Source organism: Candidatus Bathyarchaeota archaeon, from assembly GCA_026014735.1.
Taxonomy (GTDB): domain Archaea; phylum Thermoproteota; class Bathyarchaeia; order Bathyarchaeales; family Bathycorpusculaceae; genus Bathycorpusculum.
This window is the reverse complement of record JAOZHT010000004.1, coordinates 282,208-337,186: the sequence shown is the minus strand read 5'-3', so window position 1 is coordinate 337,186 and position 54,979 is coordinate 282,208. Positions and strand designations below refer to the sequence as shown.

67 protein-coding genes, 2 tRNA genes and 1 pseudogene (2 of these 70 running past the window's edge) are annotated in these 54,979 nt (G+C 51.0%); 40 read left to right on the top strand and 30 right to left on the bottom strand.

Going from position 1 to position 54,979, the window contains the following annotated elements:
* From NWE93_14350 to NWE93_14320, 7 genes are all read left to right on the top strand, one after another.
* Positions 1–930, top strand: partial view of a radical SAM protein gene (locus tag NWE93_14350; GenBank protein MCW4001410.1) — the 3' portion only. Its footprint begins 243 nt before the window's first position; 930 of the gene's 1,173 nt are visible here — the last part of the coding sequence; its start codon lies off the left edge, out of view; its stop codon occupies positions 928–930.
* A 55-nt stretch (positions 931–985) separates the two neighbouring features.
* The gene (locus tag NWE93_14345) at positions 986–2,179 is read left to right on the top strand and encodes an MFS transporter (protein ID MCW4001409.1); all 1,194 of its coding nucleotides are present in this window, start codon (positions 986–988) and stop codon (positions 2,177–2,179) included.
* 276 nt (positions 2,180–2,455) lie between these two features.
* Positions 2,456–3,280, top strand: coding sequence for a fructose 1,6-bisphosphatase (locus tag NWE93_14340; protein MCW4001408.1), 825 nt, complete (start codon positions 2,456–2,458; stop codon positions 3,278–3,280).
* A complete protein-coding gene (locus tag NWE93_14335) occupies positions 3,273–4,118 on the top strand; it encodes a metallophosphoesterase (protein MCW4001407.1) in 846 nt (281 codons plus the stop codon). The genes NWE93_14340 and NWE93_14335 overlap by 8 nt, the downstream gene beginning before the upstream one ends.
* Positions 4,119–4,161: 43 nt before the next feature.
* Positions 4,162–4,425, top strand: a complete 264-nt coding sequence (locus tag NWE93_14330; GenBank protein ID MCW4001406.1) for a DUF4258 domain-containing protein — start codon at positions 4,162–4,164, stop codon at positions 4,423–4,425.
* Positions 4,415–4,627, top strand: a complete 213-nt coding sequence (locus tag NWE93_14325; GenBank protein MCW4001405.1) for a DUF2283 domain-containing protein — start codon at positions 4,415–4,417, stop codon at positions 4,625–4,627. The genes NWE93_14330 and NWE93_14325 overlap by 11 nt, the downstream gene beginning before the upstream one ends.
* Before the next feature lie 82 nt (positions 4,628–4,709).
* Positions 4,710–4,865 carry a ribbon-helix-helix domain-containing protein gene (locus tag NWE93_14320; protein ID MCW4001404.1) on the top strand — a complete coding sequence of 52 codons (156 nt, stop codon included), beginning with the start codon at positions 4,710–4,712 and terminating at the stop codon, positions 4,863–4,865.
* Positions 4,866–4,869: 4 nt separating this feature from the next.
* Here NWE93_14320 and NWE93_14315 read toward each other — a convergent pair whose 3' ends face one another.
* Complete coding sequence (locus NWE93_14315; GenBank protein ID MCW4001403.1) at positions 4,870–5,637, bottom strand: orotidine 5'-phosphate decarboxylase; 768 nt, start codon at positions 5,635–5,637, stop codon at positions 4,870–4,872.
* Between the two features lie 807 nt (positions 5,638–6,444).
* Here NWE93_14315 and NWE93_14310 point away from each other — a divergent pair.
* Positions 6,445–7,410, top strand: coding sequence for a hypothetical protein (locus NWE93_14310; protein ID MCW4001402.1), 966 nt, complete (start codon positions 6,445–6,447; stop codon positions 7,408–7,410).
* 228 nt (positions 7,411–7,638) lie between these two features.
* Here the strand turns inward: NWE93_14310 and NWE93_14305 are convergent, their stop codons facing one another.
* A complete protein-coding gene (locus NWE93_14305; protein ID MCW4001401.1) occupies positions 7,639–7,800 on the bottom strand; it encodes an AbrB/MazE/SpoVT family DNA-binding domain-containing protein in 162 nt (53 codons plus the stop codon).
* A 95-nt stretch (positions 7,801–7,895) separates the two neighbouring features.
* Here NWE93_14305 and NWE93_14300 point away from each other — a divergent pair, with 95 nt between their 5' ends.
* Positions 7,896–8,180, top strand: coding sequence for a hypothetical protein (locus tag NWE93_14300; protein MCW4001400.1), 285 nt, complete (start codon positions 7,896–7,898; stop codon positions 8,178–8,180).
* 238 nt (positions 8,181–8,418) lie between these two features.
* Positions 8,419–10,335 (top strand): aconitate hydratase, encoded by a 1,917-nt coding sequence (locus NWE93_14295; protein ID MCW4001399.1) that lies wholly within the window; start codon positions 8,419–8,421, stop codon positions 10,333–10,335.
* Positions 10,336–10,426: 91 nt separating this feature from the next.
* On the opposite strand, the gene NWE93_14290 is transcribed toward NWE93_14295, so the two are convergent.
* Together NWE93_14290 and NWE93_14285 are read right to left on the bottom strand one after the other, a co-directional pair.
* Complete coding sequence (locus tag NWE93_14290) at positions 10,427–10,651, bottom strand: hypothetical protein (GenBank protein MCW4001398.1); 225 nt, start codon at positions 10,649–10,651, stop codon at positions 10,427–10,429.
* A gap of 145 nt (positions 10,652–10,796) precedes the next feature.
* A complete protein-coding gene (locus NWE93_14285; protein ID MCW4001397.1) occupies positions 10,797–11,486 on the bottom strand; it encodes a hypothetical protein in 690 nt (229 codons plus the stop codon).
* Between the two features lie 197 nt (positions 11,487–11,683).
* Here NWE93_14285 and NWE93_14280 point away from each other — a divergent pair, with 197 nt between their 5' ends.
* A complete protein-coding gene (locus NWE93_14280; protein ID MCW4001396.1) occupies positions 11,684–12,382 on the top strand; it encodes a TIGR00266 family protein in 699 nt (232 codons plus the stop codon).
* A 51-nt stretch (positions 12,383–12,433) separates the two neighbouring features.
* Entirely contained in the window at positions 12,434–12,832 is a 399-nt protein-coding gene (locus NWE93_14275) for a DUF5518 domain-containing protein (protein MCW4001395.1), read from the top strand.
* A gap of 52 nt (positions 12,833–12,884) precedes the next feature.
* Here the strand turns inward: NWE93_14275 and NWE93_14270 are convergent, their stop codons facing one another.
* Positions 12,885–14,429: an AMP phosphorylase gene (locus NWE93_14270; protein MCW4001394.1), complete on the bottom strand. Its 1,545-nt coding sequence runs from the start codon at positions 14,427–14,429 to the stop codon at positions 12,885–12,887.
* Positions 14,430–14,515: 86 nt separating this feature from the next.
* Here NWE93_14270 and rbcL point away from each other — a divergent pair, with 86 nt between their 5' ends.
* The 4 genes from rbcL to NWE93_14250 all read left to right on the top strand — a co-directional run bounded on the left by rbcL (position 14,516) and on the right by NWE93_14250 (position 17,790).
* Positions 14,516–15,739, top strand: a complete 1,224-nt coding sequence (gene rbcL / locus NWE93_14265; GenBank protein ID MCW4001393.1) for a type III ribulose-bisphosphate carboxylase — start codon at positions 14,516–14,518, stop codon at positions 15,737–15,739.
* Between the two features lie 344 nt (positions 15,740–16,083).
* Positions 16,084–16,887 (top strand): hypothetical protein, encoded by an 804-nt coding sequence (locus tag NWE93_14260; protein ID MCW4001392.1) that lies wholly within the window; start codon positions 16,084–16,086, stop codon positions 16,885–16,887.
* Between the two features lie 76 nt (positions 16,888–16,963).
* Positions 16,964–17,248, top strand: coding sequence for a glutaredoxin family protein (locus NWE93_14255; protein ID MCW4001391.1), 285 nt, complete (start codon positions 16,964–16,966; stop codon positions 17,246–17,248).
* Positions 17,245–17,790, top strand: coding sequence for a ferredoxin:glutaredoxin reductase (locus tag NWE93_14250; GenBank protein ID MCW4001390.1), 546 nt, complete (start codon positions 17,245–17,247; stop codon positions 17,788–17,790). The genes NWE93_14255 and NWE93_14250 overlap by 4 nt, the downstream gene beginning before the upstream one ends.
* Here the strand turns inward: NWE93_14250 and NWE93_14245 are convergent.
* Entirely contained in the window at positions 17,780–17,941 is a 162-nt protein-coding gene (locus NWE93_14245; protein ID MCW4001389.1) for a hypothetical protein, read from the bottom strand. The two genes, NWE93_14250 and NWE93_14245, sit on opposite strands and share 11 nt — an antisense overlap.
* A gap of 201 nt (positions 17,942–18,142) precedes the next feature.
* On the opposite strand from NWE93_14245, the gene NWE93_14240 reads away from it, so the two are divergent.
* Both NWE93_14240 and NWE93_14235 read left to right on the top strand, forming a co-directional pair.
* Positions 18,143–19,939, top strand: coding sequence for a hypothetical protein (locus NWE93_14240; GenBank protein ID MCW4001388.1), 1,797 nt, complete (start codon positions 18,143–18,145; stop codon positions 19,937–19,939).
* Positions 19,940–20,005: 66 nt separating this feature from the next.
* Entirely contained in the window at positions 20,006–20,185 is a 180-nt protein-coding gene (locus NWE93_14235; protein ID MCW4001387.1) for a 4Fe-4S binding protein, read from the top strand.
* Between the two features lie 181 nt (positions 20,186–20,366).
* Here NWE93_14235 and NWE93_14230 read toward each other — a convergent pair whose 3' ends face one another.
* On the bottom strand, positions 20,367–20,723 hold the full coding sequence (locus NWE93_14230) for a hypothetical protein (GenBank protein ID MCW4001386.1): 357 nt from the start codon (positions 20,721–20,723) through the stop codon (positions 20,367–20,369).
* Between the two features lie 143 nt (positions 20,724–20,866).
* Positions 20,867–21,244, bottom strand: a complete 378-nt coding sequence (locus tag NWE93_14225) for a hypothetical protein (GenBank protein MCW4001385.1) — start codon at positions 21,242–21,244, stop codon at positions 20,867–20,869.
* A 164-nt stretch (positions 21,245–21,408) separates the two neighbouring features.
* Between NWE93_14225 and NWE93_14220 the strand changes: the two genes are divergently transcribed.
* Positions 21,409–22,353, top strand: coding sequence for a hypothetical protein (locus tag NWE93_14220; protein MCW4001384.1), 945 nt, complete (start codon positions 21,409–21,411; stop codon positions 22,351–22,353).
* 19 nt (positions 22,354–22,372) lie between these two features.
* Here NWE93_14220 and NWE93_14215 read toward each other — a convergent pair whose 3' ends face one another.
* From NWE93_14215 to NWE93_14165, 11 genes are all read right to left on the bottom strand, one after another.
* Complete coding sequence (locus tag NWE93_14215) at positions 22,373–22,861, bottom strand: hypothetical protein (protein MCW4001383.1); 489 nt, start codon at positions 22,859–22,861, stop codon at positions 22,373–22,375.
* Positions 22,862–22,886: 25 nt separating this feature from the next.
* On the bottom strand, positions 22,887–23,327 hold the full coding sequence (locus NWE93_14210) for a flavodoxin domain-containing protein (GenBank protein MCW4001382.1): 441 nt from the start codon (positions 23,325–23,327) through the stop codon (positions 22,887–22,889).
* A gap of 58 nt (positions 23,328–23,385) precedes the next feature.
* Positions 23,386–23,628 (bottom strand): hypothetical protein, encoded by a 243-nt coding sequence (locus NWE93_14205; GenBank protein ID MCW4001381.1) that lies wholly within the window; start codon positions 23,626–23,628, stop codon positions 23,386–23,388.
* An 87-nt stretch (positions 23,629–23,715) separates the two neighbouring features.
* Positions 23,716–23,865: a DUF2795 domain-containing protein gene (locus tag NWE93_14200; protein MCW4001380.1), complete on the bottom strand. Its 150-nt coding sequence runs from the start codon at positions 23,863–23,865 to the stop codon at positions 23,716–23,718.
* A 212-nt stretch (positions 23,866–24,077) separates the two neighbouring features.
* The gene (locus NWE93_14195) at positions 24,078–24,245 is read right to left on the bottom strand and encodes an Em GEA1 (EM1) (protein ID MCW4001379.1); all 168 of its coding nucleotides are present in this window, start codon (positions 24,243–24,245) and stop codon (positions 24,078–24,080) included.
* Positions 24,246–24,295: 50 nt separating this feature from the next.
* Positions 24,296–24,478 carry an Em GEA1 (EM1) gene (locus NWE93_14190; protein MCW4001378.1) on the bottom strand — a complete coding sequence of 61 codons (183 nt, stop codon included), beginning with the start codon at positions 24,476–24,478 and terminating at the stop codon, positions 24,296–24,298.
* Positions 24,479–24,533: 55 nt separating this feature from the next.
* Positions 24,534–24,785 (bottom strand): hypothetical protein, encoded by a 252-nt coding sequence (locus NWE93_14185; GenBank protein ID MCW4001377.1) that lies wholly within the window; start codon positions 24,783–24,785, stop codon positions 24,534–24,536.
* A gap of 172 nt (positions 24,786–24,957) precedes the next feature.
* The gene (locus NWE93_14180) at positions 24,958–25,146 is read right to left on the bottom strand and encodes an Em GEA1 (EM1) (GenBank protein MCW4001376.1); all 189 of its coding nucleotides are present in this window, start codon (positions 25,144–25,146) and stop codon (positions 24,958–24,960) included.
* Between the two features lie 70 nt (positions 25,147–25,216).
* Entirely contained in the window at positions 25,217–25,540 is a 324-nt protein-coding gene (locus tag NWE93_14175) for a general stress protein B (GenBank protein MCW4001375.1), read from the bottom strand.
* Between the two features lie 823 nt (positions 25,541–26,363).
* Complete coding sequence (locus tag NWE93_14170) at positions 26,364–26,699, bottom strand: VOC family protein (protein ID MCW4001374.1); 336 nt, start codon at positions 26,697–26,699, stop codon at positions 26,364–26,366.
* 315 nt (positions 26,700–27,014) lie between these two features.
* Complete coding sequence (locus NWE93_14165; protein ID MCW4001373.1) at positions 27,015–29,561, bottom strand: hypothetical protein; 2,547 nt, start codon at positions 29,559–29,561, stop codon at positions 27,015–27,017.
* A 392-nt stretch (positions 29,562–29,953) separates the two neighbouring features.
* On the opposite strand from NWE93_14165, the gene NWE93_14160 reads away from it, so the two are divergent.
* The gene (locus NWE93_14160) at positions 29,954–31,438 is read left to right on the top strand and encodes a B12-binding domain-containing radical SAM protein (GenBank protein MCW4001372.1); all 1,485 of its coding nucleotides are present in this window, start codon (positions 29,954–29,956) and stop codon (positions 31,436–31,438) included.
* 130 nt (positions 31,439–31,568) lie between these two features.
* Entirely contained in the window at positions 31,569–33,026 is a 1,458-nt protein-coding gene (locus NWE93_14155) for a PQQ-binding-like beta-propeller repeat protein (GenBank protein ID MCW4001371.1), read from the top strand.
* 86 nt (positions 33,027–33,112) lie between these two features.
* On the opposite strand, the gene NWE93_14150 is transcribed toward NWE93_14155, so the two are convergent.
* The 5 genes from NWE93_14150 to NWE93_14130 all read right to left on the bottom strand — a co-directional run bounded on the left by NWE93_14150 (position 33,113) and on the right by NWE93_14130 (position 36,208).
* Positions 33,113–33,964 (bottom strand): hypothetical protein, encoded by an 852-nt coding sequence (locus tag NWE93_14150; protein MCW4001370.1) that lies wholly within the window; start codon positions 33,962–33,964, stop codon positions 33,113–33,115.
* Between the two features lie 186 nt (positions 33,965–34,150).
* Positions 34,151–34,348: an aldo/keto reductase gene (locus NWE93_14145; protein ID MCW4001369.1), complete on the bottom strand. Its 198-nt coding sequence runs from the start codon at positions 34,346–34,348 to the stop codon at positions 34,151–34,153.
* Positions 34,349–34,500: 152 nt separating this feature from the next.
* Positions 34,501–35,502 (bottom strand): alpha/beta hydrolase, encoded by a 1,002-nt coding sequence (locus NWE93_14140; protein ID MCW4001368.1) that lies wholly within the window; start codon positions 35,500–35,502, stop codon positions 34,501–34,503.
* Between the two features lie 83 nt (positions 35,503–35,585).
* Positions 35,586–35,660 (bottom strand) — tRNA-Arg (locus NWE93_14135).
* A 47-nt stretch (positions 35,661–35,707) separates the two neighbouring features.
* The gene (locus NWE93_14130) at positions 35,708–36,208 is read right to left on the bottom strand and encodes a ribbon-helix-helix domain-containing protein (protein MCW4001367.1); all 501 of its coding nucleotides are present in this window, start codon (positions 36,206–36,208) and stop codon (positions 35,708–35,710) included.
* A gap of 170 nt (positions 36,209–36,378) precedes the next feature.
* Between NWE93_14130 and NWE93_14125 the strand changes: the two genes are divergently transcribed.
* Positions 36,379–37,290, top strand: a complete 912-nt coding sequence (locus NWE93_14125; GenBank protein MCW4001366.1) for a DUF2090 domain-containing protein — start codon at positions 36,379–36,381, stop codon at positions 37,288–37,290.
* A gap of 5 nt (positions 37,291–37,295) precedes the next feature.
* A complete protein-coding gene (locus NWE93_14120) occupies positions 37,296–38,279 on the top strand; it encodes a fructose-bisphosphatase class II family protein (GenBank protein ID MCW4001365.1) in 984 nt (327 codons plus the stop codon).
* Between the two features lie 236 nt (positions 38,280–38,515).
* On the opposite strand, the gene NWE93_14115 is transcribed toward NWE93_14120, so the two are convergent.
* From NWE93_14115 to NWE93_14105, 3 genes are all read right to left on the bottom strand, one after another.
* Complete coding sequence (locus NWE93_14115) at positions 38,516–38,926, bottom strand: DUF2095 domain-containing protein (protein ID MCW4001364.1); 411 nt, start codon at positions 38,924–38,926, stop codon at positions 38,516–38,518.
* Between the two features lie 75 nt (positions 38,927–39,001).
* Entirely contained in the window at positions 39,002–39,640 is a 639-nt protein-coding gene (locus NWE93_14110) for a nucleotidyltransferase domain-containing protein (GenBank protein ID MCW4001363.1), read from the bottom strand.
* On the bottom strand, positions 39,618–40,868 hold the full coding sequence (locus tag NWE93_14105; GenBank protein MCW4001362.1) for a glycosyltransferase family 4 protein: 1,251 nt from the start codon (positions 40,866–40,868) through the stop codon (positions 39,618–39,620). Before NWE93_14105 ends, NWE93_14110 begins: the two co-directional genes overlap by 23 nt.
* Positions 40,869–41,035: 167 nt before the next feature.
* Here NWE93_14105 and NWE93_14100 point away from each other — a divergent pair, with 167 nt between their 5' ends.
* Complete coding sequence (locus NWE93_14100) at positions 41,036–41,593, top strand: hypothetical protein (GenBank protein MCW4001361.1); 558 nt, start codon at positions 41,036–41,038, stop codon at positions 41,591–41,593.
* 119 nt (positions 41,594–41,712) lie between these two features.
* Positions 41,713–42,576: a hypothetical protein gene (locus tag NWE93_14095; GenBank protein MCW4001360.1), complete on the top strand. Its 864-nt coding sequence runs from the start codon at positions 41,713–41,715 to the stop codon at positions 42,574–42,576.
* Here the strand turns inward: NWE93_14095 and NWE93_14090 are convergent.
* The 3 genes from NWE93_14090 to NWE93_14080 form a co-directional block, all read right to left on the bottom strand.
* Entirely contained in the window at positions 42,573–43,001 is a 429-nt protein-coding gene (locus tag NWE93_14090; GenBank protein MCW4001359.1) for a CoA-binding protein, read from the bottom strand. The two genes, NWE93_14095 and NWE93_14090, sit on opposite strands and share 4 nt — an antisense overlap.
* 3 nt (positions 43,002–43,004) lie before the next feature.
* Complete coding sequence (locus tag NWE93_14085) at positions 43,005–43,937, bottom strand: trypsin-like peptidase domain-containing protein (protein ID MCW4001358.1); 933 nt, start codon at positions 43,935–43,937, stop codon at positions 43,005–43,007.
* 91 nt (positions 43,938–44,028) lie between these two features.
* Positions 44,029–44,107 (bottom strand) — tRNA-Met (locus NWE93_14080).
* 130 nt (positions 44,108–44,237) lie between these two features.
* Here NWE93_14080 and NWE93_14075 point away from each other — a divergent pair.
* The 15 genes and pseudogenes from NWE93_14075 to NWE93_14005 form a co-directional block, all read left to right on the top strand.
* On the top strand, positions 44,238–44,909 hold the full coding sequence (locus tag NWE93_14075; GenBank protein ID MCW4001357.1) for a PAC2 family protein: 672 nt from the start codon (positions 44,238–44,240) through the stop codon (positions 44,907–44,909).
* A gap of 12 nt (positions 44,910–44,921) precedes the next feature.
* A complete protein-coding gene (locus tag NWE93_14070; GenBank protein MCW4001356.1) occupies positions 44,922–45,155 on the top strand; it encodes a hypothetical protein in 234 nt (77 codons plus the stop codon).
* A gap of 158 nt (positions 45,156–45,313) precedes the next feature.
* On the top strand, positions 45,314–45,892 hold the full coding sequence (locus tag NWE93_14065; GenBank protein MCW4001355.1) for a hypothetical protein: 579 nt from the start codon (positions 45,314–45,316) through the stop codon (positions 45,890–45,892).
* An 89-nt stretch (positions 45,893–45,981) separates the two neighbouring features.
* Positions 45,982–46,149 carry a hypothetical protein gene (locus NWE93_14060; GenBank protein MCW4001354.1) on the top strand — a complete coding sequence of 56 codons (168 nt, stop codon included), beginning with the start codon at positions 45,982–45,984 and terminating at the stop codon, positions 46,147–46,149.
* The gene (gene hisG, locus NWE93_14055; GenBank protein ID MCW4001353.1) at positions 46,137–47,138 is read left to right on the top strand and encodes an ATP phosphoribosyltransferase; all 1,002 of its coding nucleotides are present in this window, start codon (positions 46,137–46,139) and stop codon (positions 47,136–47,138) included. Before NWE93_14060 ends, hisG begins: the two co-directional genes overlap by 13 nt.
* Positions 47,117–48,418, top strand: a complete 1,302-nt coding sequence (hisD, locus tag NWE93_14050; protein MCW4001352.1) for a histidinol dehydrogenase — start codon at positions 47,117–47,119, stop codon at positions 48,416–48,418. The genes hisG and hisD overlap by 22 nt, the downstream gene beginning before the upstream one ends.
* On the top strand, positions 48,415–49,539 hold the full coding sequence (hisC, locus tag NWE93_14045) for a histidinol-phosphate transaminase (protein MCW4001351.1): 1,125 nt from the start codon (positions 48,415–48,417) through the stop codon (positions 49,537–49,539). The genes hisD and hisC overlap by 4 nt, the downstream gene beginning before the upstream one ends.
* On the top strand, positions 49,536–50,111 hold the full coding sequence (gene hisB / locus NWE93_14040; GenBank protein ID MCW4001350.1) for an imidazoleglycerol-phosphate dehydratase HisB: 576 nt from the start codon (positions 49,536–49,538) through the stop codon (positions 50,109–50,111). The genes hisC and hisB overlap by 4 nt, the downstream gene beginning before the upstream one ends.
* Position 50,112: 1 nt before the next feature.
* Positions 50,113–50,718: an imidazole glycerol phosphate synthase subunit HisH gene (hisH, locus tag NWE93_14035; GenBank protein MCW4001349.1), complete on the top strand. Its 606-nt coding sequence runs from the start codon at positions 50,113–50,115 to the stop codon at positions 50,716–50,718.
* 4 nt (positions 50,719–50,722) lie between these two features.
* Positions 50,723–51,448: a 1-(5-phosphoribosyl)-5-[(5-phosphoribosylamino)methylideneamino]imidazole-4-carboxamide isomerase gene (gene hisA / locus NWE93_14030; protein ID MCW4001348.1), complete on the top strand. Its 726-nt coding sequence runs from the start codon at positions 50,723–50,725 to the stop codon at positions 51,446–51,448.
* 3 nt (positions 51,449–51,451) lie between these two features.
* Positions 51,452–52,255 carry an imidazole glycerol phosphate synthase subunit HisF gene (gene hisF, locus NWE93_14025; GenBank protein ID MCW4001347.1) on the top strand — a complete coding sequence of 268 codons (804 nt, stop codon included), beginning with the start codon at positions 51,452–51,454 and terminating at the stop codon, positions 52,253–52,255.
* Positions 52,252–52,581 (top strand): annotated as a pseudogene (gene hisI, locus NWE93_14020) (phosphoribosyl-AMP cyclohydrolase). The gene hisF and the pseudogene hisI overlap by 4 nt, the downstream one beginning before the upstream one ends.
* Positions 52,582–52,729: 148 nt before the next feature.
* Complete coding sequence (gene amrS, locus NWE93_14015; protein ID MCW4001346.1) at positions 52,730–53,785, top strand: AmmeMemoRadiSam system radical SAM enzyme; 1,056 nt, start codon at positions 52,730–52,732, stop codon at positions 53,783–53,785.
* 151 nt (positions 53,786–53,936) lie between these two features.
* On the top strand, positions 53,937–54,380 hold the full coding sequence (locus NWE93_14010; protein MCW4001345.1) for a hypothetical protein: 444 nt from the start codon (positions 53,937–53,939) through the stop codon (positions 54,378–54,380).
* Between the two features lie 75 nt (positions 54,381–54,455).
* A protein-coding gene (locus NWE93_14005) for a coenzyme F420-0:L-glutamate ligase (GenBank protein MCW4001344.1) crosses the window boundary here: on the top strand, positions 54,456–54,979 show its 5' portion. Its footprint extends 325 nt past the window's final position; 524 of the gene's 849 nt are visible here — the first part of the coding sequence; it begins with the start codon at positions 54,456–54,458; its stop codon lies beyond the right edge, outside the window.

Here is a 54,979-nt window from a genome sequence, read left to right as displayed (position 1 = left end):
GGCGGCGAACCCCTGCTGCGCAAAGACTTCGTTTTAGCCCTTGCCCGGCGCTGCGATGACCTCGGCATAATAACCGCGCTGCTCAGCAACGGGCTCCTCATCACGCCGCATACGGCTTTGCAGCTGCAGGAGGCAGGCATCAAAGCCATCGGCATCCCCATTGACTCTGTGGTCCCCGAGAAGCATGATCATCTCCGTAATCTTCCCGGCACCTTTAACCAAGCTGTCAAAGCCATCAGAACCTGCTTAGACATTGACTTGGAGGTTATTGTTACCACTATGGCGCTTAAAGACACCGTTTCGGAGATGCCTAGGCGTATCGATTTTCTCTACGGGTTAGGCGTGGATGAGGTGGCGGTGTATGATTTGGTGCCCGTCGGCAGAGGCAAGGACGTTATGGATCAGGCTATGACGCAGCAGCAGCGAGTTAACCTTATCCGGTGGCTTCAGGGCCGCCAGGAGGATTCCGAGATGACCTTCACTATGTCAGGCGGCATTCCACTCTACCCCGAAATCGCTCTGGAGATGCATCGCAGCCACGGAACCAAACCCAAGGATTTGCTCATCAAGGAATTCTATATCCATCAGGGCATCGGCTGCCACGCGGGCAACATGTACTTTAGCCTGCGCCCCAACGGCGACATTTACCCCTGCACCTTTCTGCCCATAAAAGCCGGCAACATCCGAGAGCAGAGCCTGCGGGAGATTTGGAGTAGCTCCAAAATCCTCAACACCCTGCGGAGCAGGCAGATGCTTAAGGGGCAATGTGGCGCCTGCGAGTACCGTGAAGCCTGTGGAGGATGCCGGGGCAGAGCCTACGCATGTACAGGCGACTATCTAGAGTCGGATCCGGTGTGTCTGCGGGATTTAATGGTGGAGCAGCATCTTTCCCCCGCTGATATCGAGCGGTTCGGCTGGTGCGTGGGGTAGCAGAGGGGATACTTCGATTCATTTTATATACGTCATATGATTAAAGGTGGCTGGCATGGAGAAAAGCATTGCAGATACACCTTTAGTGTACAGTAGGCTTCTGCTTTCCACGTTAGCTCTTTCAGCGCTATCTACTTGTCTGGTGACAGTTGCCTTCCAAGTTTTCATGGTTGATATAGCTGCAAGCTTCCAAGTTCAAGTCGGCACAGCAGGCATGGCGGCTTCGGTGGGGGCAATCTCAGGCATAGTTTTCGGTTTAGTGCTGGCTGTGATAAGCATCCGCTTCAACCACAAAGTGTTGCTGCTCTGCGGATTAGTCTGCAACATTTTAGCTGCTCTCGGCTACTATTTTGCGCCGACTTTTCCGCTGCTTTTATCCGCTAACATCGCTGTGGGCGCTGGGTTAGCGATTGTTGTCACGATGGCTTACTCGATAATCGGCGACGTTTACCCGCTGGAGAAAAGAGGAAAAGCTGTCGGAGTAATTGTTGCTTCAACAATACTTGCTTTCGTCATCGGCAGCCCACTGGTGGGTTTGATGTCAGCGTTTCTGGATTGGCGAAGCGTCACCCTCATTCTGTCTTTACCCTCTGCCCTAACCAGCTTAGTCTTAGCTACCCTATTTGTACCAAACCACACAAAACCAAAAACCACGCTTATACCGGAGCCCTTTTCGGTGGCCTGCCAACAAGCATTCTCAAGCGTGTCGGGAATTGCCGCGTTATCAGTCACTATGTTTATGGTCTGCGAAAGCGGCATCGGCTACTTTACCATTTCTTTCTACCGGCAACAATTCGCGGAGCCGATTGCATGGGGAACAATTTACTTTTTGGTGGCAAACATCATGGCGGCGGTAGGTGGAGCAATCGCGGGTTTAATGGTAAACCGTGTTGGACGCAAGAGGCTTGGAACCTTAACTCTTGTGATCGCTTGCATGCTTACCTTGGTGTTCACTTTTATGCCCACTGCAGAGCTCTCTGGGCTTCTAAGTATCCTGCGCTTCTGGTTCTCCGCTATGGCTTCAACCGCCGGTGGCAGCCTCATTATTGAGCAGTTGCCAAAATATCGCAGCACCATGATGTCGCTTAACACTGCATTCATGAATGTGGGGATACTTTTAGCGTCGCTTGTCGGCGGCACAGTGTTGAACCTCTATGGGTATCAGGCTTTAGGTATCGTGCTGGGTGGACTTGGGGCTTTGGGCGCGTTGATTTGGATTGGGCTGGTACGGGAACCCTGTCAACGCTAAGAGCTGTTTATTCACTGATTATTAGCAGATCAAAAAATCTGGCACTGACTGTTTTTGTATAGTTGTTGTGGGGACCCCTCTTTACACAACAACAACCCAAGGTTTACCAGAAACAACCCGATTTTGCGTCAGGCGCTGGGGCGCATTGCAGACTGGTTGTGGAGCCTGCCACAAGCAGAAAGGGCAGCTTTCATTTCGGAAGACACTAAACGGGCACGTCGCCTGATGTGATTCTTTATCAACCCGTCCGCTTATAATACATCGAAGGTCTAAGCAATGAACGTTGATTGGCTGCAAATCCTCTTTGAATGCAAACAAAACATCCAAGCCTCCATCAAGCCGTGCCTGGCAACCATCCGGGAACCCCAGCCGAATCTAGGCAGAGGCGCAGGCGGCGACTTAATGAAGCCCGTGGACCTTGCAGCGGAGTCCGCCATCGTGCAGACCCTTCATAGCCACGGCGTTTCCTTCACGCTTATCAGCGAGGAATCAGGTTTAAAAAAAATCGGGTCCTCACCCGACGGCTGCTTTTTATGTGTGGACCCCATCGACGGAACCACCAACCTCACCCACGGCTTGCCCTTCTACGCCTCCTCTATCGCGGTAGCCGACAAGCCCACGCTTGGCTCCGTCTACGCGGGCATGGTGGCGGATTTAGCCCACGACGTCACCTACCTGGCCCATCGCGGAAACGGCGCATCAGCCAACGGCAAACCCCTCCACACTTCCACAACAACCCTGCTTGACGAAGCCGTAGTAGGCATAGACATTAACACCTACAAAACCCCCGCTGACATAGCCACCTTCAGCTCCGTTATCCACAACACCAAGCACACACGCCACTTCGGAGCCAACGCACTGGAGGTCTGCTACGTCGCCGAGGGCTTAACAGATGGCTTCATTGATTTACGCTGCAAAATCCGCACCACCGATGTCGCCGCTGGCTTTCTAATCGTGGAGGAATCTGGCGGAATCGTCACCGACGCCCAAAACCAGCCTATTGATGTGCCTCTGGATCCTCGTCAGACACTGAGTTTTGTTGCCTCAGCCAACGTTGAGATGCATAAACGCCTTTTGAGCCTGATAAAACCCGATGCTTAAGCTGCTTCTGCCTCATCCAGCTGCGCTTGTTAAAGAAGGAAAAACCAAGACCCTTCTAATCGCGGATCCCCACCTCGGCTGGGAGATGGAGCTTCAGGACCGAGGCATCCATGTGCCCAGCCAAACCCCCAAGATTCTAACCAAACTCGTCTCCATCCTGTCCCAATACAAGCCCGACAAATTGATTATTCTCGGAGACGTCAAGTACACGGTAACTAAAAGCGAACGCGCGGAATGGCAGGATATCCCCGACTTCTTCAGGCAACTGCAAACCCACATTGGTGACATAGCCATCGTCCGCGGCAACCACGACGCCAACCTTGAACCGCTGCTCCCCGAAAACATCCAGCTGCTCCCCTCCAGCGGCGCAGTCGTCGGCGACGTCGGTGTTTTTCATGGTCACAAGTGGCCCTCGCCTGCACTGCTGGGCTGCAAGACGCTAGTTATGGGGCACCTGCATCCCGTGGTGGTTTTCCGTGACCCAGCCGGCTGCAAGATGACGCGGCAGGTCTGGATGCATGCGAGCTGCGATGGGATGGCGCTGGCGAAGGTTCTGCTGGCTAAGCATGGCACAAAAATCGAGGGCTCCGTAGAGGAGACGCTGCAGAGGCACTTTAATGTCAAGTTGCGAGCGGAGGAACTCTACATTATGCCCAGCTTCAACGATTTCCTCGGCGGCAGACCCATAAACGATACTCATCCACGCAGGGAAATCGGCGGTGAAGCATTAATTGGCCCTGTCCTGCGCTCAGAGGCGGTGGATATTGATGATTCTGAGCTGTATCTGTTGGATGGAACATATCTTGGGACGCTAAGGCAGCTGCGGAATTTGGATTAACTTTATCTTAACTTCCTACAACAAGATGCAAGGCGTCTTCAACTTGAGTGATGCGTCAAAAATTCAATTTACTAAACATGCCCTTGATAAATTCAAGCTACTGCAAAGCTACGGCTTTGAAATAAGTAAAGAGCAAATAATTGACACTATATCAAACCCTGAACGGGTAGATGCTATAGAAGGACAATTTTTAGCAACGAAAAAAATAAGCCCCAGACATGCGGTTAGAGTGGTCTATGAACTCAGAAAAGGCTTTTTAGTCGTTATAACCTTTTATCCAGTGAGGCGTGAGCGTTATGACTTATAAAATAAAGTATGAGCAGGACGCAGATGTTCTTACGATTGTGCTTAAAGGTAAGGGTAAACTGTCTCACGCCAAAGAAATGGGAGATTTCATCGTTCATGTCGACCAGAATGATGAGCCGCTGTTCCTGGAGATCCTCAAAGCCAGCAAAATCGTGCCGTTGATGGTTGAGGGGCTAGCGAAGAAAGAAATCATTGTTGGGTAGCTGACCGGTTTCTGCTGGGGCTAACTCTTATATTTGCCACATAACATATGGCTAACATAGTTTCAGGGAGAGATATACAAAAATGAAGTTAGTAACCGTTTTGTTGCCAGAAGCCTACCTAGAAGGCCTCGACGAACTCGTCCGAGCCAACATGTACCCCAGCCGAAGCAGCGTCATCCGCTCCGCGGTCCGCGACCTGCTCAAAAAGGAACTCTGGGAAAACAAACGCGGCAGATAACCGCTTACAAACCCTTAATAGCGCATAGAATCCGCTGAGCAGCCTCCGCTGGGTCAGAAGCCATCATGATTTCTCTGCCGACTATAAGGTAGCTGGCGCCTGCCCTCATCGCCGAAGCCGCTGCTCCTCCCTGTGCCCCTACGCCCGGGGAGTAAACCGCCACTTTATCGCCCAAAATAGCCTTAACCTCAGCGATTTTTTCCGGAACCGTTGCACCCACAACCACGCCGTCTGCACCCCACTGAAGCGCCTTCTTAGCAAACGAGATGTACTGCGGCGTCTGCAAGCCAGTGTAGGGATCCACTATGGTTTGACCGTAACCCTCCACCGCGCCCTTATGGCTCATGTAAGTCAGCAATATCACGCCGCGGTTCAGCCGCTTGGAGACATCAAAAAGCGGCTTTAACCCCTCCTCCCAGCCTACAAACGGATTCGCGATGATGGCATCAAACCCCGCGGCAAAATAGTATTCCGCAATGGTTTGGTTAGTGGCGCCTATGTCGTTTACCTTAGCATCCATAATCGCCAGCATCCCCGCGCCCCGAATCTGCTCCACCAAAAATTGCACGCCATCAAAGGTGCCCAGCGGCAAGGTGAGGTGATGATTGATTTTGACGGCGGCGATGTAGGGATGGACGGCTTGGAGGATTTTTTGGGCTTTGATGAGGATGTTGTTTCGGTTCTCGGTGGCTTGGAAGGGGAAATCCAATGCTAAGATTAGGGGGCTGTTTTTGCTTTTGGCGGCTTCCTGCATTTTACCCTTAAACGACATGGTGTTCCTCTGTCATTGATATGGCGGCTTACCTATTTCATTTTTTTGTTTTTAGTGCTTTTTGTTCTTTGTGTGGGTGTGGCGGTTTATGGGGTGCCACAAGTCTGCTTGAGGACCAGATTGCTTTTGGCGTTTTGTTTTCTTTGTCTATTTGGGTGTGGGATATTGGTTTTTCTCCACACATCCTGCATGGCTCCATGTTGAAACCGCTGTGGTGTGGATGTGGAAGCAATGCGCAGTCTTCTTATGAATTCACAAGAACGGCACCTTAGCAGTGAACAGCGCATACAAGTCGGGCACTATCATAGCCCATACAATCAGGCAACCGCCCAACGGCCCCAAGTCAAGCCGCCCTATAAGCGATTTTGCGCTTCAAAAAACACAAGAGAAAAATCACGCCTCACCCAATTCCCATTAGACTTATGGTAGTTCGGAGCTAAAAACCCTTATAGCCAATCGCTATGAGTATGAGGCGATTTTGGAGACTTTAAACTGTTCCGTAAAAAGATAACGCCGCCCTGTAGTTATCTAACCACTTTTAATTAAGCAAATGTTAAATTTCAAAAAAAGCTATTGTCATGCTATGGTTACCCAAATTTACGTGTTAGCCATTGATGGAGTACGCCATCGTTTCATACATAACCCGACAAATGTGCTTAATCGAATTATCGAGTTTTGTAGAAACAAAGAAGGTTATGAAGTAGTCCATATCCAATCAATGGACGAACTTGATCAGCTTGTACGAACACATCCAGAAAAGGTAGTATTGGTAAACGGACATGGAGAAACTATTCCTATGCCAGAGTCATGGGAAACTATCATGATTATTTGGGTCAAATTGCACGTAATATTTCTGTCTATGGCTGGATTGTAGTTTCAATATGTGGGATGCCGTTTTGGTGCTACTCCTCAGGGGAGAATGAAACAGACATTGGATGGACTGGATTAAATTTGCTTTTAGAGAGCACAGGAATAAAAGCAAACGAAACTATGGGAATCAGTTGGTGCAACTTAACCCCTTTTGGTACTAAGCTATCTCGAAAGTATGGCGCGCCGTTAACCGACCTCATCTTTTGTACGCGCATACTATATTTTACAAATTTATCGTTAATCAATAAGTCGCTATACAGAAGAGGGGAATTTTCAGGCGTATCTTCTCTGGTTATTGGTAAAGGTTACCTTGTCCACAATGCGGTTCTTCCTATATACGTTACTCCACAGACTACTGAGATATCTCACACTACTGACGAATTTGTAACTTCACTTTCTATAATATTAACAATCGGCGTGATAGAGAGCGCAGTTAGTGCTGAGGAAATATTTGAAGGTTCAAAAAATGATGAGAATCTTCTGAGAAAAAATGTAATCATCCCCTTACTTCGGTTGAAGGGGTTCAAGAATGTTTCTGATATCCATGGTTCGGATGAACATGGCAGAGATGTTGTGTGCTTTTTGAATGATCGATTTGGCGTTGGAATTAATTTTGCATTTCAAATAAAGGCTAGAGAAATTCACGGCAATGCAACTCGTTCAGAAGGAACTCGTATAACGCCCATATTAAACCAAATACAAGAAGCCTTTACTACACCATTTAATGACCCACTGACAAACGAATCCAAGTGTGTGCATGTACTGTATGTCGTGACGTCAAAAGGCATAAGCCCTCAAGCAAAAACAACAATCATCACTGGAACATACGCAAATAGGCGATATATTCACTTTATCGATGGCGGTAAATTAAAAGAAGAATGGATTAAAAAATATGATTTTTGACTTAATCCCCTTATTGTTTTTTACAGTTTGATGCTACGATCCCGCTTACCTGCTCGGTGAATCGAGCCAGATAAAAAGCTCACATATAGACCCAGCAATTACTGATTTTAGGGTTAATTATGATGGAAACAGAGAAGTCTATTAGATCACTAAGCCCAGTAGGCGGGTTACGTCCAATACGCCAACCCCCCTAAAAGTCAACTCTTATGCCTGATACGTAATATTTGTCTAAGGTGCATTTTTTTTCTCTAAAAATACGTGGTTATCGTCTGCCCATATCTGCACTATATCGCCTTTTTTTAGCTCTAAATGTGCGGCTACTTCTTTTGGGATTGTTATTCTGAGGGAATTTCCCACTTGCATTACGCTTACTTCTAGCTTGATTGGCATTTCCATAACCTATTTTATTGAGTACTTTAAAGATACTTTTATAAGAATCGCGTCCTTATTGAGTACTGTGAGAGTACTTAAATTAGGTGAAAAAAATGGGTGAAAGTATAGCTGACTCCGAAGTGCTCCTAAACCGTTGTGAACTCGATATGCTGTTGCAGAAGGCACGGTTGGAAGGTGCCATAGGCTACATAACTTATCTTTGTCAGGCGTTGGATGAAAAGAAAATCACAACTTTAAACGAAATAGACCACACAATTAGAGGGGACTGGGGCAGTGCATGCAGTGCCGTAGGGCTGTTGATGATGGAGACTTTGCGGTTTGACGGCTTTGCTAACGGTTTTATGGCTAACATTAAACCACAAAATACAGAAACATGAATAGGAAATGGGGTTTACTGCAATAGGGTTTGTAGTAGTCTAATTGCTGCCCAAGCTGCCAGTGCGCTGTGTCGGTTCAACAGTTAACGCTAACGTTGGAGTCACCTTTGAATTCTTGCTCATAACGAGAAATTCAGTAAAACCTTGAATTTCCTAAGATAACCTTAATTTCTCTCGCAAAATGCATAATAACACTAAGTATACGCTTCATTAAACTGAACAGCTGTAGGGATAAACGATGCTGAAAACGTTAGCTCAAAAAATCATAGCAGAACACCTAGTTGAGGGTGAAATGGTTGCCGGCGAAGAAATCGCGCTTAAAATCGATCACACCTTAACCCAGGACAGCACAGGCACCATGGCGTACCTTGAATTCGAATCCATGGGTGTGGCTAAAGTTAAAACCGAGCTTAGCGTCAGCTTCGTCGACCACAACATGCTTCAAAACGACTTCCGCAACGCCGACGACCACCGCTACCTCCAAGGCGTCGCCGCCAAATACGGCATCCTCTTTAGTCGCCCCGGCAACGGCATCTGCCACCAACTCTACCTTGAACGCTTCGCACGCCCCGGCAGAACCCTGCTTGGAAGCGACAGCCACACCCCAACGGCTGGAGGCATGGGCATGATAGCCATCGGCGCAGGCGGCTTAGATGTCGCGGCAGCTATGGCAGGTGAACCCTTCTACCTTGAAATGCCCCGAATTGTCGGCATCAAACTCACGGGTAAACTGGCGCCGTTTGTCTCCGCCAAAGACGTTGTCCTCGAAGTGATAAAACGTTTAACCGTCAAGGGCGGCGTCAACAAAATCCTCGAATACTACGGGCCAGGCGTCGAAACGCTGAGTGTGCCTGAACGGGGAACCATAACCAACATGGGCACCGAAACAGGCGCCACCACCTCTATTTTCCCCTCCGACCAGACTACACGCGCGTTTCTGGAGGCGCAGGGACGCTTGGTACAGTGGGTTGAACTGGCAACAGACGAGGACGCCGTGTACGATGAAACATTTGAAATCGACCTCTCAAAGGTGGAGCCGCTTATAGCGTTGCCCCACAGCCCCGACAACGTCAAAACCGTCTCGGAACTCGAAGGCACCCCCGTCGATCAGGTCTGCATCGGCAGCTGCACCAACAGCTCGCTACGTGACCTCAAAATCGTTTCTGCACTGCTCAAGGGCAAAACCGTCTCCGAGAACACCAGCCTCACCGTTTCGGCAGGGTCCCGTCAGGTCATGGTGAATCTGGCCTCTTCAGGCGAGCTTGAATCCATCATCCAGTCCGGCGCGCGGATTCTGGAAAACGGCTGCGGCCCCTGCATCGGCATCGGGCAGGCTCCCACCTCCGGCGGCGTGTCGCTTCGCACCTTTAACCGCAACTTTAAGGGACGCAGCGGAACCCAGGATGCAAAGGTTTACCTTGTCAGCCCCGAAACCGCCGTTGCAGCAGCGTTAACGGGCAAAATCACTGATCCCCGCAAACTCGGCGGCTTCCCAGAAATCCAGATGCCCAGCCGTTTCTTGATCAGCGACTCCATGTTTATTCAGCCTAGCCAATGCGTGGGCTCCGCGGTGATTATGGGCCCCAACATTCGGCCTCTGCCGTCTTTTCCGCCCTTGCCTGCAAAGCTCAGCGGCGAAGTGCTCCTGAAAACCGGCGATAACATCTCAACCGACGACATCCTGCCAGGGGGCTCCGAGATCATGTCGCTACGCAGCAACATACCCCAAATCAGCACCTACACCTTCTGCTATGTCGACAAGACCTTTGCGGGCCGCGCCAAGGAGAAGGATGGAGGATTCATTGTGGGCGGCGAAAACTATGGGCAGGGCAGCAGCCGCGAACATGCAGCGTTGGCGCCTAAGTACCTGGGGATAAAAGCTATCCTTGCCAAGTCCTTTGCGCGTATTCACATGGCTAATCTGGTGAACTTCGGCATCTTGCCCTTGACCTTCGCGGATAAAAAAGACTACGATACACTGGATTTAGGTGATGTGTTGGAGCTGGAGGTTGACGGCTTAAAAGAGCATTTAACGGTGTTGAACAGGACCAAGGGCACCAAGATAGCGGTGACTCTGAGCCTTAGCGGTTTGGAACGCGAGATGGTTTTGGCAGGCGGCAAATTAGCGGCGATTAAAGCTAAAAACAAAAAATGAGGAAAAAGGGGCGCCTTGGTTCCGATTTTTCCAGGCTTAAAGTTTCAACTAGCAAGTGGTTAATTGCGCACTGCTTAGCCTACGCAGGGTTTTAGGTGACGGCTTCTTTTGCCATGACAACATCTAAAACGATTGCGCCGTTGATGGTTGCTTTCATGACTCCTGTGTCAAGTGTCAGCTGCTCGAAACTGAGTTTAAGGTCGGATTGTTTGCCTGCGAGCTTGTCAAGGACCGCGATGATTGTGTCGCCCATGGTTTGGGCGGTTTTCTGCATAGAGTCAGAGGCTTTGCTGATGGTTTCATCTTTATTTACCATAAAAACACCACTAGTACTCAAGGATTAGACGCTATAAATACCTTGTCTGACCCAAAAAAGCAAAAATGAATTCTGATGAGCCAAAAATATTCATTATAGTTAAGAAAAATCAGTGTTTATTTTGCTACCGGGGGGTAGCGGGCTTTTAAAACGCCCAGGCGGTTGTGTTGGTCAACGTGTAGAGTATGACTAAGCGGTACTGGGGATTGTTGTATTCCTGCCAGTTCTGCATGGTAACCATCATGCCAGTTTCCTGGTCAAAGTTCACGCCCACATAATCATATCGGTAGGTGCTCTGTGTTTCGTCAGTCATATCGCTGAATTCGCCTTCGACATAGAAATAGTTCTTTTGCCTTGTGCCGCTTGAATAAGTTGATGTGTCAGTTGCGTTCACTGTTTTGCCATCAAAACCTTGTGGTCTTAGCAAATCGCCTACGGCTAAATTCGAGGGGTAGACTGCCCAGTAACCATACTCGTTGGATTTCTCTCCACTTGCCACGTTTATCTCTTGGTTATCGTTGACTACGGTTCCGTTCTTGAACTTCCACTCTGTCGCTAGCCCGACGGTGTTGTTTTTGACGGATGTCACGGTGACTCTGAAGTACTCTGTGTTATTGTAGCGTGCAAAGTCTGTATCGGGGTTTGTTACGTTGACGCCTAAAACGGAGATGCCTTGGATGTGATAGGTGAAGGTGTCTCCGGCTTTGACGCCGACTTTTATGGGCTTTGGAAGGGTTGCGAAGTAAACTGCTGCGGCGGAAGCTGCAACGAGGATAACTATGAGTGCAATTGCCAGGTAGAGTTTTTTGTGGCTGGGCTTCTTGTTGTAGGTCATAGCTTAATGATGGAAGTCTTCAACTATTTAGTTGTTTTCCCAAAAGACCCGCCTAACCAAATCCTGCGCCGCAACCAATATCCGGGAAAATCGACGCCGCCTGAAACCAGAAAAGTGCTAGTACCCTCATGAAAGATGATCCTGCCGCGTTAACCATAAATCGTCAATTCCCATTACCGTCTTAGAGGTTGATAGAATTGAGGTTCGAAATCAAATACAAGCCCTCTTACGCTATGCTCGTGGCAAGCTTAGAGCAGGGCGAAGCCATCACCGCCGAATCCGGCGCATTAACCTACATGACCCCCAACATAGAAGTACATACCCGCAAACGCGAAAAAAGCATCTGGGGCAGCCTAGGACTCAGCCTCATCGGAGGCCAATCCTTCTGGGTTAACGACTTCACCGCACAGAACGGTTCCGGCGAAGCTGCCTTCGTGGCGGCGCCAGTCGGCGACATCAAGCAACTCGACGTTGCCCCCGGCAGCGGCTACGTCATCCAGAAATCCGCCTACATCGCCTCCACCTCAGGCATCGATCTTGACGTGAAATGGGAAGGCTTCACTAAGGGGCTTTTCGGTCAAGGCTTATTCATGATTAAAGCCACAGGCAGCGGACAAATGTTCATCAACACTTTTGGCGCCATCGACACTCACATGCTATCAGCCGGGCAAACCCTCATCGTAGATAACTTTCACCTCGTCGGTTTTAGCGAAACCTGCAGCTACAAGGTCACGCGGCTAGGCGGCCTCAAAGAAACCCTGCTAAGCGGCGAAGGCCTAGTTACCCAAATAACGGGGCCCGGTGAAGTGCATATCCAAACCAAGAACCTGCAGGAATTCACGGAGTGGCTCTGGACGCTTTTAGCCCCCAAAGTTCGAAGCGAGAGGGCGCGTTGAGTAACAAGCTTTTTATCTTCTTTTTTTCTTAAGCCAACATAAGTGAACCTTATGGCTGGTATTGGGCTTGGCGCATTGGTTGGTTTTCTGTTAACCGTGGTTCTGGGCATCATCTACCCGGGGCTGGGTTATCTCTTCGGCGCTCTTCTCGGCGGCCTAGTTGCCGGACTCATAGCCCGGGGAGCCATGGGTGGGTCCATCTCGGGGTTTATCTCCGGGGTCTTTAGCGCTATTGTCATGACAATTCTTACTTTCTTCGGCTTTGTCTTAGAGGGCGGTGCCCAATACGGAATCCTCGGCGCCATACTGGGCGGCATCGCGGGCTTGGCATTAAGTGTCTTAGCCGGAATCGTTGCCATAGTCCTCGCGGTCATCGGAGGCTTCATAGGCGGCTTAGTGAATCAGCAAACATGGCAGCCTACTCCCAATTACAGGCGAAATGTCGTCTAGTTTTTTCATCGCTGTAGCCGACGCAGACTCATATTGCCGCTGCTAACTGGTTTTATCTGTCAAGCATGAAGGCTTTCTCATGCGTGGTTTTCTCTGGAACGGTGTCTAAAACCATCTTTTCTTCAGGTTTCTTAGAGAGCACAATTGGACTGAGATTGTTGGCGAGTTCCAGCGCAGCCGACAGCTTGCTTTCACGTTCAGCATAAACCTCAAGCAACACGCCCTCTTTCCGCACTGTCTCGCCGAGTTTAGCATGCAGCATAACACCGGCGCCCTTCTCTTTGGGGGCACCTGCCATGCGGGCGATGCGCACGATGTCGTCGGTGCTTAGCCACAGCACTTTGCCTGCTTGCTGCGAATGCACAGCGGCCTTGTAGGGTCCAACCGGCAAATCCTCAGGTTTCACCGCTGAGTTGCCGCCCTGCGCCCCGATGATTTCACGTAGCTTACAGAGGGCTTTACCTGAATCCACCATGTCCTCGGCCATCACCCGCGGATTCTCAACGCCCACCATGTCAAAGAGCATACTGGCAAGGCTCACAGCTTTCTCACGCAGGTCCGGTGGGCCCTGCCCCATAAGTGTCCAAAGCGCCTCTCGCGCCTCCAAGGCGGGTCCGATTCCGCAGCCCAGCGGCTGATCACCAAACGTGAGGGCACATTGGATGTTTAAGCCCAGCCGTTTGCCCAGATCCACGAAGTCCGCGGCTAAGCTGTAGGCTTCCTGTCGCGTCTTGATTTTGGCGCCCATACCCGTGGGGATGTCGACGGCGACGTGGGTGGCGCCTATGGCTTTCTTTTTACTTAGAATCGATGGCAGAAGCATCGGGTCTATGCCCAGGGGATATTCAACTTGGATGAAGAGGTCATCTGCCGGCGCCAGCTCCAACGAGCCGCCCCAGACAAGGCAGCCCCCGGTTTTCTTGACGACTGCTTTGATTTCCTCGGTTGCCAATGTAACCGGGCAGAGGGTTTCCACGCGGTCTGCGGTTCCCGCGGGCGAGGTGATAGCGCGGCTACTGGTTTTGGGGATGGTGAAGCCTGCCGCCGCCACGATGGGCACCACGAGCATACTGGTTTTGTCGCCTGGGATGCCGCCTACGCTATGCTTATCAAGGATGGGTCCACGTCCAAAATCCAGCGTTCTTCCCGTCATAATCATCGCCCTGGACAGCGCCTCAGTTTCGGCGGTGCTTAAGCCATGAATGCTGAGTGCTGTGAGGAAAGCGGCGATTTCCACTTGGCTTAGATGCCGCTCCACAACGTCTTTGACGATGGCGACTATGTCTTTTTCTCGGAGACGCTCGCCATGGAGCTTAGCGCGGATGTTAAAGAGCGATTCCGGCAACGAGGCAAGCTGCACATCCACTACATCATCGTCTTTGACGCCTAGCGCGCCCTCGGCTTCCTCAAAGAAGCCTATGCGGTCGTTGGGGAAATGCTCGGCGATGTTGGATAGGGCAATCATTTCTCTGCCCTCGACGCTGATTTTTATTCTGTCCGAGCTATGCACGCCCAGCTGGCTGGCTGTTTGCTGACTAAGAACGGCTATACGGTTGCCGCCTGTGGTGATGTTTAAGAGTTCAACGATAAGCTGCATCTATAACCCCGATTACTACTTAGGGCTTGAAATAGTTAAAGATTTTAAGGAAACCCACCCCATGTTAAGTTGGAGAGTAACCTTCTTTGAAGTATCTTGACTTTGTCGATTTAACCTACAAACCCCAACCATCCGATTTAATCTGCACCTTCACCGTGGAGCCCGAGGGCATCAGTCTGCAGGAGGCGGCAGGCGGCGTTGCGGCGGAAAGCAGCGTGGGCACATGGACCGAGCTCACCACCGAGAAACCCTACGTTAAAGCGCTGGCAGCCCACGTATTCAGCATCGAAGGCAACGTCATCAAAATCGCCTATCCCATCGGGCTCTTCGAAACATCCAACATGCCAAACATCCTTAGCAGCGTCGCAGGCAACGTGTTTGGGCTTAAAGCGCTCCGGAACCTGCGGCTCCTCGACATCGAGTTCCCCCAGATGCTTCTAGACAGCTTTAAGGGCCCCCGCTATGGCATCGGCGGCATCCGGGAACTCCTCAAAGTGCCCAAGCGCCCCCTCGTCGGCACCATCATCAAGCCTAAACTCGGCTTAAAAACAGCTGACCACGCCCAAGTCGCCTACAACGCATGGCTGGGCGGCTGCGACGTAGTTAAAGACGACGAGAACCTCAGCAGCCAAAAATTCAACCCCTTCCCCGAGCGGCTAGTACAGACCCTGGAGGCACGCGACAAAGCCCAATCCGAAACTGGCGAACGCAAAGTCTACATGATTAACATAACCGCCGACAATGAGTTGATGATTAAGCGGGCGCAGATGGTGCAGGATCAGGGCGGCGAATACGTCATGGTGGATATCTTAACCTGCGGCTGGGCGGCGCTTCAGAGCCTGCGCGACCAAAACTTCAAACTGGTTCTCCATGCCCACCGGGCTGGACACGCGGCATTCACCAAAAACCCCCTGCATGGCATCTCCATGAAACCCATCGCGGCGGTGGCACGCATCATCGGCGTTGACCAGCTTCACGTGGGCACTGTTGTGGGTAAGATGTCGGAGACCCAGCAGGAAGTGCTTGAGAACATCGATGCCTGCAAGACCGAAATTGGCGGTCTTAAAGCGGTGTTGCCGGTGGCGTCAGGTGGCTTGCATCCGAGGCTTGTGCCTGCGCTGCTGGATACGTTTGGCTGCGATGTGGTTTTGCAGGCCGGCGGCGGCATCCATGGTCACCCCGGGGGCACTGTGTCAGGCGCGAAGGCGATGCGGCAAGCAGTGGATGCGGTGCTGGAGGGCAAAACCCTTGAGCAGTATGGGGAAAGCCACAGGGAACTTGCGTTGGCGCTGCAGCAGTGGACCGCCTAAAGCGGCCCTAACCGGCATCGGGTTTTCCCTCTTCTCTTTTATTTTATCTTCATGCAGCCCCTCGTTGCTGCGACAGCCAGAGCTGACTTCGGCTTTATATAGAGGGGGAGAGAGGCTGGTGAAGCAGCAGTGTCTTTGGCTATGTTGCTATAAATAGAGGGGGGATAGATGTGGCAGAGCGCACGATTGAACCTGTGCTTTGCAACTGCTTCAGCTGTAACAGGAGCTGAGGACGGTGAATACAACTGCGATTGTAATGAACCGAATTCTGCTCTTTAACTCAGTTTTTCCCCAAAGTCAAAATTAGCGGTAAAGTTTTAACTTGGAATTACTCAAAAGTAATTATGCATGCTAGCAGGCTCGCAGCTTTCGTTTTCTTTTTGCTGTTTGCAGCCTCAGCTCTTACGGTGCCCTCAGCTACCTATGGCTTAACAACCCCGATTCCTCCCCCTGACTTCACCATCAAGGTTGTCAGCATCGCATACAACGTCACTTCAATCAACGGCACCGCAGCCAACGGAACCGCCACAGTGACAGATTACGATAGGGCTGAACTAGAAATCACCTTTAGCAGCGCAGTCGCCACCGAATACATCAACAGCGGGTACACCCTCCTCTATGACATCCGCTACAAAGACCACTCTAAACCCGAAATGCTCACCGGATGGCACACCATCTTTGACAATGACGATTACCCCGAGCAGAGTGGAGGCAGAACAACCACCGCTCACTGCTCAATACTCTATCCCTCCAGTATGCCTAACCTGGATTTCCAAGCGCGAACAATAACAGCTCACCTCGTTACACGCTGGCACTTTGAAAGAGTAGATAACAAGTGGGTTCGAGTCAGCCAAGAAGTCTTGGAGGCAGCAGGTTCAAGCGAGTGGAGTAGCAGCCAAATGCTAACCGGATTAGGCGGATACGCGCCAGTGACGCCTTCGCCCCCATCGAGCGCCAATCAGCCGACCCCAACGGCTTCACCTTCGCCTTCACCTACCGCTTCTCCGACGCCCACAGGCATTGTTGGTGCAATCATGCCCACGTGGATACAGCTTTTGGTTATGGCTCTGCTGGGCGCCATAGGCAGCATAATCGTTGTTCGAGGAGTCTTCGTCTGGTGGAGAGGCAAGCCGGAAACTGCAGGTTAACCCAGCAGCCCATTTAGCGTCGCATCTAAACAGTTATATGCCCCCGAAATCAACTTTCTAGACGGTGAATTTTTCGATGCAGTATTCTAAAGTGTCCGGTAAGAGAAACGACCACAAAGTTGTCATATACGCATTAAGCACATGTGTCTGGTGCAAACTAACCAAGCAGTATCTCAGCGAAAACAGCGTCGCCTACGATTTCGTTGACGTTGACCTGCTGGATGCAGCCGACAAAAACTCTGTGCATGAGATTATCCAAAGCAAAGGCGGATCTCTAAGTTACCCCACAACCATCATCGATGACAAAACCGTAATCACAGGATTCCGTAAGGACCAAATAAAAGAGGCACTGGGCTTTTGAACAATGTCCCCATCGAGCAGGTCCGCCGCCGAGCCGAAGCCGACGCAAAAACCTACGGGTACTACCTGACCCCGCAGCCTGAACTTCTGCAGATGTTCCTTGAAGGCCTAAAAACAAACGAGGAACGCTACGGCTACCCCAGCTGCCCCTGCCGCTTAGCAACCGGCAACCTGGAAATCGACCGCGACATCATCTGCCCCTGCGATTACCGCGACCCAGACGTTGCCCAATATGGCGCCTGCTACTGTCGCCTCTACGTTAACAAAGCAGTGTATGAAAGCCAAAACCTCCCCGAAGTCCCCGAGCGACGCCCCCTCGAAAAGCAGAAACGCGCATACGGCACCCCAAAGCAGCCATCACAGCAGCCAATGGAAGAGGAAAAACCCAAACAGCCGCCCCAAGCCCCAAAAAAGAAACTGTGGTACTGTCGACAATGCGGCTACGTGGTGTTCCGCGAAGACCCTCCCTACGTCTGCCCCATATGCAAGGCTAAACGGGAAATGTTCGCGGAAATCGACGCGGAAGTCAAGTTTAACGGCTAGGCTGCCGCTGAATTTGGATTTCGATTTTCTGCCAATCCTCAGCGATGCCATGCAGCGAGGTCACAGCTCCAGTTATGCTGCCGCCCAATATTTTTTCGACGAAATCGTTGATGGGGATGTCTTTTCCGTCTACTTTGAGTTTTACGCTCATGCTATTTTTCCCTCAGAGGCTTATAGGGGCGGGGCAGAAAAGCTTTGTCTCCGCAGCCAAGCAAACCCTGTTGAGGTTTTTGGGCAAAGGACAATACTCTTCTCCTCTGCTTTTCGCTTTCAATCCCAGAGGAGCCTTGTTTACGGTAAAGGTAAATAAACATGTCAACCTAACAGTAAACAAGCCTGTTTGGTGACCCCAGTGAAGCGAACCCCTGTATCCCTCTTGATAGCAGTGTTCACTTTACTGATAATTTTACCCCTCGCCCTCCCAAACTCGATGGTAGCCGCCCAAACCAGCAATACAGTCACAAGCGTGGAGAGCAAAATCCAAGTCATGTATTCGGGTCAAGTCGTCATCTTAGACACCATACACCTTGCGGAGCCAGCGCAGGATGGCTTCATGATTGGGTTACCCTACCAGTACAGCGCCTACCTGCTTAAAGGCTTAGCATACGATGACACCCATGTTTACCAGATAAATCTGGGCATGAAACTGGGTAACCGCTCAAGCGGATTCTACGGCGCCGAAATCAACTTCAACGGCGAGCACCCTACCCAATTCACGGTTGCTTTTATTCTCTCTAACCGTCTCGTCACCGAATTAGACAACGGTGCCTTTGTCCTTGAGTACCCCGCGTACCCCAGCTTAACCTTGGATGCCCAGGTATGCAGTGTTAGCTTATCCTTTCCAGGTAACCCAACTGCCTTATCAATATCCAAAGACGACGGAAGCGTCCATGACGCTGCCTACACGGCGAATAATCTGCCCGCATACACATACTCTGTAGCAAAGGCAACCTTTACCCTGCCTGCAGCTACCCTCCAGTTATGCACCATAACGGGTTTAGATCGGCAAATAACCATCGACACAAACGGTGCCCTATCAGCCACCGACACCTACGAAATCATCAGCAACTCCACCTCGCCATTAACTTCCTTTGTTCTGTGCCTTCCACAGCACTCGACAAACATCGGCATAACTGACCAGTATGGCGCAGACCTCAAAAGCAGCTTCTCCCCTTCCACAGACAGCGACGTGTTGCTTGCTAACATAACTTTTGTTTCCTCCTTGACAAGTGACCAGACCACCCAGCTGAAAGCTCAGTACAGCTTGCCAAGCACCCAACTTGTGGGTTCAAACTACATGCTGGAATTCAAGCTTTTTCCGAGTTTCCACTACTTCGTGGACCATGCCACCATGACATTTAACACCCCTGAAGGCGCAACCATCGTTTCGCCGCAGCCTCAATCCCTAGATATCTCCTCTTCGCTTACCCGCAGCGCCTACCAAGACACCCTTACCGTGACAGAAAGCGGCATAAGCTACGTGGATTACCTGGCGCCTCAGCCTAACAGCTTAGATTTATCCTACAACTACAACCCAGTGTGGGTTTCGTTTAGACCAACCTTCTATGCCGCATCCGCAGCAGCGTTCGCCTGTCTAGGCGCAGTTGTTTACCGTGTGGCTAGACCCAAAAAGGAACCCTATCGGATACGTGCTGAAGAACTCTCCACTCAGATGCCTACTCCGCAGCAGGAAGCATCCGTTTACGAGATTAAAACTGGGCAGCAGATAACCGCAGATAACATACGCTCCTTCGTCGACGCATATGATGACCGAACCCAGCTCTACGGGGAACTGCGGACGCTTGAGGCACGTGCACAGAAGGGCAAGATTCCCCGGCGCCAATACAAGGTTCAGAAGAACGCTGTTGAAGTACGCGTGGAAGGTTTAACCCGCAGCCTCGAACGCGCCAAGGCGCTGTTTCGCGGTTCAGGCGGAACCTACCCTGACCTAATACGGCAGCTGGATCTAGCTGAATCTGACCTTTCTTTAGCAGACCAGAACATACGGACTCTTGAGCAGCGCTACAGCAAAGGCGAAATATCCTTGGAATCCTACAAGAAAAGCATCGGTGACTACCAAAAGATGCGGGAGAAAGCCCAGTCAGCCATCAACGGAATTTTGATGCGGTTACGTGAAAAAATCCGTTAGGTCACCTAAAACCTTTTATTTTACTTGCCAGCTTTGGATGAAAATAACGCAAGAGGTATGACAAAAATGGTAAAAATTGTTGTCGATGCCAAATGTACTGGATGCGAAACTTGTGTGAACACTTGCCCCGTCGGCGTTTACGAAATCAAAGCCGGCAAATCTGTTCCAACCAAAGAAAGTGAATGTTTGGTTTGCAGAGCATGTGAAGCACAATGTCCTGAAGGTGCCATTCAGGTTATCGAGTAAACGGTTCAGGCAACCAGTCCGTCTCTCAGTCATGAGAGAGCTTCCCTTTTATTATTCAAACATTTTTTAAACCTCAAATACTTAGTCACTTGCGCTTACCCCAACTTATCCCCTGGCAATCATTATCGTGGGCTTACATGAGTTTGGTTCTCAAAGAAAAAGAAAGAGAAGGAGCCGCATTTTATCGACGGCATCCATGTGCATAGCCGCTTTGGCTCATCATGCCCCAGCCTTGTTGATTCCGGTTCTGGCTTTGCACTTGAGACCCATCGCAGTAGCCGTTCTGGCAGCCATCACCTGCACCGCTACATCGGGTGCCAACACAGGTGCCGTTGACGTAGCCGCAGGGCTCGCCGGTTGTGCTGTTAACGCATCGGGAAGCACCAGTGTAGTCGCCGGTTACGCAGGGAGCTGCAGTCTGACTGTTAGATGCTGATGTTAAAAATGATTGGTTTGCGAATTGCGCTGCGGCCACTCCGACAAGAGCAGTAGCCACGATGGCAACCGCCACAGTTGCGAGGATAATTTTTGTGTTCATTCTTTTCACCTCAACTACACTATGGGCTTGGGGTGGTTTGGATGTTGGCTGAAACAGATATGAAACAGTGACCCGAAACGGTTTCTGGGCAAAAGAGCTAAAAATAAGAAATTTAGATTTTAAAGTTATAGGTGGCTGAGGGCTTAGCGGCAGAAGAAGCATTTCTCGGCCCATTTCTGCGGTAGCCCCTCTTGGCATTTGGGGCACATGAGGCCTTTTTGGCGTATGGTAGCGCAGGTTTGGCAGAAGAGTTCGAGTACCCGGCTGCGGTTTTCGGGGTCTTCTATGAGGCAGACAACCATCTCTTCGATGAGGGTTATGATTTCGGCGGTGCTTTCGAGGGCTACCATGTTGGCGCCTCGTTCTCTGCCGACGTAGCGGCTGACGGCGGATTGTGAGAGTCCGAGGAGGTTTGCGGTTTGTTTTTCGTTGTAGCCATGTTTTTCTACTATGGTGCGTGCCATTATGGCTTTGACGGCTGGCAGCACGGTTTTTACTCCGACTTCGCAGGGCAGTATCAAGTTAACACCTGAATTAGGGTATTTTGTGGGATAACTTATTTAAGTATGACGCTTGTCATAAGTTATGACGCGTGTCAAGACGGACACCAATCCCAAACGCAGCAACCACCCAACCTCTCACTCCTTCCCGTCCTGACACACGTCGCAAGGAGAACAAACAAAAAATGGGCAACGTCCTCCAACCCACCCGCAACGGTGAAAAACGCAACCTCGCATCAATGCTGCAGACCCTCAACGCCGAATGCCGCAACTGCGCACCCACCTCACCGCTCGAATGCATAAACCGCTGCCAAACCTACAAACTAAAAAATGAACTTCGCCGCCTCCGCGACGCCATGGATAAACCAAACTATCTAAAAGAATTATTCAACGTACTCAAAAATGAAACCCGCCTCCATATCCTTAAAGCAATAGCTGAAGGCAAATACTCCGTTAGCCAACTACAGCAGGAACTCAAAAGAAACGGGCACAATCACAGCCAAGACACCCTAAACGAGGAGTACCTGCGTCCCCTTCTATCAGTGGGGTTAGCTAACGAATCATGCGACCAGTACCACGCAACCAACTTTGGCGGGCGCTTAACTGAAATTCTCGGCGTTTTCCCGGAATTCGCCGAAGTGCTGCCTGCTCACTCCGAATGCTATGAAGAAACGCTTTTGACCGCTTTATCCTCGGGCCCAAAAACCTTCGAGGATATCGAAGCTATCATTTCCCCCAAAATTGCTTCCCGCATCCTTAAGCGTCTACGAGAAGTAGGCTTGATTGAAACGCCTGAAGAACGCGACTACATCTTCTTCTTTAAATCCAAACGTGACCCCGACAAGGAAACCTTCACAGAAACAGAAAGAAAAGTCTATGACGCCATCGCCGTCGAAGGCATGTCTGCAGGTAAACTCTCCAAAGAAACCGGTTTGTCGATGAGGCGAACCTACAAGTACCTTCGGGGTTTGAAGGGTAAAAAACTGGTTTTCGTCCGCAAAACCCCCAAGGCATACGGTTTAACATCAAAAGGGGAATTACTATCTTCGGTGCTTGGGGAGCTTTCACAGGCAGTTGAGGAAACCTGGAGTTATTCACAGCAGGTTTTCCACACAAATGAAAACGCTTAATCATCCACTCTTTTTTTGTTTACCCACCGCCGGGTGCGCCATGGAACGGAACGCCTTCCCAGAGCAGCTTCCACCAGTCATCTTCAGTGATCGTCTCGCCGTGAACGATGATTTCCTGAACCATCTTGAGCATCGCGTGGTGCCGAATTTCATCTTCTAATATGGCTTTTAGGAGGAAAACAACTTTTTCATTTTTGATTTCAGGGATTTTTTCTTTAAGCACCCTGATCAGGTTGGCTTCTACTTCGATGTGTTTTTTGATTAGCGCTCTCTGTTGGTCATAGTCCTCTTGCGCTAACGCGGTTGAGGCACTGGTAAGCAACGTTACTGCGGAAGTGTAGAGTTCGGCATGCTTAACCGAATCCAGCGAAACACCCTTCAAAACGCCCTTAACCGCTGGGTTTTTCATGCCGACAAGCGCTTTCTCAAGAGAATCCACGATTTCCTTCTCTACAGTAACCTGGTTCTTAAGGAACTCAACTAATTCATCCTTCTTTTTTTCTTCCATAAAACAACGCTCCATTTCTCTTATGCTAAGGCGTATTCATCAAGGTTTCGGAAATTTTCTTTCCCAAGCTCCGGCATGCATCCAGCGCTGCCGAGTCAGGAGCGTATTTTGCTAAAACCGGCGGTTGGGGTGTTTGCATCCCAAGCTTTGCCATGATGTCGGTCAACTGTTTGGGGGCTTCGCCGCTCCATCCATAGGAACCAAAAACCCCACCGATTTTCCCCTTCAAATTCAAACGCTTAACCTCAGCGCCTTCAAAGAGGTTTTTGAAATCCACCGGCAACTCATGACGGTAGGTTGGTGCCCCAACGATGACGGCATCATAACCTGCGAGTTCGGAGACTTCCACATGGAAGTTAAGGTCAACTTGGACGCCGCCGACGGATTGGGCTCCTTCAGCAACGGCTTTAGCCATTTTTTCAGTGTTGCCACTGCGGCTATAGTATAAAACAAGTACTTTCTTCATAGCTTAAAAGGCGCCCACAAAATATTTCAACATTTTGCTTAACTCAAAATGGAGGCACTTATGCGCCGTGTTTTTTGGCGCGTTTCTTTGTTTTGGATGATTTGTTTGTGCGGCTTTCTCCGCCTTTACGTCCGATTTCACGGTAAAATTCAGGTCCCCGTTGCTCAGCGACTTTTTCGCCGCCTTTCCTTCCGATTTGCCGATAGAATTCAGGTCCCCTTTCCCTGGAGACCTTTTCGCCGCCAAGTCTGCCTGCTTGCTGCCGTGTCATCTTTGGTTTCTCTTCGCTTTTCGTTTCCAACCTCTTCACCTCCAAAACAAGACCTCGGTTTGCAGCCATTGAACTGCAGGTTTGTAGATTACAAAAAATTTGGGTAATCAGTGGCTTCTACTCGATTTTGCCGATTTCTTTTGTGATGTCTATGGGCGAATTGTAGGTTTTATCGGGAAGCTTGTTGATGAGATCCATGACGTCTTCGGGTGCATCTTTACCTTGGGCGTTGCTGACCAGTTTCTTCTTCTCCGCAGGGTAATGCATACCCGCCAGGTACTTCTCTACGATAGCGGGGCTAACGTGTCCGGCGCCGCCGTTTCGGCTAGTATATTGTCTTCGGGTTCCTCTGCCTTGACCGATTCCTCTTCGCCTTTCAGTTGTTGTCTGTTCACTCGTTGGATTGTCACCTCCAAAAGGGCTACTAAAAAGGATATTGAAAAATGAAATTTGGAAACTGAAAAGAAACAGGCATGGGGTTACTTGCCCTCATACTCCTTTCCTTCCTCGATAAGTCTCTTTACTTTCTGGCCGCCTTTGTGGCCGATTTCACTGTAGAATTCTTCGCCGTGAGTTTCCGAGGTCTTCTCTCCACCCATGCGTCCTGCTTCTTCAACGGTCATCTTTCCCTTCTTTTTATCACTCAAAATATTTCACCTCCAAACATAGTTTTGACATTAATCATGCAAGAGACTGATTACTCGTTTTCGTACTCTTTGCCTTCCTCGATGAGCCGTCGAACCTTCTGTCCGCCTTTATGTCCGATCTCCTCATAAAATTCGCGACCATGAGTCTCCGCGGTTTTACGTCCACCTTTCTGGCCGCCCAACCGCCCCGCTTCTTCAACGCTCATCGTTCCCTTCTTTCGCTCCTCATCCAATTAATTCACCTCCTAGCAAAATAGAACCTGCAGAGGGAGTTAGAATACAAGGGGATTAACCCTCTTCACGTTCTTTGCCTTCCTCGATGAGTTCCCGGACGCGTTGGCCGCCTCGGTGTCCTGCCTCTTCTAGGCTGGTTTTGCCCATGGCTTCAGCTGATCCTTCATGCTGCTTTGCGCGTTCGGATCCGCCTTTGCTGCCGATTTCACTGTAGAATTCTGGCCCATGTGTTTCAGAGGTTTTTTCGCCTCCCAGCCGACCTGCTTCCTCAACGGTCATTTTTCCTTTCCTTTTGTCTTCACTCAAACATTTCACCTCCAAAAAAGGTTAAACGGTCGTTTTTCTAATGTCCTAGCCTTAAACATGGCACATAAACATATGTGGCTGTTCTTTTACAGCAACATCGGATGCATTCTAATTTAGGCCTACAGAAAGAGCTATCCAACGAAAAAAACGAGAAACAAAAAAGGGGAATTAACTATTCTTCTTCGTGCGCTTTGCCTTCCTCGATGAGTTTACGGACTCTTTGACCGCCTTTAGGGCCACCTATTCGTCCTCCTTTTCGGCCGATTTCGCTGTAGAATTCTTCTCCATGCGTTTCCGCTGTTTTCAATCCGCCCCTGCGTCCTGCCTCTTCAACGGTCATTTTGCCTTTCTTCTCTTCCAAACCATGTTCACCTCCTAAAATTGCTGTTAAGAAAATGAGGGGGAACAAGCTAAAACAAAAAAGTAGGCGCTTATTCCGCTGCCTCACGCTCTTTTCCAGCCTGAATCAGGCGCCGAACGCGTTGGCCGCCTCGGTGTCCTGCCTCTTCTAGGCTGGTTTTGCCCATGGCTTCAGCTGATCCTTCATGCTGTTTTGCGCGTTCGGATCCGCCTTTGCTGCCGATTTCGCTGTAGAATTCTGGTCCGCGTTCCGCTGAGACTTTTTCGCCGCCTTTGCGTCCGATTTCCTCGTAGAATTCTCGTCCGTGGGTGGATGCGGTTTTCTGTCCTCCTTTCCTGCCTGCCTCCGCCACGGTCATTTTGCCTTTTCTTGCCTCTTCTGATCGTGTACTCAAAAAATTCACCTCCTACTATACTACGGAAAAGTTAACAATTAAAGAGCCGAATAACCGCTCATAAACATATGTTGTTGTCGCAAGGCAGCAACATGCCAACACAGCCTAAGAAGAACTAGGGCAATATGGGATAATTAGACAGAAAATAGCTCATATGAGGGTTGATTGGTCTATGTCTGGGTTGGTTGCAGCTGGTGTGGGCGTATTCCACAACCCGTTGAGCCTTTAGCAAACAGCGTCTGCTTCTGGCGTGCGATTTTCTCTCTATCCCCCCTCTATTTATAGGCTCCACACCTGCTGAAAAAACGCAGAGAAAAGCCTATGATTGTGGATTTGAGGCGTGGAGGTTTGTGCGGTTGCAGGAGAAGTTGCAGGAACGCTAGGCATCTGCAGCAGAACACCACCCCCGAGGGCAAAAACATGCCTCTGCCCTACAAAGCTGCAGGCTACCCATTCAGAGCCACATCAAGCGCCAGGCCGAAAAAGAAATCTCCGCTGTCACGGTATCGCAAGCTGGTTTAGACGCTGCTAAAGCAAAGGTTAGGCTCAATTTTGGCAGCCCCGAAACACCTGAGCTTGTGCCCTCCGACCTCATAAAAGCCGCTGAGCTTGGACTGGTTCGAGCCGCAGAGTTCCGAAAGAACGCTGTCAAGTTTGGTTGGGAACTCTGGGATGACAAGAACCAGACGGGTCAAGGTTCCGATGTACGTGGTAATGAAGGTGAGGGTTAGTGTTGGATGGGGCAATTCCTTTGATTGTGACTTTCGTACTTCTATCGTTGCTTCTGTCGCTGGCGTGAATACAAACGCGGCAAAGACTACTGTTATTTCAGTTGGGTGAATATGCCGAATGCTGCTCCTTGCGGGTCCCTTAGGACGGCTGCTCGACCAAACCCTGGGACGTCGGTGGGGGGTAGCAGCACCTTACCTCCGAGTTGCTTCGCTTTTCTCGCCGTTGCGTCCACATCATCGACGCTAAAATAGGCAATCCAGTGTGATTCTGGACCACCTGAAGGCCACGCTGATCCGTCGGCTCTTGGACCCACTAGTCCAGCGACTGGTTGATTGTTGTCCATTAGCATGGGATAGGGACCTGGCATCACATTTAGTCCGGTAATTTTTTGATAGAAATTTTTGGCACCTTCGACATCGGTTGTCATAAGCTCGTGAAAAACAAACCCGTTTTTTAGATTCTTAGCCATCTCTGATCACCCATTTTTCTGCGGTTCTTACCCTTTAACTGTATTAGTGCTTTTTGCTTGAAAGGGCTTCTTTGAAGTTTTTGCTAGCCCTGTTCTATGCATTGTCACGTTTCGATATTATCGCGTTTTAGCTCTCAGCTGCAAGGGTTCATGGGATTGTAGCTTGGGTAATTAGACAAAAAATAGTCTCAGGAACGGGGGGTTGTTTCCATGGACTTGGAGTTGTTGGTTGCTGATTTTGCAAACCGCTGCCATAGAGGATTGTTTGATGGATTAGGTATTAAGCGGGCGAGGCAAATTTGTTTTTGCCACACTTGGAGTGTGTTTCCGCTTTCTTCTAACAAGTAAAAAGGATACAAGCAAAGCTACGAGTAGCGCCCCCACAACAGAAACCGTGGTTATCAGATTTGCCACGGTGAAGGCGGATGTCAAGTTAACCGATGGTGAATGCGCTGAAATCAGAGACTGTGCCAGGTTCTGCATCGTCTCCGTGGATCCTGGGGCGACAAGTGGATGGTTATCTGTGTTGTTTTCGTCAATTTCGTAGGGCATATTCCATGTTTCTGAATTACTCGTCTGCTGTGTGTTTGGATATTGGTTGGTGTAGTTGTTGTAGTAGTTGCCGACTTGTCCGTTATCCCAAACCTCGTTTATGTAAATAGGCGGTTCGCTCCAAGCGAGTTGTGCCTGCAAACACCAAATGTTTGAATTGTCAACGAAGTTGTTCATGTAGATCAGAGTGCCTGGAACTCCATAAGCAGAGATTGCTTCAGCACAGTTGGTGTAATTATTTGCAGCCACTATCACATCTGCAGAACTAATAATGTTGGTGGCGGTTGGGCAAGAGAAAAAATTGTTTCCGCAAACAAGCGCATTATTGCAGACAGTAAGGATGATTCCGCCTCCTTGTCTTGCAGTACCCAAGGCAACTCCCCGGAATTCATTGTTTGAGATGACGGCGCCGCTTGAATTCTCAATCCAAACTGAATCCAGAACCAGCAAATTGTTGCTTATTTGAGAGTTTAAAGCGTAGGTTAATCGGATGGTTTCTTTTTGCGTCGTGACTTCACTGATAAAATTATTATTGGTGAGCTTTGTGTCTACAATTCGGGTAGCTGCCACGGCTTGTTCGTTAAAACGGAATATACTATCAGAGACTATTATGTTGTCCGAGTTGTCTAACAGAACCCCGATTTTGAAGTTCTCGATTTTTAGGTTGCTTATTTCTACATTTTTGGCATCTGAGGCATCGACGCCTATTTGGGTCAACCTGACAAAAAGACCATCTACCGTACCGTTGCCACTGAGTAAGTGTCCTTGCCCATCAAGCACGATGTTGTTTGCTTGGATAATTAGCGAGCCATTGAAGTCATGAGTTAATCGGTACTGGTTGCCTTCGCGGGTTATTGGGGCATTTGATGGTGAGACAGTACCATCTGAGTTAATCAAAACAGTAGGAAGCACCATAGACGATTGGAAGCAAGATTGGGAAGTTGTCGGGATGGAGGCGTCTGGTTTAGTTTTAACTATAAAGCTGGATTGGTCCATAACACTCTGGCCCCCTGCTTGTCCAGCTAACACGAAAGAGCCGTCCTCTAGCTGAGTAAAGGAACTTAAGCTCCACCTAATCTTGTCTGCGTAAACTATTGCTGATTTGAAATCGCCGTACGCTTGAGCCCACAGTTCAACTCCATTTGCATCTGTTTTCACCAGCCACATCATGTTGTAGGAGAATTCGCCCCATTGTGTTTCACCTGCAAAAGCTAAGCCGCCATCTTTTGTCTCCACCAAACAATCAGCGTAATCGTTCTTAGATCCGGAGTCCGAAAAGCTTTGGACCACGTCAGGAACATGGTTGCCCCATCTGTCTGACTGCCCCGAAATCACCATTGTTGGTCCTACTCCACCATAAGTATGAGCCCACAACAGGTTACCTTGGGCATCAGTTTTAATCAGTAACGCATCTGTGCCGCCGGCGCCAAAAGAAGCCGTGTTACCAACCATTGCAAATCCGCCATCCGTGGTTTGGATTAGCGAGTTGGCAGAGTCCTCGTTGATTCCTCCAAACGTTTTTATCCACTGGAGATTGCCGTTGGCATCTGTCTTGGCTATGAAAAAGTCGCTTCCATTTACGCCTGAGGGGTCATTGTATGCGCCTGCAAACCCGTATCCTTTATCGTTTGTTTGGATAAACGAGTGAATAGAATATTGCTCATTTATGGATGTGATGTTTTTTGTCCATTGGAGTTCTGCCGCGGAGTCAGTTTTAGCTATTACTATTTGTCGGTTGGAAGCGTGGATTGCAGCTTGGGTGACAAGGGCGTAGCCACCATCAGATGTTTGTATGAACATTACTCTGCCAACATAGCTGTCGGGGAGTTTTGTTTGCCATTGTTGCTTGCAGGCAGCGTTGAGTTTATGGATTGTTATTGGACCCGTAAAGCTAGCGTATTTTTCTTCACTGCGCGTTGTGTATGCGTAGCCGCCGTCACTTGTAGTTATCATGACCTCTGGGAAGGGCGCGTTAAACTCCTTGTGCCACAAAACATTACCAGATGAACCGAAGCCCTCCACGTATGCGCATCGGGTAAATCCACGATTTGGGGCGTTTATTCCGGGAATAAGAACTGTAATGACGCCAGCGACGGATTGACCAACCCATTCTGCATGGGTAGCCGAGCGCATCTGTTGCCAATCAAGCGCGGGTGCCGAAGACTGTGGGCTCTGACCCGTAGCGGTGGCGCATGCTGAGGCTAAGCTTGAAATAACTATCGCTGACAGGATTATTACTGTGAATGGCTTTTTTATTTTTGCTATCATTTGATTCAATAGTTGCATTGTTGGACTTTGGTATTTAGGGTTTTTTGTCAAGATCTTGTGAGGGGAAACGATATGTTTGGTCAAGATTTATGAACTAAACCCGCGAGCAACTTAGCTAAACTCAATTTGAATACGGGCCCTTCATCTACACACCAATCAACAAGAAATGCCGCCTGAGAACTCCACAAGCAAGTGTATAATCAAAGTTTCTTTGATCAGCAACTAACCCTTCACATGGCGCCATGAATGAAAACCCTACACAGCCCCCTGCAGACTCATTTGCCCAGATGGCAAAGATGGAAATTGGAGATGTAGTCAGCAGGCTGGTTTTTGCTGTTTTTGAGCAATTTAAATATCGGGCAGAGTTGAACTACATTTATCTAGGTGTACCAATGAAGGTTCTCCTCGTTAACCCGCCGCAGACGTTCTATCCAGGTTCCGATCCGCCAGCAGGGAATTTGCCGCTTGGATTAATGTACATAGCCTCGGTGCTCCAGAAAAGCGGCTACACAGTGGAGATTTTGGATGCCTTTATGGCTGGCGCGGAGTTTGAGGAGAAAAACGGCGACGAAGTAACCATCGGCTTACCCATTAAGCGAATTGAAGAGGAAATACGGAGCAGAAAACCCGACGTAGTGGGCATAGCGGGTCCCTTCACCAGCCAAATCGGCCACGCCATCAAAGTCAGCAAAGCCGCCAAAGAAGCTAACCCAAACATTCTGACTGTGGTGGGTGGACCACACGTCACCTTGGTTCCCAAAGAGTTCCTAGAAGAAGCCCAGTCAGTGGACATTGCTGTTTGTGGCGAAGGCGAATACGCAATGCTTGAAATCGCCCAGCACTTCGAGGGCAAAACGCAGCTCAGCGAAATAAGGGGCATCGCTTACCGCCAAAACGGCGCCGTTACCGTCAACGAGCGCAGACCCTTCATCGACAACCTCGATGAATTGCCTTACCCCGCCTACGACTTAGTGGACATGGAGCAGTATCTTGGGCCAAGCAAAATTGGCTACCGCAGCTTCCAAACCCGAGCAATCTCGATGGTGACGAGCCGCGGCTGCCCCTTTAACTGCTGCTTCTGCTCGGTGCATCTTCACATGGGCAAGGGCTTCCGTGCACACAGCGCCAAATACGTCCTTGACCACATCCAATACGTTGTGGACAAGTACAAGGTCAAAAACATCTTTTTCGAAGACGATAACCTCACCTTGGACCTTAAACGCTTCGAAGCTATCTGCGACGGCATCATCGAGAGGAAACTCAAGATAGGCTGGGAAACCCCCAACGGCGTCCGCGCCGATCGCCTCAACATGCCGCTTCTGCGCAAGATGAAGGCGTCGGGCTGCAAAAGCGTATTTGTCGGCGTCGAATCCGGCGACCAGCAAATCCTCGACGAAGTCATCTGCAAAAGCCTAGACCTTAACCGCGTAGTGGAGTTCGCCAGAAACGCCAAGGAAATCGGGCTTAAAACCGGCGCCTTCTACATCATCGGGTTCCCCGGCGAAACCAAGCAGAACATGCAGCGCACCGTTGATTTCGCTTTGGAGATGAAGCGCAGGTATGATGTGGGGATGCATCTGTTTGCGGCGACGCCCAGCTATGGCACAAGGCTCTATGAGGAATGCAAAGCCAAAGGGTACCTTCCCGAGGACTTGTCATGGAACAGTTTTTCTGTGGCGAGGCAGGCGCGGGGTTTGCCGCTGATTACCACTGGCGAGTTTACGCCGCGGGAAGTCAGGGATATTGCGGCTAAGGCACTGGCGGAGTACAAGCGTATTCATCTGGTTAATTTGGCGAAGAATCCTCGGAGGGCGCTTGGGACGGCGTTTAGTCAGCCGCAGCTTATCGTCAAGTACATTAGGAGCCTCTTTAGGTAGGGCAGTTTTCAATTAATTTGGAAGTATTTTTCGATTAAAAAATTTTGGTGGATAAGCTGGAGAATTTCCATGAGAAAACGTAAATTTTATAACTGCCAAGCCCCCACCTGAAGACGAGATGCGATTGATAATGAACAAACCCGTAAATGCCCTTTTTTTAACGCTTATGCTCGCCGCAAGCATCATACTTCTAAGCCATGCTCCTCTTGGCGTGCAGGCGGCTTCTTCCAGCGAATATCCGATGTTTCAGTATGACTCCAGCCACTCAGGCAGTATACCCACAGCTCAAACCCCAAGCACAACCCAATGGACCTACCAGATAGGCGCTTCAGTAGTTACCTCTCCAGCTATCGCCCGCGGCATGGTCAGTATAACTTCAAATACAGGCCTCTTCACGCTGCGCATGGATACAGGTGGGTTTGTCCGAGTGTACTACATCCCCTGTGGGGCTTCATCTCCCTGCTATGTCGATAACGGCGGAAACGGATTGGTCTGCGTATGCGGAAATGACGGGCGCATCTATGCCTTCGACGCATTTCTAGGCAACATAAAATGGAACTATAGTATAGGCGGGCTAACTAGTTCGGCTCCCGTCGTCGACAGCGGCGTTCTCTATGTGGGGTCGCCGGATGGCAACCTGTACGCGTTGAATGCCACCACGGGCAGCAAAGTATGGAACTCCATGACCGGAGGTCCGGTTTACTCTTCCCCTGCAGTGTCAGGCGGCTTAGTCTATGTTGGGTCAGCTGACGGAAACATCTACGCGTTTGAGACCCTAAGCGGCGCTCAGGCATGGAACTACACCCTCGGGGGCACCGTTGAAGCAGACCCCTGCGTTGCCGACGGCACAGTTTACATAGGCTCAAGCAATGGCACCGTTTACGCGTTGAATGCCTCAGGTGGCGCTAAAATCTGGAGCCACCAAATAGGGTCTTATCCGCTGCTGTATCCGCTTTCCCAATCCGCTTCAGTGTCAACTTGCCCCGCGGTTACAGGCGGCATAGTGTATGTTTCCGCAGACGACGGCTACATTTACGCCCTAAACGCTTTCAACGGCAGCGAAATATGGCATTTCCAAACCAGCGGCACCGGGCTTGATGCGTCTCCGGTGATTGCAAACGGGGTTGTCTACGTGGAGTGTGTAGGCGCCGCTAAGTTTTATGCATTAAATGCCGCAACAGGCAGCGAACTTGTAACCTATAATCTAGGCGGGTCCTCTACGGCGGCTATAGCAAACGGCACAGTCTATGTGGGTTCAAGCAACGGCACCGTTTACGCTTTTCCAATAGTGACGGTTCCCACCCCGACGCCGCCCCCCACGCAATCATCTCCATCCTCATCCTCCAGCTCGTCTTCATCCACCTCCAACCCAACATCCACCGGGTCCCCGCCAAAACAGTCCACCCCAACGCCGACGGCGACACCACTCCCCACTGCAACACCCACGCCTCAGCAGCAAACAAAAGATAACCCCGCTGAATTCGCCCCTCCACAGTACCTCTATGAAGCTCTTGGAATCGGGCTAATCGTGGGTGCAGCCGCGCTTTTGGCTTATGCGTTTATGCTGAAAAAGAAGAAAACCAAATGAGTTTCCAAAGGCAATCAGGGGATGACTTGGGCCACAGGGATTTTAGCTTAACCAGCCGCCCCTTTTAGAAGCGATAACTTTTCGCTTCAATTATGCTTTGATGCTTTGGAGCGCCTTTTCAGCGCCAAAACGATGCCCAAAATTGCAGCCGCAGACAAAACAGCGGCGACAGGCACCATCAAAGAATCATCAGCCGGTTCTGCCGCTAAATGCGCCACTTCCGTCACCGTAAAGTCAGCAGTTTCAGAGGCACCAACGTTGCCCGCCAGGTCCCAAGCGTAGAAGGTCACGTTGTACTGCCCCGCAGGCAAACAGGGGAGGGTGGAGTTTCCGCTGACGGTTAGGTTCTGTTGCCCGTTTAGGCTGTAGGCGGCTTCCTTGTAGGCTTCGTTGACTGTGAAGTTGAGCGGAATCGTCGAGGCTGCGGACACGTTTGTTGGAGGCAGAACTGTCAGGGTTGGCGCCGTGTAGTCAACTGTAAAGTAAATTGTGGCTGAGGAACTTATGAAAAACCACTTAAAAAAAACCCCATCTTGCTTGTAGAGGCCATATCCCCTGGCTTTTATCACTATATTATGTTCTCCTTCGGGGATGTTTGAGAGCATAAGCTCAAATGAAGGGTGCTCTTGGCCGCCATGTAAAACATCAATCGCTTCTTTCTTCCAAGAGGTTTCGTAGCTGACATTTATCACAGTTGTGGATTCAGCGGTTCTTGATTCCGGAGCCGTCACACTAAACGCCAGCGGCAGCCGGCTTGTGTTATAGGCGGTGTTGTTGCAAGGCGATGTTATGGTGATTGTGGGCGGATAGGTTTGCGAGTCAGGGGGCGCTTCACCGGTTAGGGCAACAGGATTTGCCAGGCCATAGCCAACGCAGGCACTTACGATGAAGATATCTAAAATCGCCCAAACAAGCAGTTGAGGGCTCCTTCTCCGCATATTTGATCTCACAGCGATTCCTTCAACCCAACGTATCTTTATTGGCTAATAACTTTTTAGGTGGCGGTTTTTGACTAAGACGCAACTTTCTGCTTCAGGTTTGTTTACATCGGCAGATGGAAAAGGGAGCCAAAATTAAGTCGATAGGGTAGGAGAGGGGAGCAACCGTTTGTTGGCAGAGGATTCTTAGGTGGACTCAAACTTTATGCATTCCATTAGCTGACGGTAATCCTTCTCGATGTCTGTCGCCTCAAAAAAACGCAGGTTTGCAGTAAGCTCCTCAAGTGAAGATACGCCAGTGACTGCAGTGCATACACCCGGTTGATAGAGGGCATAATTGAGAAGCGCTGACGCAGTGGTGTTTTGGGGCACATTAACGGTCATGTTTTTCCAGCCTGTCTTATAGGCAGCTACCTTAACTTTTCGTCCAGCCTTTGAGTAATTCGCCCACTACAAGCTGTTTTATCCTCCTGTTGGGGGACTGCCGGCGAAATTAATGCGCTATTTAGGTTATCGAGAATTCAGCATCCATCGGATTAGGTGCTTGCAGTTGAAAAACCAGAGATATCTAGATCGGCAAGTTTACTTTTTGCCGCCAACACATCCTCCTGTAATATTTCCTTCATTTTCTGCGGTTCCTCAAACATGGGGCTATGAGCAGAACAACCAAATGTATAGAATCCCTTTATTGGCGCCTGCAGTTTATCAAAATATTCCTTAGCGACCGTGTAGCAGCAAGTATAATCATAAATGCCCTCAGCGAAGTATATTGGAAGATCAAATTTTAGCAGCTGTCTGCCTAAATCCGTAGCTGTCATCTCATCCCAGAGGCAACTTACACCGGCTGCAGCTTTGCCTCGCCATAGATTGATCTTCTCACGCAGCGTATACTCTTGGCTTGTCAGCGACGGAAAAAAGACTCCGGTCACTACTGATTTCATATCATGGGTTGTGCCAACGCCAAGGCTATGCATGGCTTTATCACGTATCGATAGGTATTCATGGGGTATCCCATCCGTCATGGTGACTGGCGCCGCTTCAAGCCGTCGAACCATTTTTTTGTTTCCCTTCTCTCTGAAACGCTCAAGCATGTAATCGTAAGCCAGCTTTTCAGATTTAAGTTGATTTGACATCTGAGCAACGCCTATGTAGGCATAATACCGCTGTGGTTCCTGTGCAGCTGTTTGTATACCAATAAATGATCCTCCTGAGTGGCCCATCAAGTAGATTTTCTTTTTGTTAAAGCGCTGGCATAAATAGTTCGTAACTTCCAATGTGTCAGAGACCATTTGCTTTAGTGTCAATGTCTCTCTTGGCGTTTTAGGGTTGTAGGAGAGGCCTGAGCCACGTTGTTCCCACCAAACCACAGTAAAAAGGTCTTCAAGACCAGTGGGATACTTCTTGGTTAGGAAGTAATCAGGCAATCCACCGTGAAGGTAGAGCAGCACTGGATTGGCAGTGTTTTTGCCTTTGATAAACATCCCTTGTTTTACGCCGTTGATATCAACGAATGTTTTCTCTGAAATGCTTACAGACATTAGATGCCCATTCTCGTCTGTGAGTCTACCTTAGAGATTATAAGTTTTGGCTGACAGTTTTATCGGTTTAGAAGTTAAAGAGGCGGGCCCGCTGGGATTTGAACCCAGGATTCTCGGCTCCGGAGGCCGATGCCTTATCCGTACTAGACTACGAGCCCACAATGCAGAAACGAAACATACAAGACAATTTAAAGCTAACCCACGTTTACTGCTCAATCAACGCGTCGTCGATCCACCATGCCTTCTTTTTGCCTGATTTTTCTCCTGCGTAGTATTCGATGATGGGTTTGCCGACTTGTTTGCGGCTGGTTTTCTCGATTTTCCGCAGTCTATTGAGTACGAGCCAGCGGTTGGTTTTAAGGTACTCTGCCAATTCGGGGGTGGTGGCGGATTTGTAGTTAAGCAGATACTCGATTATTTTGCGGTCAACTTCGTCTGCGGCGTATTGGTAGGGGTTGATTTTGCCATGCTGGAAAGTGAGGATGTCAAGGTCTGAGAGGTACTTGCGGATTTGGCCGAATTCCTCTTCGAGGCGGCTCATGCGCTGCTGCAGGGCAAGAAGCGTGTCGGGTTTGGGGGTTTTCTGGAGTTTCTCGCTTATGGCTTCCCGTATAAAGTCGCTTCGTTCACCCTCAGGCACCCGCAGCGCCATCTCCTGGTAGGTTTCCTCTGGCAGTTTAACGGTGACTATATGCATGTCAGTCAATGCTTGCCCTCACAGGTGATTATGGGCGGTTTGGTTATTTCATGTTTTCTGCAAAACCCGTCAACCGTTTGTCAGCCAACCAGCCAAAGGCTATCCTGTAGCGTTGGTTGCCTGCATTCTAGCAATAACGATTTATGTAAGAAAGACAAGATTACTGCACGGTGAACATATTGACCGACTGGTCTAAAAAGGACTTATTGATTTTAGCGTTTGACCATAGATCCTCTTTTGTTGAGAAACTCTTCGGAATCAAAGGGCGTCCCCCGACCGCAGACGAGAAAGCCAAGATTGAGGAAGCCAAAACAATAATTTTTGAAGGCTTCAAAGTGGCGCTGCAGAAGAAGGTGCCAAAGCAGATCGCTGGGCTGCTGGTGGATGAAGAATATGGCACCAGTGTGCTGGTGGAAGCTAAGGCGGAAGGCTTCAATTTTGCGATGCCAGCCGAAAAATCGGGGCAGGACGAGTTTGATTTTGAGTACGGCGACAAATTTGTTGAGCACATCGAATGTTTTAAACCTACTTTTCTGAAGGTTCTGGTGCGCTTTAACCCTGAAAGTGAAGTTGCACTTAACCAGCGGCAACTGTTGCGCCTCAAGAAACTCAGTGATTACCTCCATAAAACCGGCAGACCCTTCCTCTTTGAGCTTATTGTTCCCGCTACTCCAGGTCAGTTAGCTAAGGTCGGCGGCGACAAGGCGGCTTACGATACAAAGCTTCGTCCAGGGCTTATGTGTGCGAGCTTAAAGCAAATCCAGGCGGCCGGTGTTGAACCCGAAATCTGGAAGCTTGAGGGCGTGGATAAGGCTGAGGATGCAAAAGCCATCGTGGCGCAGGCGCAGGCGGGTGGACGCAAAGCCGGCGTAATTACGCTTGGACGCGGCGAATCTAAAGATAAAGTTAAAGAGTGGCTTAGTGTGGGAGCAAAAATCCCGGGCATCATCGGCTTTGCTGTGGGCCGCACGATCTTTTGGGATCCGCTGGTGGAGTTCCGCGCTGGAAAAATCGATCGCCCAGCAGCAGTGCAGAAAATCGCCCAGAACTACATCGAGTTTGTAGAGCTCTGGCAAAACGAGAGGAAGTAGACGCCATGACATCGCTACGTTCACTTTCACCCTCCTTAACCCGCATCACCACCGCAGGCGCAGTCGGCGCGGCATTACACATAGGCAAAGGCAACCCCGACATGGTAGACCAAACCGCTCTGGATTTCTCCCGTGCAGTGCTTAACCAAACTGAAGTAGACGGCGAAGTCATCTGCTGCGAGGGACCTAAAGATAATGCGCCGGCATTTAACAACCGCGAGAAAGTCGGCACTGGAAACGGCCCTAAAGTGGAATTCGTCATCGATCAAGTTGACGGCACAACCGCAACCAGCAAAGGCAAAAAAGACGCGATATCCGCGTTGGCATGTGCCCCAGCGGGTTGCCTGCAGGTGCTGCCCGACGATGGCTACTACTTTAAGGTCGCAACTAACGGTGCAGCCAAGGGCAAAATTAGCTTGGACATGTCCATTGAGGAAATCATCACCACCGTCGCTGCCCTCAAGAAGAGGCCGCTGACGAATTTCACGGTGATAATGTTGGAGCGTCCACGCCACGATGATATATTGGCGCGGCTGCGGAATATGGGTGTTAGAATCATCCTTATCGCTGACGGCGACATCGCTGGCTCCATCGTTACATGTCTGCCTGATTCAGGTGTAGATTTGCTTTTAGGTGCAGGTGCAGGCGCAGAGGCAACCATTGCGGCAACCGCCGTGAAATGTTTAGGCGGCACGATGCTGGTTAAGGTTTGGAAGGACAAAAAAGACGATGCAGGCAGGATGAAGCGGCTGGAAGCAGCAGGCGTAGATGTCGATAAAACCTACACGGAAGAGGAACTTGCCAAGGGCAACGAGATGATTTTTGCGGCGTCAGGAATCACCAAAGGCGAAATGCTTGACGGCGTGCGATTCATCGCGGGAGGCGCCAAAGTCCAGTCACTCTGCACAAGGCTGCCAAGCGGAACCATCGAGTGGTCACAGACCATCCTTAAATTCAAAGAGCACCCCATCTACCGCCAAATCACCTAAACCCCCATCAAACCTTTCTTTTTCTTTCTCTTTTTAAAAAACAAGTCTGGCTGATGTGAAGAAAGAAATATAGCCCCTTTTAAATAGCCAGTATATGGAAACGTATGCGCAGCCCCATGCAAGCCACTGTTGCTTTGCCCACCTCTCCCCTCCCTTATATAAAGAGTCAACGAAGGTTCAAATGTTAGTTCAAAAAGCAGGCGCTACATGTATTGAATGCATGTATGAGAATACTATTAGTAGATGCCGCCTTCTTTGAAGTAGTGGAACTCCTCTTTCTTAGGCCCAAAACCGCGCACGCCATCCCGCTTCAGCTGACACCGCAGCTCCTTAGCGTATTCCCCGCTGATTTCGCCCTTCTTCTCTAGGTACGCGATTATCTCCTCTGCCTGCGCTTCAGTGTCGCATCGACGCAGAAAATCCACGGCCTCTGGATTGAAGTGCCGCAGCTTATCAGGCGTCTCGGTTCTGGCAAGCATTTCTGCCTCTTCCTCGGCGGCTTCATGGTCTTCGCAGAAGCATTCGTCTACTTCTCCTTCGGCTTCAGCGGCGTTTTTGCGGATTCCGCCGATGGAGACTTTGGCGTCGCCTGATTCGAGTTCGTCTATGAGGTGAGGGAACATTTTTCTGATGTCTTTCTTTTCCATGAGGCATCACTGAGTCTAGAATTTGTTTTGGTTCTTTAAGTCCTTTATTGAAAAAATAGTGTGGTTTTATAGGTGTCACTGGGGGATAAATTGCTGCGTGGGGTGAGTCGCAAGCACCCGTTCAAGCTGGTTTATGTTTAAGCCGCGCATTTCATCCCCGAAGGTTTCACATCTCCGCTTCTTAGCTGCTTCCTCAGCTGCCCGCACCACAACCTCCAAGCCGTGCCCAGAGGCGGTTTGGGCATAGAGATGCAGGGACTCTAGGGTGGCGCCTTTCTTGTTGACGGTGCTCCATTGGGATTTAGTGACTTTTACACCTCCGTCTTTCAGTGCGGTGGCAACTTGGTCGGGGCTGTCGGTGTAGACGGCTATGTCGATGTCGCTGCCCCGCTTTATGGTGCCGCGCCAGACGCTGCCGATAAGCACCGGATAAAATCCAGAGAGCAGCCGCATCACGGCGAGGGCTTCTTGGCGCATCTGGATAAGGCGTGTTCTGCGGGCGTCGCCCTCGTTTTCCTCCGCTACCCGGTCCAGTTCCAGGGCTACCTCAAGGTTAGAGGGCAAAAAATGTGTAGCAAAGGTTTCCGCGGCATGCATCTTAGCTTGCTTGTACTCTTTTTCCGCTCCGAAGTAGAGCAGAACCGCGGCTTCTCTTGCCACGCGGCGCTTGAGATCCTCGTTTGCTGTGCCGTTACCGTTTAGCGATGGTTTCATAGAGCTCCACGGTTTTCTGGGCAATCTTGCTCCAGGTGAACTCTGCTAGCACCCGTTTGCGTCCGTTCTTGCCCAGCATCTTGCTTTTCTCTGGGCTCTCCAAAGCGGAGACGACGCCCCAGGCGATGTCGCTTGGGTTGTTGGGGTCAACGTGGTAGCCGCATTGTTCGGGTCCGCAGCAAATCACGATTTCACGCATGCCGCTGACGCCTGCAGCGCCAACCACCACGGGCTTCTCCATGCTCATGGCTTCAAGTGCGACGATGCCGAAGGGCTCATAGAAGCTGGGGAAGACGGCTATGTCGCAGGCGGCGTAGTGGAGGATGCGTTCCTCCTCGGGGATGAAGTCGAAGCAGAACTTGACGTATTCGTCGAGGCGGATGGTTCGGGTGAGGTTGGAGAGGTACTCCTGCAGGTCGCCGACGCCGACGATGACTAGTTTGGCTTTGGGGATCTTAGGCAGGATATGCGGCATAGCCATGATGAGTTTATCCACGCCCTTCACGCCGACTAGGCGGCCCAAGAAGAGTATCATGTATTCGTCGTCTTTTATGCCGTATTTGGCGCGGATACGCTGGATGTCCTCTTTGGCGATGTTTTGTGGATTATACTTCTGTGGGTCCACGCCGTTGTAGCTGACTTGAATCTTCTCCTTAGGAAAGCCCAGGCCGATTAACTCGTCTTTCATGGCGTAGGAGACCGTAACCACCATATCCGCCATTTTGCCTGCCCGCAACTCGATGTTGCTGACTACGCCTGATCCGTTGCCTAGAGTGCGGCCCTTCTCGGTGCTGTGCACATGGAAGGCAAACGGTAAGCCGGTTTCGCGTTTAACGGTTATGCCGCCCATCGCGGAGAGCCAGTCATGCGCGACGACCACATCGTATTTCATGCCTTCGCGTTTGATAAGCTCGTTTACTAGCTTGGCGGCGGAGAGGTAATTGTAAACCATGAGTTTGCCGAAGAGGTGGATGCCGCGGCCCCATTTGCGGATGTCCTCGGCGATGACGTCGGGCAACGAGTCGGAGACATCGATGTGGAGGGGACGATGGATTTCTATGCCGCGCCAGATTTCCCGGGTCGGCAGGGAGCCGGCGTCGTCGTTCATGGTAAAGACGGTTACGTCGTGGTCGTTTAAGACGAATTTCCGCGTGATTTCTGCTGCGTAGGTGCCTAATCCCCCGACGATTTTCGGTGGGTACTCGTAGACGAAAACGGCAATCTTCATCCTAGTTTGTCACCAGTTTATCATTAGGGAGTAGGAGACACAATACTAAAGCTTTGCCCAGCCTGAACCATGCGTTCATACAGGCGAATTACGCATCGCTTACGATGCATCCGCAAGGAAAACTTTGATTAGCCACATTTGCATAAGCTAGAGGTAGGTGCCCAGAAATGAGTTTGTCACCAGTTAAACAAGAAATTCTCGAATCCATGCTCCTATCTGAAACCCCGCAGAAAGCCATGGATATCGCTAAAGCATCAAAAAAAGAATTCCAGCCAACCATGATGCACCTGCTGGGACTCATCAAAATGGGGTATGCCACTTCACCCCAAAAGGGACTCTACATCATAACCGCACAGGGCAAACATGCCTTGGGACTCCCGGAAACCACTAAAGAGAAAGCAGCCTCCATTCTTGCCTACGCCCCACATGACAAAGCTTTCAACTTCTACTCAGCCGTCGACACACCTCTCCATATTCATGCGCATAACCTCCGCGGCTTCTCAGTTAACCTCGAAAAAGTCAGCGTTGCCTCTCTGCAGTTCCATATGGCACGCGGAGACTTCGAAGCATGGTTCAGGGGATTAGGCGATGAGGAACTCGCAAAAAAAGTGGGGTTGCTTAAGCAGCGCGGCCTCGAGGGTGAGGAACTTAAGGGGATGCTGCGAGGAATCGTGGAGCAACGGTACATTGAGCTGGCTAAGCTGGCGGATGTGCCCCTTACCTGAAAAGTAACCTTAGCAAAAAATGCGTGCCCATCATGGGGCATATCGCTATTTCTTCGCACAAAGTTATTTAGGGTCTCAAAGAAATAGTTGATTGATTGTTGTATTCGGTGACTATTTGAGTGTCCTTTGAAGTTCAAGAATTACCTGACGTTATCCGCATAGTTGTTCTTCTGAATTTAACCAAAGGTGCTAAACTTAAAAGGCAAACGCTCAAACGCCGCATCGACCGCGTCTGCTCTAAACGTGCCTGCATCGACACCTCAGAGCTCGATAAAGCCCTCCGCGAGATGGCAGCTGAAAAACTCATCGTGGAAGAAGACGAATACGTCTACCTGACGCCTCAGGGCCAAAAACTCGGCAAGGAATGGGAGAGCCTGCTGCTGAAGAAGGAACCCATCATGGAGGTCGTGGCCGGCTTGGTAGATGGCTCCATCACTAGCCTCGTGGTTATCCTCTCCGCCTTCATAGCCACCTTCACGGGAACATCAAGTTTTCTGTCTAATCAACCCGCCGTCATCTTCGCCGCTTTCCTCACGTTAAGCGCCGTCTCCATCACCAACTTCTCCAGTTTCCTGCTAGGAGGCATCACTGAGGACCTCAACGACATCATGACCCTGCAGAACCTGATGAACTACAGCCTCAGCGACATCCCCGACAAGAAAGAACGCGACAAATCCCTGATGCTGGTGCAGAAACTCTTTGTGCTGCTGGGAAAAGAAATCCACCGCTCCAACCTCTACGCCGCCATCATCTGCGGAGTCACAACCTTCATAGCCGGCATCATCCCCATAGCAACCTATCTGGCGTTGCCCATGTACTATAACGTCGGCGTCTCGCTGCTGCTGGTCACCGGCATCGTAGGCGTATTTCTGGTCCGCTACCGCAGCAAAAAAACCCGGGTGAACTGGAAAATCACCTTAGCGGAAACCTTCGCCATAGTCCTCATCGCCACCATTGCCTCGCTGATTCTAGGCGGCGCCTAATGCAGCAGCCTAAAATGCTCCTCCATCATACACTTATTCATAACCACAGCTAACCCCGCCTTCTGTGCTAGGGCAGCCGAATGCAAATCGGCAACGCCCATCTGCATCCAAACCACCATGGGGCGCCCAAGCCTCCGCTTAAGCATGATGGCTTGCTCGACGATCGGCGCGACCGCGTTGCTTCGCCGAAAAATATCCACCACCTCGATGCTGCACTGGATTTCCGGGGGCACTTCAAGGAGGCTGCCGTAGCTTTTTTGTCCCAGCGCCGATTCGATGTTGGGGTTAACGGGGATTATTCGGTAGCCATGTTTTTGGAGGTACGCTGCGACGCTGTAGCTGGGTTTGCCTGGCTCGTCAGATAACCCCACGACGGCGATCACCCGATATTTGAGCAGGATTTCGCGGATTTGGCTCTGGCTCATCTACTATGGCGCCTCGCTGAGTTTAAGGTCAAAGTAGTATTCGCGTCCTCCCCTAACCGCGAAAACCCGGGTTGCCTCGCCTACGCCTCGCCGCTGCACCTCAGACACTAAATCCTCGATTCTGCGGGTTTCCACGTTGCCGATCTGCAGGATGATGTCGCCTTGAACCATGCCGGCTGCCTGCGCTGGGCTGCCAGATGCCACCTTAGTCACGTAGACTCCGTGGTCCACGGGTAAGCTGTAGTAGCGAGCCACTTGCGGCGTCAGCGTTAAGCCGACGATGCCCAGCCAGGGTTTAGGTTGGGCGCCTTCGGTGATTAAGTCGTGGGTGCAGCGTTTAGCCGCGTTTATGGGGATGGCAAAGCCGATGCCCTGCGCGTAGGGAATGATGGCGGTGCTTATAGCCACCACTTCACCCGATACATCCAGCAGGGGGCCGCCGCTGTTACCGGGGTTGATGGCTGCGTCGGTCTGCACCAGCCCCTCGATTAAGCCACGTTCGGATTCGATGGTGCGGTTTATGGCGCTGACTACGCCGCTGGTGACGCTGGGTCCGCCTGCGAGGCCGAAGGGGTTGCCGATGGCGTAGACCCGCTGCCCCACCCGCAGCTTCTCAGAGTCAGATAACTGCGCCGAGGGCAAATCCGCCGCCTCCACCTTAACAACGGCTAAGTCATGGATGGCGCAGTTGCCCACCAAGGTGCCCTCTAGGACCTGGTTGTTCCAGAGGGTTACAGTGATTTTTTCTGCGCCGCCGACCACGTGGTTGTTGGTTAAGATTAAGCCTGCTTGGTCGATGATGGTTCCTGAGCCCATGCCGCCCACGGGCACGGCTTGGTAGAAGATGTTGTGGACTAGCTTGACGGTGGATATGTTGACGACGCTTTTGCTGGCTTTCTCTATAATGTCTAATACCGTGGTTTCATCGATTGACAAGCAGTTTTCCCCAAAAAAGATGAAACGGCGGTTTTAATAAAGCTTGCAAACCCGTTTTGCGCAAGAAAAGCTAACGGTTGCTGAAAAGTGTTGGTAGCGGGGAGTAGATTTGAACTACTGATCTCTGGGTTATGAGCCCAGCGGGTTAATCCTGGCTACCCCACCCCGCTACATATACTTAGACAAACCAGGCTTGGGTGAACCCTATAAACATCACCTCGAATATTAATAGTTTCTTTTTCGCCTACTGCAAAAGGATTTTAGTGTCGAGTTTATTTCCCTAAGGGCGGATGGACACTGATGGATAAGCCCTACCTACGTAAACTCACCAACCCCCCCTTAGACAACCCAATCTTCGTTCAGGGGCTACCGGGCTTCGGCAACGTAGGACGAATAGCGGCTCATCTGCTCATCAAATTCTGCGACGCTAAACCCTTCGCGGAACTCTACTCGCCCACCTTCCCCGACTACATCGGCATATCCACCAAAGGCATCGCGCACCTGCCCAGATACGAATTCTATTATGCGCCCATGGAGAAAAACAACCTCATCATCATGACAGGCGAAGTGCAGCCCAGCTTCGACGACGTCGTCGCCCACTATGTGGTCTGCGATTCCGTGTTGGATTTTGTGGAGGAAATCGGCTGCCACTTCGTAGTCACCATGGGCGGAGTCCCCATAACCGAGGATAAAGCGCAGGTGTACATCGCCGCGTCTTCGCCGCGTCTTGCTGCTGAATTCATGGAGAAGGGCGGAGTCATCTACAGTAAGGGCAAAATCGTGGGGGGCACGGGCTTAACTTTGGCTTTGGCGAAGGAACGTAAAATCGACGGGGTCAGTTTGCTGGGTACAACGATGGGTTTTAAGGCGGATAAGGGCGCTGGATTTTTGGTTTTCAAGTTTTTAATGAAGGCTTTAGGAAAAGAAATAAAAGAAGGTTTTGTAGACAACAATCCAATTGAAGAGCAATAAGAGTGGGGATGCATGACTGAAGTTAACCAAGAAGTTCAAGTAAGCGGAATCGAATCTAAATCCACCCGAATTACCCTGACGTTTCTCTCAGTGATTTTGCTGTTCGCCGGCCCCACATATGTGCCGTACCTACTGGGAAAAGTGCTGGGTCTAAACTACTTTGCCTCCATAGGCGTTGGCTTTGCCCTGTTCGTGGTGGGCTTAGGCATGCTGATCTATTTGATCCGCAAGAAAGTCATAACCTAAACCTTATTTTCCAAAATTTTTGCCTCAGATACCCTAGAGTGCATCATCAGTCAGCTTTTTAATCTCTTCATCGGCACCCCATTAGGGCAAGCCCAGTTTAATTAACGTTCTTTAGTTTATTTTGAATTCGTTTTGCCAATACATAAGGCATATTATGTATGGCTGAGAAAATATCGGTTATGCCAGGTAAGCCTCCGCTTCCATCTAAGGGCGACGAAATCAAGCGCACCACCATAATTTTGGAGCGGAGCGAACGCGAATACATCGAATCCCTCATCGCGGAGGGCAAAGAAGCCGGCATCAAACAGCTCATCTCCAAGATGCTGGACATTTACCGAAGCCTCAACATCGACGACTGGAATTTCCCAGGCGAATACTACTGCGGCATCAGCAGAATCGCCATCATCAACGTGGAGCTCATAAACATCTTCTCGCAGTACGTGCCAAAAGAGAAATTTCATGAAATCGGAGCCCGCATGGGCAACGCCCTCAAAGTGTCCATTCAGTCCACACTGGGCATTGACTCTTCCAACAAAGAAAACTGGGAAGCCATCTTCAAACGCCTAAAAGTCCAAGGTTTAGGCGACTTATACCTAAAAGACCGCTTCCTGCTCATCAAAGCACCGGTCATCAGCGACGCGGAAATCTGGCGGGGCATTATAGAGGGGCTGCTGGGCGTGGAGTTGGAGACGCAGAATTCTGTGCCGCCCCTGGTTTTCCACATAAAAAAGAATTAGCTGAGGCCGCTCCTGTTCCATAGTGTTTTTTGAAGGTTAAATATTAGTGGAACGGTTTATTAGGGTGAGCGCTGTTGTGGTGTCGTTTAGTGACGTATGATGAGGGATTGCGTTCATACAAGGCGATTGCCTTCATTGAAAGCTTAACGAAATCTTATTGTAAATTAGGCGCAGCCCCCCAGCAAAACGTTTCTGCAAAACAAAACCAAACCAGACTACTCTCTAAACGTTTAGGTGAAAATTTATGGATAAAATAAAATTTGCAATACCCAAAGGCTCCCTGGAAAAAGCAACAGCCGAATTCTTCAGCAAATCAGGCTTCAGAATAGGCGCCTCAGACCGCACGTACCGACCAAGCATAAACGACCCCCAAATCGAGCTAAAAGTGCTGCGTCCACAGGAAATCCCCGTCTTCGTAAACGAGGGCTTGCAGGACATAGGCATCACCGGCGAAGACTGGGTCCGCGAAAACAGAGCCGACGTCGAGGTGCTGCAGAATCTGGAGTACGGCAAAATCCGCCTCGTCATCGCCGTGCCAAACAGCGTCCCCGAAGGCACCACTCTGGGCGAATTCATGGAGTCAGTGTGGGCGGAGGGCAGAAACTTCCGAGTCAGCACCGAATACCTAAACATCGCCAGCGAGTACCTCAAAAACCTGCCCCAGTACAAGGCACGCTTCGGCGACGCCGACCCCCAGCTGGTGACGCCCTGGTGGCGCAAAGGCGATAACCCCCGCGCAAAAATCTTCCTCTCGTTTGGCGCCACCGAGGCTAAGCCGCCGGAAAACAGCGATTGCATCATGGATGTAACTGAGACAGGAACCACCATCGAAGCCAACAACCTCCGAATCATCGAAACCGTCATGCGCTCCGCCGCCGTCCTCATTGCCAACAAAAAAACGATGGAGGACCCCCAGAAACGCGAAAAAATCTTCGACATCGTCGCGTTGCTCAAGGGTGTAGTGGATGGCTCTAAGCGGATACACATCTTTGTCAACGTCAAAAAGGAGAACCTGCAGACATTGCTAACGGAGTTGCCGGCGCTGCGAAACCCAACTATCTCGCCGCTAGCCGACGAGTCCTGGGTGGGCGTCAACACCGTCATCGAGAAGGACTGCTTCCTTGAGTTGCTGCCGAAGATCCGTAAGCTTGCGCAGGGATTGGTGGTGTATGAGCCGCGTCAGGTTTTGGCGCTGGATGAGATTGCACGGAGAAGCGAAGGTCAATGCAGGAAGGACCAGCAGTAAAAGTTTGGGAATCAAAGAATTTACCCGCTGACTGGTATCGGCGCCAGCAGGTGGACCAGAAAGCCACAGGCGAACTGGAAGCCCGCGTCCAAGCCATCATAGCCCAAGTTAAAGCCGAAGGAGACAATGCGCTCCTTGACTTTGCCTTCCGATTCGACAACGCTAACCTCACAGCCGAAACCCTCCGAGTTACCCCCGAAGAGGTCGAGGAAGCCTACGGCAAAGTCAGCCCCCAGCAGGTCGCCGCCATAGAATTCATGAAGAAACGGGTAAGCGTCTTTCAGAGGCAGCTTTTATCCAGCAGCGACGTGCGAGCCTTCAACGAGGGCATCATGGTTCAGACTGTGCTGCGTCCCATCGAAAGCGTCGGCTGCTACGTGCCCGGCGGGCAAGCCGCTTACCCCAGCACTGTCGTGATGACTGCGCTTGTCGCTAAAATCGCAGGTGTCCGCCGAATCGTGGTTTGCTCGCCCTCCGACGCGGCTGGCAAGGTGAATCCGCTGGTTCTGGTTGCCTGTGGCATCTGCGGTGTAGACGAGGTCTACAAGGTCGGCGGCGCCCAAGCCATCGCCGCACTCGCGTATGGCACAAAAACGATAGCGCCTGTCCGCAAGATTGTGGGTCCAGGCAGCAAATACGTCACCGCCGCCAAAGTGCAGGTTTCCCAGGACGTCGCCATAGATATGCCGGCAGGTCCCAGCGAAGTGCTGGTGCTGGCAGATGAAGCAGCAGATGCGCGGCTAATCGCCTACGACATGATTTCTCAGGCGGAACACGGCACCGACAGCGTCGCGGCGCTTATAACTCCCTCCGCCAAGCTTGCCACGCAGGTCCAGGAGAACCTTGCAGCATTCACCGCGGTGGCGCCCAGAGCAGATAAAATCGCTGAATCCCTCAGCAAATACGGCTTCATAGTGGTCTGCAAAGACCTTGATGAAGCAGTGAAGTTAACTAATCAATTCGCCGCCGAGCACCTTGAAGTCCTAACAAAAGACGCCAGCGTCCTCGCCGGGCGCCTCGTCGCAGGCTTAATCCTCATCGGCCCCTACAGCCCCGTGCCCCTAAGCGACTACGCCAGCGGAACCAACCATGTGTTGCCTACAGGCGGCTTTGCACATGCCTTCTCGGGGCTCTCCGCAGTGGATTTTATGCGGCGAGTCAGCATCGCAGAATGCAGCCGCGAGGGCCTCGAGAAAGTCAAAGCGCAAATTAAAGTTCTAACGGACACAGAGAACCTTCCCAACCACTACAAGGCCGTAGCCGCGAGGTTTGGGCAATGAGCGCATCTTACCAGGCTTGGCTAGAGCAGAAACTCAAGAAGCTGGAGGCCATTGACTGCTACAGCGCCGGCGCTACACCCGAAACCATAGCGAAGCGGCTTGGCGTGGATGAATCGGAAATTGTGAAGCTGAACTTCAACGAGAACCTCTTCGTTGACCGCGCAAGGCAGACCCAGCTGATGAAGGAGCTGGCAGAAGAAATCGATTTGCGCATGTACCCCGAGGATGAGGAATCCAAGCTTCGAGAGGAACTCACCGGCTACATGGGGGTGCCCGCGGATTACTTGGCGATAAGCAACGCAGGCGACGAATTAATCGACCGCGTAGTGCGGCTCTTCATCGAGAAAGGCGACGTCGCCGTCTCGTTTACGCCCACCTTTGCGATTCCGCGGCTCTGCGTGAAGCGCCAAGAAGGCGACTACGTAACTGTACCGCTGAAAAGCGACTTCCAGCTGGACGTTGAGGGCATGCTGGCGGTTTTCTCGGATAAGACGCGTTTACTCTACATCTGCAGCCCCAACAACCCCACCAGCAACCAGATGAAGCCACAAGACATCGAAAAGCTGGCAAAAGCGTTCCCCGGCATAGTCATCCTCGACGAAGCCTACGGAGAATTCGCCGACTACAGCTTCGTGAAGCGCATCCGAGAATTCCCCAACATGATAATCCTACGCACGTTTAGCAAAGCCTTCGGACTTGCGATGCTGCGTCTGGGCTACGCAGTTGCAAACCCCCCGCTTGCCACAATCCTCCGAGAAAAAGCGCCGTTGCCCTATCCTGTGAGCGGCTTCACGATTCGCATGGGCATCAAGATGCTCCAAAACCAAGACATCGAACGGACAGCAGTAGCGGCGCTTGTAGAGGAGCGGGGAAAACTCATAAAGCAACTTAACCAGATTGAGGGCGTACAAGCATTTCCTTCGCAGGCGGACTTTGTGCTCATCAACACCGCCCGACCCGCTGATGAAGTCTACGAGAAGCTTCTGGCGCGGGGCATCATGCTCAAGAAGTGGGGCAAATTACTCAGCTACCCCAACTGCTTCCGCGTTACCGTGGGGTTGCCCGCGATGAATGCGAAGCTGATTGAGGCATTAAAGGATATTCAAGGTGACAAAACATGAGGACAGAAGAGGTTACTCGAAAAACCAAAGAAACCACCGTGAAAGTCAAAGTGAACCTAGACGGCGAAGGCAAAGCCCAAATCAAAACACCCGTGCCGTTCCTAAGCCACATGCTCACCTCGCTGGCCACGCATAGCCTAATCGACATCGAAGCCTCCGTGGAAGGCGACCTCGTTCACCACATGGTCGAAGACCTCGCCCTCGGCTTAGGCGAAGCCCTAAACAAGGCGCTGGGCAGCCGCGAAGGCATCGCACGCTTCGGCAACGCCGCCGCCCCCATGGATTGCTCGTTGGCATTCTGCGCCGTGGACCTAGTGAAGCGCCCCTACTTCGTAATCAACCTCAAACTCAAAGGACGAAAAGTGGAGGAAATGCCCACCGAAGACATCGTGCACTTCTACGAGTCCCTAACCCAGACCCTGCAGGCTAACGTGCACATCTACGTGGAATACGGCAGCAACGACCACCACAAAGCCGAAGCCGCCACCAAAGCCCTCGCGCTTTCGCTGCGCCAAGCCATCGCCCAGGATCCCCGCCGCAGAGGCGTCCCCAGCAGCAAAGGAGCCATGTAGCGTGGCAAACGCAGTCATATTCGACTATGGCGTAGGCAACTTGCTGAGCCTCAAAACCGCGCTGGAGAAAGCAGGCTTAGATGCATCCATCGGCACCACCGCCGCGGACCTTAAAGGCGCAGATGCCATCGCATTGCCCGGCGTAGGCAGCTTCACCGCCGCGCTTGAGCAACTGGGCAAAGTCAAAGAGACCCTGCAGGCTAAAGTCTCAGAGGGCACGCCGCTGTTAGGCATATGCTTGGGGCTGCAGTTGTTCTTTGAATCCAGCGAGGAGGGCCCCGGCGAGGGCTTAGGCTTCTTCGGCGGCAGAAACATGCAGTTGCCATCTACCGTGAAGGTGCCGCATATGGGCTGGAACACCCTGAGCTTCACCAAAGCCAACCCGCTCTTCGACGGCATCGACGAGGGCACCTACGTTTACTTCGTCCACAGCCTCTACCCCGCGCCCAAAGACCAAAGTATAGTGGTTGCCAGAACCGAGTACGGCACAACCTTCACCAGCGCAGTCGCCAAAGGCAACATCTACGGCACCCAGTTCCACCCCGAAAAATCAGGCGACGTCGGCCTGAAAATCCTTAAAAACTTTGCGCGGGCAGTTGTAAGGTGATTTGATGCAGCTTATTCCCGCAATTGACCTTATGGGCAAAGAAATCGTGCGTTTAACCCGAGGCAAAGCCGAAACCGCCAAAGTCTACACCGAACAATTCGGCAAACCCCTGCAGGCAGCGGAGCGGTGGCGCAACGAAGGCGCAGGCAAACTCCACATCATCGACCTCGACGCAGCGTTTGGCATCGCAGATAACCGTGACGTCATCGCGGAAATCGCAAAAAACGTTTCCTTGCCCATTCAGGTGGGCGGAGGCATACGCAGCTACGAGGTCGCGGAGAAGCTTCTCAAGGTAGGCGTCGCACAGGTCATTTTGGGCTCCTTAGCCTTCAGTGACCCCGCCGTAATCGAGCAAATCCAGAAGCGGTTTGGATATGACTCCGTCATCGTTGCCCTTGACAACCGTGACGGCCGCATCATGGTGGAGGGATGGCAAACCGAGACCCCCATGACTGTGGAGATGGCGCTGGAGAAATACGCCGAGCTTGGAGTCGAAACTTTCCTTGTAACCAGCATCGTGCAGGATGGGATGCTAACAGGGCCCGACTTGCAGACGCTCAGCTTCGCAGCCCAGTACCCTAAAGCCAAAATCATCGCGGCAGGCGGAATCGGCACCATCGGCGACCTCGCGGCGCTTAAAGAAATCGGCTGCAGCGGCGCAGTTATTGGAAAAGCCCTATATGAGGGAAGGTTCACTTTGAAGGAAGCTTTAGAGAAGATAGGAGCCTAAAAGATGCCGCTTGCAAAAAGAATCGTGCCCTGCCTCGATGTGGACCACGGAAAAGTCGTTAAATGCATAAATTTCCTTAACCCCAAATGCGCAGGCGACCCCGTGGAGATGGCCAAGCGCTACAGCGACGACGGAGCCGACGAACTTGTCTTCCTCGACATCACTGCATCCAGCGAGAAACGCGACATTATGCGCCGATACGTGGAGGGCGTCGCCAAAACCATCAGCATCCCCTTCACCGTCGGAGGCGGCATCCGAAGCGTAGCAGACGCAAGGGCGGTGCTATGCAGCGGCGCAGACAAAGTCTCCGTTAACACAGCAGCCGTCGAGAACCCCAAACTCATCACTGAACTCGCCAACGTATTCGGCAGGCAATGCGTGGTCTGCGCCATCGATGCCAGACGCAACCGTACCCCAACCGAGGGCAAAATCACCGTGGACACCGCGGAGGGTAAACTCTGGTTTGAAGTGGTTACCTACGGCGGACGCAAACCCACCGGCATCGACGCCCTCGCATGGGTCAGACAAGCAGAGCAGCTGGGGGCAGGCGAGTTTTTGGTGACTTCGATGGACCGCGACGGCACCAAAGACGGCTACGACATCGAGCTCACACGCGCCATCAGTGAACGCGGCAACGTACCCGTCATCGCCAGCGGCGGCGCCGGGGAACCTAAGCATCTGCTTGACGTGTTCACGGAGGGCAAAGCCGACGCGGCGTTGGCAGCCTCGATTTTCCACTACAACCAGTATCCTGTCCCAGTTGTGAAGGATTACCTGCGTAAGATGGGGGTGACTATACGAACATGACCCCCGAAGAATTACTTGCAAAACTTGATTTCAGCAAAGGCAACGGACTCATACCCGTCATCACCCAGGACGCTAAAACCAAGGCGGTGCTGATGCAGGCATATGCCAACAGAGAAGCCGTCGAACTCACCCTTAAAACCAAGAAAGCCACCTACTGGAGCCGCAGCCGCAACGAAATCTGGGTGAAAGGCGAAACCAGCGGAAACACACAGAAAATCGTCTCCGTCGCCACCGACTGCGACTACGACTCGCTGCTATACATAGTTGAGCAAACCGGACCAGCCTGCCACACCGGAGAATACAGCTGCTTCTACAACAAACTCCTCTAACTTTTCTTTTTGTTTTTCAAAAAAACTTAAAGTCATTAAACAAGCATAATATACTGGCAACTCTACAATAACCAAGCATTCTAAATCAAGCGCCTGTAGTTAACGCTTTTAAAGCGTTTTCTCTTTCTATCCTTTGTGAATTGTTATGTCTCTGCATGAAGCTATGCTCTACACCCGCGAAAAAGACCAAAAAACCAAATGCTGCCTCTGCGCCCGCCGCTGCCAAATCAGCCCCGACGCACCCGGCTTCTGCCTCGTACGCCGAAACGAAGGCGGCGCCCTCTTCACCCTCAACTACGGCAAAGCCGTCTCCGCAGGCGTGGATCCCATCGGCAAAAAACCCCTCAGCCACTTCAACCCCGGCGCCTTGGTGATGTCGATTGCGGCGGCTGGCTGCAACTTTCGCTGCCAATTCTGCGATAACTGGATGATAAGCCAGGACCACGATGTCGCCGGAAGAGATTTCCCCCCTGAGGAAGTGGTTAAAGCCGCACAGAATGCAGGCTGCCAGGGTATAAGCTACACCTATACTGAACCCACCATCTTCATGGAGTACGCCTATGACACCGCTAAGCTAGCAAGGCAGGCGGGGCTGTTTAACACTTTTGTCACCAACGGCTACATGACGCCCGAAGCTGTCCAGACCATCGCACCCTACCTTGACGCGGCAACCGTGGATTTTAAGGGAGGCGCCGACCCGGCCTTTTACCGCTCCGTCATGGGGGTGCCTGATGTGAAACCCATCTTTGAGAGCCTAAAAGAACTCAAACTCTGCGGCGTACATCTGGAACTCACCAACCTGGTTGTGCCCGGCGGCGGCGACTCGATGGATCGCATCCGCGAGTTAGCTAAATGGGTAAGGGATTATCTGGGGCCTGATACGCCGCTTCATCTGCTCCGGTTTCACCCCGAATACAAAATGAGCACGGTTCCAGCTACCTCCGTGCAGACTATGGAGCAAGCCTACCTTACCGCCAAAAACCAGGGCCTCAACTACGTCTACATCGGCAACGTGCCGGGCCACCCCGCTGAAAACACGGTTTGCCCCAACTGCGACACCCCGGTGATTCGCCGAGAAGCCTTCGATGTAATCCAGTGGAACCTCACCGAGGACATGCATTGCCCCGTCTGCGGACAAACAATCCCCATCAAAGGCAAACTCCACCAGAATGCCCAACGGTTCCCCTATGCCCTGTTCTGACGCTGATTCATTATAAAGAAATGCTTATCTTAAACGGGTTGTGGAGCTATCCGCAAGCAGAACAAAAAATTTGTCTCCAGGTGCCTTTGAGGGCAGCTAGGCAAACGCTATATAGTTAATCTGTCTAATTCCATTTCTTAAGGGACAATAAATGAAAAAATCGGTATTACTCGGAATTGTTGCGATTGTAGTTATTGTAATAGTTGTTGGAGCGTATGTGGTGGGTTCTGGAATGCTGAATCAGCCTGCGGCAACCCCGACGCCTTCTCCGACCCCTGAACCCGTCGTCCAGGAGACCGTCAGGGACTCAGCGATGACGTATATTGCCGCCAACCATGAAGACATCGCATCGTTAACCACTGATCTCACTTGGAGCGGTGGAAGACAGGAAACGGGGCTTGTCGGCTCAGAAACCTACATCTACACTGCAGGAAACTGGAATGTAACAATCACCAACCCTGTTGTTCTTGACCCAATCTACACAATCAGCGCCGTCTACAATGACACTGCAAACCAAGTTACCATCGATTGGCAAGGCACATATCAAAACGAAACCATCACCGAAACCGACTACGACTACATTGTACCAACCTAAACATCAACTCTCCACATCTTTTTTATTTACGCTTATTAAGCAAGCAGATTAGACCATAATAGCAGTGCCAACTATATGCACCGGTATCAGGCTTTAGCAGTCTCCACCAGCTACTGGAAACCAAACAGCAACTACCTAGCACAGATTCTCAGATCTCTGGAGGGCAAAATCCAAGACGGCGACTTCGTGGTTGTTTCCGAGAAGGCGTTGGCGGTGGCGACAGGCTGCATCCAAGATGAATCACGAATAAAGCCGAACTCAAACGCGCGGTTCATCGCGGGGTTCTGGATGCGGCGGGCATGGGGGTACCCGCTGGGGATACTCTGCGGTTTTGGGCAGCGACTGCTAAAGCGACTGCGAAATTATCCTTCGGCGTCGGGGAGCCGCCACAAGCAGGCTACTCTGGAACATGCGGGGCTGCTTCAGGCGCTGCTGTTTGGGTCAGAGGGCGGCATCGACGGCTCAAACCTTGCCTACTCCTACGTGAGCCTGCCCCTCAAAGACGCCGGGGGGTTTGCAAAGAAAATCCAGCTTCACCTGCAAAGCCAACTCGGCGTCAACGTCTGCGTTGTAGTCGCTGACACCGACAAAACCTACCG

What these genes read in the sequence shown, in the direction of transcription:
- NWE93_14320 (MCW4001404.1), top strand. Translation starts at nt 4,710, where the DNA reads ATGAAGTTAGTAACCGTTTTGTTGCCAGAAGCCTACCTAGAAGGCCTC.
- NWE93_14065 (MCW4001355.1), top strand. Translation starts at nt 45,314, where the DNA reads ATGGCTGAGAAAATATCGGTTATGCCAGGTAAGCCTCCGCTTCCATCT.
- hisA (MCW4001348.1), top strand. Translation starts at nt 50,723, where the DNA reads ATGCAGCTTATTCCCGCAATTGACCTTATGGGCAAAGAAATCGTGCGT.
- hisC (MCW4001351.1), top strand. Translation starts at nt 48,415, where the DNA reads ATGAGCGCATCTTACCAGGCTTGGCTAGAGCAGAAACTCAAGAAGCTG.
- NWE93_14090 (MCW4001359.1), bottom strand. Translation starts at nt 43,001, where the DNA reads ATGAGCCAGAGCCAAATCCGCGAAATCCTGCTCAAATATCGGGTGATC.
- NWE93_14245 (MCW4001389.1), bottom strand. Translation starts at nt 17,941, where the DNA reads ATGAGCGTAAAACTCAAAGTAGACGGAAAAGACATCCCCATCAACGAT.
- hisB (MCW4001350.1), top strand. Translation starts at nt 49,536, where the DNA reads ATGAGGACAGAAGAGGTTACTCGAAAAACCAAAGAAACCACCGTGAAA.
- hisF (MCW4001347.1), top strand. Translation starts at nt 51,452, where the DNA reads ATGCCGCTTGCAAAAAGAATCGTGCCCTGCCTCGATGTGGACCACGGA.
- NWE93_14230 (MCW4001386.1), bottom strand. Translation starts at nt 20,723, where the DNA reads ATGAACACAAAAATTATCCTCGCAACTGTGGCGGTTGCCATCGTGGCT.
- NWE93_14105 (MCW4001362.1), bottom strand. Translation starts at nt 40,868, where the DNA reads ATGAAGATTGCCGTTTTCGTCTACGAGTACCCACCGAAAATCGTCGGG.
- NWE93_14160 (MCW4001372.1), top strand. Translation starts at nt 29,954, where the DNA reads ATGAAGGTTCTCCTCGTTAACCCGCCGCAGACGTTCTATCCAGGTTCC.
- NWE93_14260 (MCW4001392.1), top strand. Translation starts at nt 16,084, where the DNA reads ATGCATGCTAGCAGGCTCGCAGCTTTCGTTTTCTTTTTGCTGTTTGCA.
- hisD (MCW4001352.1), top strand. Translation starts at nt 47,117, where the DNA reads ATGCAGGAAGGACCAGCAGTAAAAGTTTGGGAATCAAAGAATTTACCC.
- NWE93_14200 (MCW4001380.1), bottom strand. Translation starts at nt 23,865, where the DNA reads ATGCATTACCCTGCGGAGAAGAAGAAACTGGTCAGCAACGCCCAAGGT.
- NWE93_14120 (MCW4001365.1), top strand. Translation starts at nt 37,296, where the DNA reads ATGACATCGCTACGTTCACTTTCACCCTCCTTAACCCGCATCACCACC.
- NWE93_14010 (MCW4001345.1), top strand. Translation starts at nt 53,937, where the DNA reads ATGAAAAAATCGGTATTACTCGGAATTGTTGCGATTGTAGTTATTGTA.
- NWE93_14075 (MCW4001357.1), top strand. Translation starts at nt 44,238, where the DNA reads ATGGATAAGCCCTACCTACGTAAACTCACCAACCCCCCCTTAGACAAC.
- NWE93_14150 (MCW4001370.1), bottom strand. Translation starts at nt 33,964, where the DNA reads ATGCGGAGAAGGAGCCCTCAACTGCTTGTTTGGGCGATTTTAGATATC.
- hisG (MCW4001353.1), top strand. Translation starts at nt 46,137, where the DNA reads ATGGATAAAATAAAATTTGCAATACCCAAAGGCTCCCTGGAAAAAGCA.
- NWE93_14295 (MCW4001399.1), top strand. Translation starts at nt 8,419, where the DNA reads ATGCTGAAAACGTTAGCTCAAAAAATCATAGCAGAACACCTAGTTGAG.
- NWE93_14140 (MCW4001368.1), bottom strand. Translation starts at nt 35,502, where the DNA reads ATGTCTGTAAGCATTTCAGAGAAAACATTCGTTGATATCAACGGCGTA.
- NWE93_14100 (MCW4001361.1), top strand. Translation starts at nt 41,036, where the DNA reads ATGAGTTTGTCACCAGTTAAACAAGAAATTCTCGAATCCATGCTCCTA.
- NWE93_14275 (MCW4001395.1), top strand. Translation starts at nt 12,434, where the DNA reads ATGGCTGGTATTGGGCTTGGCGCATTGGTTGGTTTTCTGTTAACCGTG.
- NWE93_14325 (MCW4001405.1), top strand. Translation starts at nt 4,415, where the DNA reads ATGACTTATAAAATAAAGTATGAGCAGGACGCAGATGTTCTTACGATT.
- NWE93_14220 (MCW4001384.1), top strand. Translation starts at nt 21,409, where the DNA reads ATGGGCAACGTCCTCCAACCCACCCGCAACGGTGAAAAACGCAACCTC.
- NWE93_14345 (MCW4001409.1), top strand. Translation starts at nt 986, where the DNA reads ATGGAGAAAAGCATTGCAGATACACCTTTAGTGTACAGTAGGCTTCTG.
- NWE93_14305 (MCW4001401.1), bottom strand. Translation starts at nt 7,800, where the DNA reads ATGCCAATCAAGCTAGAAGTAAGCGTAATGCAAGTGGGAAATTCCCTC.
- NWE93_14215 (MCW4001383.1), bottom strand. Translation starts at nt 22,861, where the DNA reads ATGGAAGAAAAAAAGAAGGATGAATTAGTTGAGTTCCTTAAGAACCAG.
- NWE93_14110 (MCW4001363.1), bottom strand. Translation starts at nt 39,640, where the DNA reads ATGAAACCATCGCTAAACGGTAACGGCACAGCAAACGAGGATCTCAAG.
- NWE93_14310 (MCW4001402.1), top strand. Translation starts at nt 6,445, where the DNA reads ATGGGAAACTATCATGATTATTTGGGTCAAATTGCACGTAATATTTCT.
- NWE93_14165 (MCW4001373.1), bottom strand. Translation starts at nt 29,561, where the DNA reads ATGATAGCAAAAATAAAAAAGCCATTCACAGTAATAATCCTGTCAGCG.
- NWE93_14210 (MCW4001382.1), bottom strand. Translation starts at nt 23,327, where the DNA reads ATGAAGAAAGTACTTGTTTTATACTATAGCCGCAGTGGCAACACTGAA.
- NWE93_14255 (MCW4001391.1), top strand. Translation starts at nt 16,964, where the DNA reads ATGCAGTATTCTAAAGTGTCCGGTAAGAGAAACGACCACAAAGTTGTC.
- NWE93_14115 (MCW4001364.1), bottom strand. Translation starts at nt 38,926, where the DNA reads ATGGAAAAGAAAGACATCAGAAAAATGTTCCCTCACCTCATAGACGAA.
- NWE93_14315 (MCW4001403.1), bottom strand. Translation starts at nt 5,637, where the DNA reads ATGTCGTTTAAGGGTAAAATGCAGGAAGCCGCCAAAAGCAAAAACAGC.
- NWE93_14340 (MCW4001408.1), top strand. Translation starts at nt 2,456, where the DNA reads ATGAACGTTGATTGGCTGCAAATCCTCTTTGAATGCAAACAAAACATC.
- NWE93_14270 (MCW4001394.1), bottom strand. Translation starts at nt 14,429, where the DNA reads ATGCAGCTTATCGTTGAACTCTTAAACATCACCACAGGCGGCAACCGT.
- NWE93_14070 (MCW4001356.1), top strand. Translation starts at nt 44,922, where the DNA reads ATGACTGAAGTTAACCAAGAAGTTCAAGTAAGCGGAATCGAATCTAAA.
- NWE93_14335 (MCW4001407.1), top strand. Translation starts at nt 3,273, where the DNA reads ATGCTTAAGCTGCTTCTGCCTCATCCAGCTGCGCTTGTTAAAGAAGGA.
- NWE93_14155 (MCW4001371.1), top strand. Translation starts at nt 31,569, where the DNA reads ATGAACAAACCCGTAAATGCCCTTTTTTTAACGCTTATGCTCGCCGCA.
- NWE93_14290 (MCW4001398.1), bottom strand. Translation starts at nt 10,651, where the DNA reads ATGGTAAATAAAGATGAAACCATCAGCAAAGCCTCTGACTCTATGCAG.
- NWE93_14170 (MCW4001374.1), bottom strand. Translation starts at nt 26,699, where the DNA reads ATGACAACCGATGTCGAAGGTGCCAAAAATTTCTATCAAAAAATTACC.
- NWE93_14285 (MCW4001397.1), bottom strand. Translation starts at nt 11,486, where the DNA reads ATGACCTACAACAAGAAGCCCAGCCACAAAAAACTCTACCTGGCAATT.
- NWE93_14235 (MCW4001387.1), top strand. Translation starts at nt 20,006, where the DNA reads ATGGTAAAAATTGTTGTCGATGCCAAATGTACTGGATGCGAAACTTGT.
- NWE93_14145 (MCW4001369.1), bottom strand. Translation starts at nt 34,348, where the DNA reads ATGACCGTTAATGTGCCCCAAAACACCACTGCGTCAGCGCTTCTCAAT.
- NWE93_14300 (MCW4001400.1), top strand. Translation starts at nt 7,896, where the DNA reads ATGGGTGAAAGTATAGCTGACTCCGAAGTGCTCCTAAACCGTTGTGAA.
- amrS (MCW4001346.1), top strand. Translation starts at nt 52,730, where the DNA reads ATGTCTCTGCATGAAGCTATGCTCTACACCCGCGAAAAAGACCAAAAA.